A 56608-nucleotide genomic window follows, 5' to 3' on the forward strand; every position below is an offset into this window, starting at 1 on the left:
TGGCTCGGTAGCTCAGTTGGTAGAGCAATGGATTGAAGCTCCATGTGTCGGCGGTTCGATTCCGTCTCGCGCCATTACCCAAGATCATCTTGGGCGCGTAGCTCAGATGGTTAGAGCGCACGCCTGATAAGCGTGAGGTCGGTGGTTCGATTCCACTCGTGCCCATTTCATTCGTTATTAAGGAGAATTACTCAAGAGGCTGAAGAGGACGGTTTGCTAAATCGTTAGGTCGGGTAACTGGCGCAAGGGTTCGAATCCCTTATTCTCCGTAGTAAAGAGATATCGTTAGATAATCTCTTTTTATTTTACACAAATTGGGTGACAGTCATGAATAAATTTTTTCGCTATCTCTTATACGCTCTTTCAGTTGTAATTATATCGTTTTCTTTGCTTTTTCTTTCGACGAGGGTCAATATAATTAATGGATTTTCAGTCGTTACTAATGGACTTTCAACTGTTCATAGGTTTGTTGGTTGGCCTTTTCAATCCTTAGCGCGACAGAAGAATATTGTAGAAGACTTATTTGCCAGTTACGATGAAAATAGTGACCTTAAGTCTTCAATTATGGCACTTGGCAATGTTCAATCACAGAATGAAAGTTTGGTGAAAGAAAACGAAAACTTGAGAAAGAATCTTGCTATGAAGGAGGAGTATTCTAGTTTAGATTTTACAGCTGCTATGGTTGTTTCTCGTTCGCCAATGGCTTGGAACCAGACCCTAACGGTCGATATGGGGGAAAATGATGGAATAACCTTAAACAGCTTGGTATTGTCAAATAATGGTTTGATTGGTTTTGTTTCAGATATGACGTCGACTAGTTCAGTAGTTTCCTTGTTTACGAATGACTCTTTTGAGTTAAAAGTACCCGTCAAGATTATTCTGGGATCTGACTCGGTTTATGGTATTCTATCTGGTTATGATGTTGAATCAAATAGCTTTATCATTTCGCAGTTGAATGAAGAAAGGGAGATAAAGGTAGGGAGTCAGGTGGTGACTAGCGATTTTGGTGGAACTGTGCCGGCAAATCTGCCAGTGGGGAAGGTTCAGTCTGTGCAGGAAAATGCAAGTAGCAGTGAAAAGTCTGTATTTGTCTCACCTGCGGCTGATTTTTCCAATCTATATTCGGTGTTAATGGTTGGTAAATAATATGAGAAATAAATGGTTTCCTATTCTACTCCTAATTTTATCTGTGCTTATTTTTCTATTGGATGGGCAACTAGCCCTCTTGTATACAAATTTTTTACCGGGATTTTTGTCAGCGAGTTCCTATCTTCTTTTTTTCTATGCCTTGTATGTTAGTTTGCAATGTCGTTTTTCTCAGTCAGTTCTTCCAGTGGCCATTTTAGGTTTTCTTTTTGATATTTATTACTTAGATCTTATTGGTGTAGCTACGGTATTATTCCCAGTTCTGCTGTATTTCGTTTATTATTTTAGTGATAAGTTACCTTGGAAATTTGGGACCTTGCTTATGATGCAGTTTGTCATGATTTTCTTTTTTGAAATGATTGGCTTTCTTTTGGCACGAGTGTTTAGCTTATCTCATCTGTCTATTTTCATTTTTCTCTTCTATCATTTACTTCCAACTCTGATTATCAATACTCTGATTTTTATATTTATTTATCCATGGCTAGGCCGATTTTTTTCCATCACAGTTAAGACATAAAAGTGTAATAAACGCGTAATATTAGGGCGCATTTTTTGTGATAGAATAATAGAAGTCAGAAAGTATAGAGGAGTATCTTGCAATATGAAGAAACAAGTAATTGCTACACTATTTTTGAGTACGATCGTTCTTTCTCAAGTAGGTAATGTAGCGACAATCAGTGCAAATGATACTGATAGTAAAATTGCCGCTCAAGATGAGAAAATAAATTCGATTGTAGCTCAACAAGCTTCAGCACAAGCAGAGGTTGAAGCACTTCAAGGAAAAGTCAATGCCATCTATGCAGAACAGGATGCATTGAATGCAGAAAATGAACGGTTAGAAGAAGAATCTGCTCAATTGAGCGCTGAAATTGAGCGTCTGTCTGCGGATATTGTTTCACGTGATGGTGTCTTAAAAGAGCAAGCTCGTAGTGCTCAAGTAAATGGTTCTGCAACTAGCTATATCAATACTGTATTGGATTCAAAATCGCTCGTTGATGCAGTATCTCGTGTTAACGCTATGCGTGAAATTGTTTCGGCAAACAAACGTATGTTGGAACAACAAAAATTAGATAAAGAAGCTATTGAAGAAAAACAAATCGCTAACCAAGAAGCGATTAACGTTGTATTTGCTAACAAGCAAAAATTAGAAGATGCAGCGGTTGAGTTGAAAACACAAGAAGCATCTTTGAAAGCAGCTCAATTGAACTTGGCTGCTGAAAAAGCAACTGCTGAAAATGAAAAAGCATCTTTGCTTGCTCAAAAAGCAGCTGCTGAAGAAGCAGCGCGTAAGGCGGCTGAAGAGCAAGCAGCTTATCAGGCTCGTCAAGCTGAGCTTGCGGCTAAACAAAGACAGGCTGTAGCGCCAGTTATTTCTAATACTGTTGCAGCTGCCACACCAGCTCCTGCGACTCCTGCGGCAGAGACGCCAGCTCAAGCACAGGAAGCTACACCGGCTCCTGCTCCAGCAGTTGCGGCAGCTACACCGGCTGCTGAAGCGACAACGGTTGCCACACCAGTTGTTACTTACTCTGCAGGTAATACTTATCCTGTAGGTGAATGTACATGGGGTGTTAAACAGATTGCTCCTTGGGTAGGAAACTACTGGGGTAATGGTGGTCAATGGCTTGGTTCTGCAGCGGCAGCTGGTTTCAGAACTGGTTCGACACCACAAGTTGGCGCAGTTGCAGTATGGACTAATTCTTACTATGGTCACGTTGCAGTAGTAACAGCTGTAAATGGATCTGAAATTCAGGTAATGGAATCAAACTTTAACGGTAATCGTTATGTAAGTAATTTCCGTGGCTGGTTTAATGCTAGTTCCTCAGGAATTGCTGGCTACATTTATCCAAATTAAAATTTCATAGGACGTCTATTGGAGGCGTTCTATTTTTATTTGAAAAATGGAGAAAAAAGGTTTAAAATAGATAAGTAGAAATTTTTAGGAGGCAGTCATGGCGTTTTCTGACTTAATGTTGTTTGCTTTATCATCCAATCAAAAGCTTGCAGCTGAAGTAGCAAAAGAAATGGGAATTCCTTTAGGGAAGTCAAGTGTTCGTCAATTTTCTGATGGTGAAATCCAGGTAAATATCGAAGAATCGATTCGTGGTAGCCATGTGTACATCCTTCAATCAACAAGTTCTCCTGTAAATGATAACTTGATGGAGATTTTAATTATGGTAGATGCCTTGAAGAGGGCTTCTGCTGAGTCAGTTAACGTTGTGGTGCCATACTATGGTTATGCACGCCAGGACCGTAAGGCTCGTTCTCGTGAGCCAATTACGTCAAAACTAGTAGCTAATATGTTAGAGACCGCAGGTGTAAATCGTCTCTTGACCATTGACCTCCATGCGGCACAAATTCAAGGTTTCTTTGATATTCCGGTCGACCATTTGATGGGTGCGCCTTTGATTGCAGATTATTTTGAGCGTCGTGGCATGATGGGAGATGGTTATGTAGTTGTATCTCCAGACCATGGTGGTGTGACCCGTGCACGGAAGTTGGCCCAATTCTTGAAAACACCGATTGCCATTATTGATAAGCGCCGTAGTGTCGATAAGATGAATACTTCTGAGGTTATGAATATCATCGGTGATATTAAGGGCAAGACCTGTATCTTGATTGATGATATGATTGATACGGCAGGAACAATTTGCCATGCGGCAGATGCTCTGGCCGAAGCTGGTGCAACAGCTGTCTATGCATCTTGTACCCACCCTGTCTTGTCTGGACCTGCTATGGATAATATCAGTAAGTCAGCCATAGAGAAACTGGTTGTCTTGGATACCATTGAGATTCCACAAGACCGTTTGATTGATAAGATTGAGCAGATTTCTATAGCGCATTTGTTGGCGGAAGCGATTATTCGTATCCATGAAAAACGTCCGCTGTCACCGCTGTTTGAATCACATAAAAGATAATGAGGGTAAAGGGGAGCGCAAGCTTCTCTTCTTTTTTTCTGTTCATTCTGCTGGAAATGTATTATAATAAACCTATATCTTTTTGAGGTGAATGTATGAATTTATTAGATCGTTTTAATAAAAATCTCAATCGAATTGAAGTGTCTATGATTCGTCAGTTTGATCAGTCGATTTCTCATATTCCTGGAGTTTTGAAATTAACGCTGGGCGAGCCTGATTTTACGACGCCAGACCATGTCAAGGAAGCGGCTAAGGCGGCCATTGATGACAACAAGAGTTATTATACTGGTATGGCAGGTCTTTTGGAATTGCGTCAGGCGGCAGCGGAATTTGTATTTGAAAAGTACAATCTGTCCTACAATCCAGAAACAGAAATCCTGTCAACTATTGGAGCGACAGAGGCTTTGTCGGCTAGCTTGGTGGCTATCTTAGAAGCTGGAGATACGGTGCTCTTGCCTGCGCCAGCTTATCCTGGTTATGAGCCGATTGTTAATATGGTCGGGGCAGATATTGTGGAAATTGATACGACGGTCAATGATTTTGTATTGACACCAGAGATGCTGGAACAAGCCATTATCGAGCAGGGAGACAAGCTCAAGGCGGTCATTCTCAACTATCCTGCTAATCCGACTGGTGTGACCTATTCACGTGAACAGATTGCGGCCTTTGCAGATGTTTTGCGCAAATACCCAATCTTTGTCTTGTCTGATGAGGTTTATGCTGAATTGACCTACACAGGTCAGCCTCATACGTCGATTGCGGAGTTTTTGCCTGAGCAGACCATTCACATTCAAGGTCTGTCCAAATCCCATGCTATGACGGGATGGCGGATTGGTTTAATCATGAGTCAGGCGCCGATTATTGCGCAGATTATCAAGAGCCATCAGTACTTGGTGACAGCGGCATCGACAGCTATGCAGTACGGTGCGGTTGAGGCTTTGAAAAATGGTAAGGATGATGCTCTACCGATGCGAGCGGAGTACATCAAGCGTCGGGATTATATTATCGAGAAGATGACGGAGTTGGGCTTTAAGATTATCAAGCCAGATGGCGCCTTTTACATTTTTGCGAAAATTCCTGCGGGCTATAGTCAAGATTCCTTTAGCTTCTTACAGGAATTTGCCCAGAAAAAGGCGGTGGCCTTTATTCCGGGTGCAGCTTTCGGTCAATATGGTGAGGGCTATGTGCGGATTTCCTATGCAGCCAGCATGGAGTCTATCCAAACAGCCATGGTCCGTCTAAAAGAGTTTTTAGAAGAAAATGGAGCGAATTGAGACAAGGGGATTAGTCCTTTATAATCGCAATTACCGAGAAGACGACAAGTTGGTCAAGATTTTTACGGAACAGGCTGGCAAGCGGATGTTTTTCGTGAAACATGCCTCTAAGTCCAAGCTGGTTGCGGCTATTCAGCCCTTGACCTATGCGGATTTTATTGTCAAAATCAATGAAGAGGGTCTGTGCTACATCGAGGATTTTCATCAGGTCCAGCCCTTCAAGGAAATTAATGGGGATATTTTCAAGCTCAGCTACGCAACTTATTTGATGGCCTTGGCGGATGCTGCCTTGCAGGATAGGATTCATGATGCGCCGCTCTTTACCTTTTTGGTTAAGACTTTGGATTTGATGGAATCGGGCTTGGACTATGAGATTTTGACCAATATTTTTGAAATTCAACTGCTGGAGCGGTTTGGAATTGGGCTTAATTTTCACGAGTGTGCTTTTTGTCACCGAGTTGGCCTACCTTTTGACTATTCCTATCAATACAGTGGCGTTCTCTGTCCGCAACATTACCATAAGGATGAACGAAGGGCTCATCTGGACCCCAATGTGCCCTACTTGCTGGACCAACTTCAGGCCATTTCTTTTGATGATTTAGAAACCATTTCGATCAAGCCGGACATGAAACGGAAGTTGCGGCTCTTTATCGACCAGCTCTATGAGGAATATGTCGGTATTCACTTGAAGTCCAAGAAATTTATCGATGATTTGTCGTCTTGGGGGCAGATTATGAAGTCAGAAGAATAAGAACAGCCTTCTCAATGGAGAGGGCTGTTTTGTAGATATTCCGGTAATTCTGTTTGGACTTGGTGTGGTGTCAGGACAGCTAGGAAGGAGAGGTGACTACGGAAGCAGACTTGGTAGTCAGGCTCTTCATCAATCAAGATGAGCTGTCCAGTGTCATCTCGCTGGCGAATGGTTTTTGCTACCTTCATTCCATCCCAGAATATGTTTTGAGGGGTATTTATGATAAAATAGTAGTTAATTTGATGGGCGACGGGAAAATCTTCTTTGTGTTTGACTTGGAAGGGTCGCCCCAGTTGGTTTAAAATCCTTTCTATCGTATTTGGATAGAAGAATGGTTTTAGGATATAGATCATGTAGGCTTCTTTCCTTTCTTTGATATATCTTAGTATAGGAGATTTTAGAGAAAATGGGGTGGAGCTGTCATGAACAGTCTTTATTTTGTCATGAATGGGGGGATGAGATGTTACGGATTTTTATCTTGGAAGATGATTTTATGCAACAAGCTAGGTTGGAGCAGGCGATTGAGGAAGTTGTAAAAACGAGTGACGTTGCCTATAAGACATTGGAAGTGTTTGGTAAACCTCAGCAGTTATTAGAGGCTGTGGCAGAGACTGGAAATCATCAGCTCTTTTTCCTAGATATTGAGATTAGAGGTGAGGAGAAGAAAGGGATGGAGATTGCACGGGAGATAAGAGCGCGTGATCCGCATGCTGTGATTGTTTTTGTGACGACGCATTCGGAATTTATGCCTTTGACCTATAAATACCGTGTGTCGGCTCTTGATTTTATTGATAAGGGGTTGGATGAGCCTGCCTTTAAGGAAGCGGTGGCAGATGTTCTCCAACATGCTTATAGTCATATTAGTCAGACGGTGAGCGATGATGCTTTTGTTTTCAAGAGTGAGTTTTCTCAGATTCAAGTTCCTTTTTCAGATATTTTGTATTTTGAAACCTCTTCAACGCCTCATAAGGTCGTCTTGACAACCAAGTCAGGTCATACAGAGTTTTATGGCAAGGTGTCAGATATTGCTAAAACGGATGAACGATTGTACCAGAGTCATCGGGCTTATGTAGTTAATCCTGCTAATATTCTTCGTGTGGATGCTGTGGAGCGGATGGTGTATTTTGAACAGGAGGAATCTTGCTTGGTTTCTCGGATGAAACTGAAAGGTTTGCTAGAGAGGGTTGGGAAATGATGGCTATTGGTTTAGTATTTCTAGTGTCCTTCATCGACTGGTTTATCAAGCTTGGAGTTTTTAATCAGTTGAGTCAGCTGAGCTTGAAATGGTGGCGATTGTTTGTTTTCTCAGGTCTATTCTCGGGATTATTCCTCCTTTTTCCAGACAGTGTTCCTTACCTTGAACCCTTTTATTTCTTGGTCTATCTTTTGATATTTCAACGGTCTTGGACTTGGTCTCAATCATTGTTCTACGGTTTGGCACCTTTTGTCTTGGTTGATTTATTTCAGCGAACCTTTGGGATTTACCAGCTTAAGTGGACAACCTTTCAACTATGGCAGACACGTCTGGAATGGCTTGATATTCTCTTTGTGGTAGTGGTCCTTTTGCTCTTTATTCCTTTTTATCGGACCTTTATCCGTTTGCTGGGAATTGATTTTCAGCACATGAAGAAGGTTTTTGCTTATCCAAAGTTTAAAAAGAGTCTCAAGAACCTTATTTATTCCATGCTCTTCTATGTTGTGATAATCCATACGCTCCTCATTTTGGGGCAGTCGGTAGGTGAAATGGACTTTTCAGTGTCGATTGGTATTGGAGGTAGCCTAGTTGATTTAGATTTTATTAAGATTTACTTTGCTTATTTTATCGGTAGTCTCTTTTTCCTCAACACCAAGTTAAAAGAGCAGTTAAGTGAGGAATTGCAGGAAGCCAAGGATGCTCAATTATCTTCTTTAGAAGACTACAGTCAGCATGTGGAAAGCCTGTATAAGGACATTAGAAGTTTTCGACATGATTATACCAATATCTTGGTCAGTCTCAATGAAGCTATCAAGCAGGAAGATGTGAGTGAAATCAGGGCTATCTATCAAACGGTTTTAGCAGGGACAGACCAGAAATTTTATCAAGATGCCTATGATATAGGAAATCTAGCTCATCTGGATAATACTGCGATGAAAAGTATTTTATCTGCTAAGCTGATGGAGGCTCAAAGTCGGGGGATTCAGCTGACCGTTGAGATAGAAGAAGCCAGCACCGCTCCAGTAGGAATCGAATTGCTGGATATGGTGACCATCTTATCAATCTTTTTAGACAATGCCATAGAGTCAGCCAGTTTATCAGCTGAGAAGAGTCTGCTTGTGGCTTATTTTGAAGACCAAGGTGAAAAAATCCTTATCATCGAAAACAGCACAGTGGAAGAACGGATTCAAACAAAATCTATCTTTTCTTATGGGAAATCCAGTAAGGGAGCGGGACGAGGCATTGGTTTGGCCAATGTGCAGAAAATCCTGTCACACTATCCGTCTTGTAGACTGGTGACGACTAGTCAGGCTTTTCGATTCCGTCAAGAACTACATGTGCCACATACGGTTAAAACATAATAATTTACCGTTCATGACAAATAAACGACCATTCATTAGAGTGGTCATTTTTTATTGCTCTTTTGGTTTATACTCTTCTTGTAACACAAATCAATACTCTTCGAAAATCAAAATCAGGCGTTGTTGACTTGATTTGATGACTGAAAAGCTCCAGTGGAGGTTTTCAGCCTGTTACTTGAAAATATAAAAAGTAACAGAGTTCTATCTGCGCCATATAGACACGAACGATGTTCGCTCTATTTCCAACCTCCAAAGGTTCCACAAACCTTTGGAGCTAGCCTGATTTTGATTTTCATTGAGTAGTAGTCCTAAGGAGTTAAATTATGAATCTGTTTCCTTCAGTATTTCAATCCGTTTTTAAAAGACGTGATGTGAATATTCTTTTAGCCTTTGCCTTTTTGCCCTTGCTAGTATCTAGCTTGGCTGGTATAGGAGCTCAAATCAACACAGATGTGGCAAGTAGTTGGCTTTCCTTTATCGTGTCGGCTTTGGAGTTGCAATTCCAATTGGTCTTACCTGCCTTAATCATGGGCTTTATCGTATCGTCGGTCTTTCGTGATGAGATTGGTTCAGGAATCCTGTTTCTTTACAAGGATATCAAGAAATCCAGTATTCTTCACGCCAAGTTACTCAGTCTCTTTGCTGTCTATGTGATTTATTTCTTAGGGACAGTCCTTATCGCTAGTCTGACCTATGTCGTTACCATTGCTCCCCGATATGGTTTTCACTGGCTTCCTGCTCATCAAGCTGCTTATAGTTTGCTCTATATTTTGACGATGATTGGTTTAAATCTGATTTTGCTTAGTCTGGTAGCGGCAGTATCTATCAAGCGAACAACCATAATGGCTGTCTTGACTGGGGTACTTTTTAACCTTTTTGCTCAAATCGCTCCACTTTTAAATGGTTTTCGCTATACTTTCCCACAGACCTATGCGACCAAACTGGCTGGACAGTTTCCATTTGGACTTGCCTTTGCTATTAGTCTAGGTTTGATCCTGCTATATTTTGGATTGGCTTATCATTCGGCACGCAAGAATTTTGAAAAAATTGAATATTAAAAGATACCTAAGAAAGAGAGAATAACAATGCTTACAATCAAGAACCTATCAAAACAATTTGCTGGAAATGACTTTTACTCATTAAAAGATGTGAGTTTGGAGATTAAAAAGGGTGAAATCGTCGGCCTGATCGGTAAAAACGGTGCTGGGAAATCGACCTTGATGAAATTAATGGCTAAATCCCTCAAGCCGACAACAGGAACCATTACCTATAATGGTGTGGATATTCATACGGCAGATAACTTGCTCAAGGATTTTGGGATTATGATTGACCCTGTTTTCTATCCAGAGATGTCTGTTATTGATAATTTGAAGTTTTACCTGACCTTGCATGGTAGAACAGAGATGTTTCCAAATATTGAAAAGACTCTCAAACTCTTAGACTTGTGGGAGGCTCGCAACCGTAAACCAAAAGGCTTCTCATTTGGTATGAAACAGCGGACGGCCTTGGCTATTGCGATGGTAGCAGAGCCAGACTTCCTTATCTTGGATGAGCCTTTTGTGGGCTTGGACCCTGTCGGTGTCCAACAGTTGATCGATATTCTCAAATCTTGGTCACAGGAACGCAATATCTCTATGCTGATTTCCAGTCACCAGCTTGGTGAGTTGGAGGCTCTCTGTGAGCGTTATGTCTATATCGAAAAAGGTCAGTTGGCAGATGAGTTTGCTGGGCAGTCAGCTCCGAGTGTCTTGGTAGAGGTTGATAGCAGAGCAGATAAGGAAGCTCTCTCAGCCTATTTGACAGAGGCGATTACTTTGGATGGGGATGTCCTAGAGATTTCCACTCAGGCAAGCAGTGGAGAACTCAATGCTGTCCTAGCCTACCTAGCTAGTCAAAACTTGATCAGCAAGCTTCATGTAAAAGAAAACCACTTGAAAGAAATTTTTAGTCGAGGTGAATAGTATGTTAGCAATTTTTAAACCTGTTTTTGCCAGTGTTTGGAAGAGGAAGGAAACCAAGATTTTCCTAGCCTTTGCCTTCCTCTTTCCGACTCTTTTTCTGGCTTCAACCTTTTTACCAAAAGGTTCCAACTTCATGGTGCCTGGTGCAAGTGACGGCTATCTTTATTCATTTGTAGTTTTGACTGGTAGTTTATTTAAGTCTTCAAATGACTTTACTCTACCTATCCTTGCCCTTTTCTATCTAACCTATACGGTCTTCAAGGGTGAGGCGGATAGCCATACCATGTTTCTCTATAAGGATATCAAGCGTCAGGATATCTTTTGGGCCAAGGTCTTGAGTCTGGTGACGATTGTCCTTATTTATACAGGAATCTTCCTATTGGTGATGGTGGTATATTACTATACTCGTATTGGTTATTTGGATTATGCTACCTTGACCTTCTGGGATCATCTGGCGGATGAAAATGCAGGGTTTGCTCAAAGTATCCTTGGCGGTATGCTAGATATGTTGGTCTGTGTCTTACTGGCTGCTTGTGTTTCCTTGTACTCAGGGGTCGGAGCGACTATGGCAGTTGCCTTTGGTTACTCACTTGGGTCAAGTATTTTAGCAGTATTTGGTTTGGCTAGCTTCTTTCCAACTGGTAATATTAATGCCTTGTATGAAGGAGCAAGCCTGTTTTCAACATTAGGAACATCTGTTTTGGTTACCTTGGTTTATTCGACGGTATTAGCCTATCTGACATTGAAGTATTTCAAGAAGATGGAATTTTAAGATACTATCCCTTTTCTTGCGAGAGAAAGGGGATTTTTGTTTTGCTCTGCTATTTTCAATAATAGGAAAAAAGATGAAATCGTGCTATAATATCTCTAAGACTAAAGTGAAGGAAATAGACAGATGAAACGTATTGCAGTAGATGCTATGGGTGGGGACCACGCCCCTCAGGCAGTGGTAGAAGGTGTCAATCAAGCCTTGGCTGCCTTTCCAGACATCGAAATTCAACTTTATGGTGATGAGGCTAAAATCAAGCCCTATTTGACAGCGTCGGAGCGAGTGACCATTATCCATACGGATGAGAAAATCAATTCGGATGATGAACCAGTTCGAGCTATTCGTCGCAAGAAAAACTCTTCTATGGTTTTGGCGACTCAGGCTGTTAAGGATGGGCAGGCGGATGCAGTGCTATCAGCTGGAAATACGGGGGCTCTTCTGGCGGCAGGTGTCTTTGTTGTCGGTCGCATCAAGAATATTGATCGTCCCGGACTCATGTCCACTCTGCCGACTATGGATGGCAAGGGCTTTGATATGATGGATTTGGGGGCCAATGCAGAAAATACAGCTCATCACCTCTATCAGTATGGTATTCTTGGCTCATTTTATGCGGAGCATGTGCGTGGGGTCAAGAATCCGCGCGTGGCTCTCTTGAACAATGGTACGGAGGAAACCAAGGGAACACCTGTGCATCAAGAGGCTTTTGCTCTTCTCAGTCAGGAACCGTCTATCAACTTTATCGGCAATGTGGAGGCGCGTGAGTTGCTCAACGGCGTTGCTGATGTGGTTGTGACCGATGGTTTCACGGGAAACGCTGTGTTGAAAACAGTTGAAGGAACGGCTAAGTCTATCGTCGGTCAGTTGACAGGTGCTATCAAATCAGGTAGTTTCCTAGCCAAAATCGGTGGTCTCTTGCTCAAACCGACCTTGAAGAAGGCTCTAGGAGCCTTGGATTACAAGACGGCAGGCGGCGCAGTCTTATTGGGACTCAAAGCTCCGGTTATTAAAGCGCACGGGTCTAGCGATGCAACAGCTATTTTCTATACGATTAAGCAGACGCGTTCGATTTTGGAGGCTGGTATTGTTGAAAAATCAGTTGCCAAATTTTCAGTAGTGGAGGATAGTAATGACTAGAGAGCAGGTTTATCAGCGGGTTGTCGCCATTATCCAAGAGGAGAAGGGTGATGATTTTCAAGTGCAGGAAGAATCTTCTTTAGCAGATAATATAGCTGCGGATTCAGTGGAAATTATGGAATTTGTCCTGACCTTAGAGGATGAGTTTGGGGTGGATGTTCCGGATGCGGCCATTGAGCGATTTGAAACCTTGTCTGACATTGTTGATTTTATTTATGAAGAATTAGAGAAACGTTCGTAGTTTACGGGCGTTTTTCTTTTTATTAGATAGTATTTTAGATTTTTATTTGTTAACACGAATATTGTGTGATAGAATAAACGAAAAGACTAGAATATTTTATGAAAGGCGAACATTCTCATGAAAACAGACCTTCTCTATTCAGGAAAAGCCAAAGACATCTACGCTACGGCTGATAGCGACCAGATTGTTGCGGTTTATAAGGATCAGGCGACGGCTTTTAATGGTGGTAAGAAAGAACAGATTACTGGCAAGGGGCGACTTAACAATCTGATTTCGTCCTTAATTTTTGAAAAGTTGAATGAAGCTGGAGTCAAGACGCATTTTATCAAACGTTTGTCAGATTCAGAGCAATTGAATAGAAAAGTGGAGATTATTCCGCTGGAGGTGGTTTTGCGAAATGTGACCGCTGGTTCTTTTTCAAAACGTTTTGGGGTAGAAGAAGGAATTACATTAGTTACTCCAATCGTGGAATTTTACTATAAAAAAGATGAGTTGGACGATCCTTTTATAAACGATGAACATATTGCTTTTCTTAATCTAGCTAGTTCAGAAGAAATTGCCTATATCAAGGAAGAAACGCGTCGTATCAATAGTTTCTTGAAGGACTTGTTTGCTCAGATTGGGCTGACTTTGGTGGATTTCAAGTTAGAATTTGGGACTGACTCTTCTGGTCAGATTGTATTGGCGGATGAGTTTTCTCCGGATAATTGTCGTCTATGGGATGCGGATGGCAACCATCTGGACAAGGATGTTTTTCGTCGGGGTCTCGGGGATTTGACCGAGGTTTACGAGGTCGTATTGGCAAAGTTACAGGAAGTGAAATAAGGATTGGAAAAAATGGCGAAGCGGATTTTTGTTGAGAAGAAGGCGGATTTTCAGATTAAGGCGGAGGCTCTTCGTAAGGAGTTGACCCATAATTTGCAGTTGACAAGCCTGTCAAGTTTGCGGTTAGTGCAGGTTTACGATGTTTTCAATCTTGAGGAGGACTTGTTAGAGCAGGCCATCAAGCACATCTTTACTGAGCAGGTGACGGACAAGGTCTTGTCGGAAGCGGAACTGGGCTTGGAAGACGCGGTTTATTTTGCTATTGAGGCTTTGCCTGGTCAGTTTGACCAGCGGGCTGCAAGCAGTCAGGAGGCCCTTCTCTTGTTGGGCAGTCGCCAGGAGGTGCGTGTCAATACAGGGCAACTTTACATCTTGAACGGTGATGTGCAGGAAGAAGAGTTGGCTGCTATCAAGAATTATTTGCTCAATCCTGTGGATTCGCGTTTCAAGGATTTGAATGCTCCTTTGGTGGCTCAGGAGTTTTCGGTGTCGGATGCTACTATTCCGACCCTAGACTTTTTTGCTAGCTACGGAGCGGATGATTTTGCAGCTTACAAGCGTGAGGCTGGCTTGGCTATGGAAGTGGAAGACTTGCTCTTCATTCAGGACTATTTCAAGTCAATCGGTCGTGTGCCAACTGAGACAGAACTCAAGGTCTTGGATACTTACTGGAGTGACCACTGCCGTCATACGACATTTGAAACGGAGCTAAAGTCTATTGACTTTTCAGCCTCAAAATTCCACAAGCAATTACAGGCGACCTATGACAAGTATCTTGCTATGCGAACTGAGTTGGGTCGGACAGACAAGCCACAGACTTTGATGGATATGGCGACGATTTTTGGTCGCTATGAGAGGGCCAATGGTCGTCTGGATGATATGGAAGTGTCGGACGAAATCAATGCCTGCTCGGTGGAAATTGAAGTGGATGTGAACGGTGTGAAAGAGCCATGGCTCCTTATGTTCAAGAATGAAACCCATAACCACCCTACAGAAATCGAGCCTTTTGGCGGTGCCGCAACCTGTATCGGTGGAGCCATTCGTGATCCTTTGTCAGGTCGTTCTTATGTTTATCAAGCCATGCGGATTTCAGGTGCGGGCGATATTACCCAGCCTCTGACAGCTACCCGCTCAGGGAAATTGCCACAGCAAATCATTTCAAAAACAGCGGCACATGGCTATTCTTCATACGGAAACCAAATTGGTCTTGCGACCACCTATGTACGTGAATACTTCCACCCAGGCTTTGTCGCAAAACGTATGGAGTTGGGTGCCGTAGTCGGTGCAGCTCCAAAGGAAAATGTGGTCCGTGAAAAACCAGTCGCAGGCGATGTGGTCATCTTGTTAGGAGGCAAAACCGGTCGAGATGGTATCGGTGGAGCAACAGGTTCGTCCAAGGTGCAGACAGTTGAGTCTGTGGAAACGGCTGGTGCGGAAGTCCAAAAAGGAAATGCTATCGAAGAACGTAAAATCCAACGCTTGTTCCGAAATGGTGACGTTACACGCCTTGTCAAAAAATCCAATGATTTCGGTGCAGGCGGTGTCTGCGTAGCTATTGGTGAGCTAGCAGATGGTTTAGAAATCGACTTGGATAAAGTTCCACTCAAGTATGCAGGTCTGAATGGAACGGAAATTGCCATTTCCGAATCACAGGAGCGGATGAGTGTAGTTGTCCGTCCAGAAGACGTAGATGCCTTTATCGCAGCTTGTCGTAAGGAAAATATCCATGCGGTTGTCGTAGCCAAAGTCACTGAAAAACCAAACTTAGTCATGACCTGGAATGGACAAACCATTGTCGATTTGGAGCGTTCCTTCCTTGATACCAACGGTGTGCGTGTAGTCGTTGATGCCAAGATTGTTGACAGTCCTGCCAAGCTGCCAGAAACACGTAGAACTTCCGCTGAAACTGTACAGGAGGACTTGAAAAATCTTCTATCAGACCTCAACCATGCTAGTCAAAAAGGTTTGCAGACGATTTTCGACTCATCTGTTGGTCGTTCAACGGTCAACCATCCACTCGGAGGTCGTCACCAGTTGACACCGACAGAAAGTTCGGTGCAAAAGTTGCCTGTCCAGCACGGTGTGACGACGACGGCTTCTGTCATGGCTCAGGGCTACCATCCCTATCTGGCAGACTGGTCACCTTACCACGGAGCAGCCTATGCAGTCATCGAAGCGACAGCTCGCTTGGTGGCAACAGGCGCTAACTGGTCCAAGGCTCGCTTCTCCTATCAGGAGTATTTCCAGCGAATGGATAAGCAGGCAGAGCGTTTTGGTCAGCCAGTAGCGGCTCTGCTCGGCTCTATTGAGGCTCAAATTCAACTGGGCCTACCGTCTATCGGTGGCAAGGATTCCATGTCTGGTACCTTTGAGGACTTGACTGTACCGCCGACCCTGGTTGCCTTTGGTGTGACCACGGCTGACAGCCGTAAGGTCCTCTCGCCTGAGTTCAAGGCAGCTGGCGAGCACATTTATTACTTACCAGGTCAGATTTTGTCAGAAGACATTGATTTTGCCTTGATCAAGTCTAATTTTGAGACTTTTGAAAAATGGCAGAGCGCTTATGTGATTACGGCTGCTAGTGCCGTCAAGTATGGAGGAATTCTAGAAAGCCTAGCCCTCATGTCCTTTGGAAACCAAGTCGGAGTAAGAGTTGAGCTTGCAGACCTTGAAACTAGCCTAACAGGTCAGCTAGGTGGCTTTGTCTTCACATCGAAAGAAGACATTCCAGATGCTGTGAAAATCGGTCAAACCACTACAGACTTTACACTGCTTGTCAATGGTGTCAACCTAGCTGGACAGGACTTGCAGGCAGCCTTTGAAGGCAAACTAGAAGAAGTTTACCCAACAGAATTTGAACAGGCGACAGAGTTGCAGGATGTTCCAGCAGTCACAAGTTCAGTGGTTATAAAAGCAAAAGAAGCCGTTGAGGTACCTGTGGTTTACATCCCAGTCTTCCCAGGTACCAACTCAGAATACGACTCCGCCAAGGCTTTTGAACAGGCTGGTGCCAAGGTTAATCTGGTGCCATTTGTGACTTTGGATGCGGAAAGTATTGAACAGTCAGTTGATACAATGGTTGACAGCATTGACAAGGCCAACATTCTATTCTTCGCAGGTGGATTCTCGGCTGCGGATGAGCCAGACGGGTCTGCTAAGTTTATCGTGACTATCTTACGAAATGCCAAGGTCCGCTCTGCTATTGACCAATTTATCGAAAAAGGTGGCCTTATCATCGGTATCTGTAATGGCTTCCAGGCCCTTGTCAAATCGGGCTTGCTGCCGTATGGAAACTTTGAGGGGGCGGGAGAAACCAGTCCAACCCTCTTCTACAACGATGCCAACCAGCACGTTGCTAAAATGGTGGAAACACGGATTGCCAATGTCAACTCACCGTGGTTGGCAGGTGTCCAAGTCGGTGACATCCATGCTATTCCAGTTTCACACGGGGAAGGAAAGTTTGTGGTGACGGACGAGGAGTTCACTACCTTGCGTGACAATGGTCAGATTTTCAGCCAATACGTTGACTTTGCAGGTCAGCCTAGCATGGATTCTAAATATAATCCAAACGGTTCTAGCCATGCTATTGAAGGAATCACCAGCCGAAATGGTCAGATTATCGGGAAAATGGGACACTCGGAGCGTTACGAGGACGGTCTTTTCCAAAATATTCCAGGTAAGAAAGACCAAGGTCTCTTTGTTTCAGCAGTTCGCTATTTTACAGGAAAATAAATATGACATACGAAGTTAAATCACTCAACGAAGAATGCGGTGTTTTCGGTATTTGGGGACATCCGCAGGCTGCTCAGGTGACCTATTTTGGTCTGCATAGCTTGCAGCACCGTGGACAAGAAGGGGCAGGGATTGTTTCGAACAATCAGGGAACGCTTTATGGACATCGAGCTACAGGACTCTTATCTGAAGTTTTTAAAAATCCAGCTGATTTGGAAGGGTTAAAAGGGAATGCGGCAATCGGACATGTTCGATATGCCACAGCTGGTTCAGCGGACATTCGAAATATCCAACCCTTTCTTTATAAATTTCATGATGAAGCTTTTGGCTTAGCCCATAATGGGAACTTGACCAATGCAATTTCTCTGAGAAAAGAATTGGAAGCGCAAGGTGCTATTTTCAACGCCTCGTCAGATACTGAAATCCTCATGCATCTGATTCGTCGCAGCCACAATCCAAATTTTATGGGCAAGGTCAAGGAGGCTTTGAGCATTGTCAAGGGAGGCTTTGCCTATCTCTTGATGACAGAGGACAAGTTGATTGCGGCCTTGGATCCAAATGGCTTTCGTCCCCTATCTATCGGGAAGATGAAAAATGGAGCCTGGGTTATTGCCAGCGAAACTTGTGCCTTTGAAGTAGTTGGAGCTGAGTGGGTACGGGATGTCGAACCTGGAGAGATTGTCATCATAGATGATGTGGGTATCCACTATGATAGTTACACAAGTGATACCCAATTGGCGATCTGTTCGATGGAATATGTCTACTTTGCCCGCCCTGATTCGACTATTCATGGAGTCAATGTCCACACGGCACGAAAAAATATGGGCAAACGCTTAGCGCAGGAATTTCAACATGAAGCCGACATTGTGGTCGGTGTGCCAAATTCTTCTCTCAGCGCTGCTATGGGTTTTGCTGAAGAATCCGGTTTACCTAATGAGATGGGTTTGGTGAAAAATCAGTACACTCAGCGTACCTTTATCCAACCAACCCAGGAGCTCCGTGAGCAGGGAGTCCGCATGAAGTTGTCTGCTGTTTCTGGGGTTGTTAAGGGCAAACGTGTGGTCATGATTGACGATTCCATCGTGCGTGGAACGACTAGCCGGCGGATTGTTCAGCTCTTGCGAGAGGCAGGGGCAGCAGAAGTCCATGTGGCAATCGGTAGTCCAGAGCTCAAGTATCCATGCTTTTACGGTATCGATATTCAAACCCGTCGGGAACTGATTTCAGCCAACCACACCGTTGAGGAAGTCTGTGAGATTATTGGAGCAGATAGCCTGACCTATCTTTCTCTTGAGGGGATGATTGAAGCCATCGGTATCGACACAGATGCTCCCAATGGAGGACTATGTGTAGCTTATTTTGATGGTGAGTATCCAACGCCTCTTTATGACTATGAGGAAGAATATTTGCGTAGTTTAGAAGAACAGACAAGTTTTTACATCGAAAAGGTCAAATAGTGACTTGATTGATTCTAGAAGGTCAAATAATTAAGAAGGAAGATTGATATGTCAAAAAATGCATATGCCCAATCGGGTGTTGACGTCGAAGCTGGCTACGAAGTGGTTGAGCGGATTAAGAAACACGTGGCTCGGACAGAACGTTTGGGCGTTATGGGAGCTCTCGGTGGCTTTGGTGGTATGTTTGATCTGACGAAGCTGGATGTCAAAGAGCCAGTCTTAGTATCTGGGACAGACGGCGTGGGAACCAAGCTCATGCTAGCTATCCAGTACGACAAACATGATACCATTGGTCAGGATTGCGTGGCCATGTGTGTCAACGACATTATCGCTGCAGGTGCGGAGCCACTTTATTTCCTCGACTACATCGCGACAGGAAAAAACGAGCCTGCCAAGCTGGAGCAGGTGGTTGCAGGTGTGGCGGAAGGCTGTGTCCAGGCAGGTTGTGGATTGATTGGCGGTGAAACGGCTGAGATGCCTGGCATGTACGGCGAGGATGACTATGACCTAGCTGGCTTTGCCGTCGGTATTGCGGAGAAGTCCCAGGTTATTGACGGCAGTAAGGTCCAGGAGGGCGACATTCTCCTCGGCCTAGCTTCCAGCGGCATCCACTCCAACGGCTATTCCCTAGTCCGTCGTGTGTTTGCGGATCTTGCTGGCGACGCTCTGTTGCCAGAGCTCAATGGCAGAGCTCTGAAGGATGTCCTCTTAGAGCCTACCCGCATTTATGTCCAGCAGGTATTGCCTCTGGTAAAAGCAGGGCTGGTCAACGGCATTGCCCATATCACAGGTGGTGGTTTCATCGAAAATGTGCCTCGTATGTTTGCTGATAATCTTGCAGCTGAGATCGAAGAAGACAAGATTCCAGTCCTCCCAATCTTTACAGCTCTTGAAAAATACGGAAAGATCAAACATGAAGAAATGTTTGAAATCTTCAATATGGGTATCGGATTGGTCCTGGCAGTCAGTCCAGATAAGGTTGACAGTGTCTGTCAACTAGTTGACGAGGAAGTTTACACCATTGGTCGCATCATCGCCAAGGAAGATAAGAGTGTGGTCATCAAATGAAACGAATAGCAGTGTTTGCATCAGGCAACGGTTCCAATTTTCAAGTCATCGCAGAGCAGTTTGAAGTTGTCTTTGTCTTTTCAGACCACAGAAATGCCTATGTCTTGGAACGGGCTGAAAAACTTGGTGTGCCAGCCTTTACTTTTGAATTAAAAGAGTTTGCGGATAAGCAGGCTTACGAAGAAGCCCTCATCCAACTCTTAGACCAGCACCAGATTGACTTGATGGTCTTGGCAGGCTATATGAAGATTGTGGGACCGACCTTGTTAGCTCAATATGAAGGTCGTATCATCAATATCCACCCCGCCTACTTACCTGAATTTCCAGGAGCCCATGGAATTGAAGATGCTTGGCAGGCTGGCGTATCTGAAAGCGGAGTAACAGTCCACTGGGTTGATAGCGGCGTTGACACAGGACAAATTATCCAGCAAGTCCGAGTTCCAAGGCTGGCTGATGATAGCTTAGAAACCTTTGAAGCCAGAATACATGAAGCGGAGTACCAACTCTATCCAGCAGTTTTGGAGGAGTTGGGGGCAGTGAAAAAATAAGGAGAAATCATGACAAAACGTGCGTTAATTAGCGTATCAGATAAAAATGGTATCGTAGAATTTGCCCAGGAATTGACCAAACTTGGCTGGGAAATTATCTCGACCGGAGGCACCAAGGTTGCCTTGGATCAGGCAGGCGTAACCACTATTGCAATTGATGATGTGACCGGTTTTCCTGAGATGATGGATGGCCGTGTTAAGACGCTTCATCCCAAAATCCACGGGGGCTTGCTGGCTCGTCGGGATGTGGACAGCCACTTGCAAGCAGCCAAGGACCATGAGATTGGCTTGATTGACTTGGTAGTGGTCAACCTTTATCCTTTCAAAGAGACTATCTTGCGCCCAGATGTGACCTATGATTTGGCGGTGGAGAACATCGACATCGGTGGACCGTCCATGCTCCGTTCAGCAGCTAAAAACCACGCCAGCGTGACCGTTGTAGTGGATCCGGCAGATTATCCGACGGTTTTAGGGGAAATAGCAGAGCAGGGACAGACGACCTACTCAACGCGTCAGCGATTGGCTGCCAAGGTTTTCCGTCATACCGCAGCCTACGACGCCCTGATTGCAGCCTACTTTACCAAGCAAGTTGGTGAAGACAAGCCTGAAAAACTCACCATTACCTACGACCTCAATCAGCCCATGCGTTACGGAGAAAATCCTCAGCAACATGCGGATTTCTACCAAAATGCACTTCCGACAGCCTATTCTATTGCAGCTGCTAAACAGCTAAACGGTAAGGAATTGTCTTTCAATAACATTCGTGATGCGGATGCGGCTATCCGTATTATCCGTGATTTCAAAGACCGTCCGACTGTTGTGGCTCTTAAACACATGAACCCTTGCGGTATTGGTCAGGCTGAAACCATTGAACAGGCTTGGGATTATGCTTATGAGGCTGACCCAGTATCCATTTTCGGAGGCATCGTCGTGCTGAACAGGGAAGTGGATGCTGCGACGGCTGAAAAGATGCACCCGATTTTCTTAGAAATCATCATCGCACCGAGCTACTCGGCAGAAGCGTTAGCGATTTTGACCAATAAAAAGAAAAATCTTCGGATTTTGGAATTGGCTTTTGACGCACAGGATGCAAGCGAAGTGGAAAAGGAGTTCACAGGCGTTGTCGGGGGGCTCTTGGTGCAGGATCAGGACGTGGTGGTGGAAAGCCCAGCGGACTGGCAGGTGGTGACCGATCGTCAACCGTCCGAGCAAGAGTGGGCGGCTATGGAGTTCGCCTGGAAGTCCTCTAAGTATGTCAAGTCCAACGGCATCATCATCACCAATGACAAGATGACCTTGGGCGTGGGGCCGGGGCAAACCAACCGTGTGGCGTCCGTCCGTATCGCTATCGAGCAGGCCAAGGATCGTTTGGAGGGAGCCGTTTTGGCATCGGATGCCTTCTTCCCATTTGCTGATAACGTGGAAGAAATCGCAGCGGCAGGTATCAAGGCTATCATTCAGCCAGGTGGATCCGTCCGTGACCAGGATTCCATTGACATGGCCAATAAATATGGCTTAACTATGGTCTTTACAGGAGTCAGACATTTTAGACATTGAGAAATTTGGATATTGCTCACCTCGTGTGAGCTTTTTCCATTCCCGAACATTTCCCTGTTCTTTCTATCAAAATCCGTCTGTTTTTGCTATACTGTTTATAGAAAATCCGTTTTTGAGGTGTAAAAAATGAAACTTTTAGTTGTTGGGTCTGGTGGTCGTGAACACGCTATTGCAAAGAAATTGTTAGAATCTAAACAGGTAGAACAGGTCTTTGTTGCTCCTGGAAATGACGGAATGACTTTAGATGGTATCGAGTTAGTAAACATCGGAATTTCCGAACATTCTGCGCTGATTAACTTTGCTAAGGAAAATGACATAGCTTGGACTTTTGTGGGTCCAGACGATGCTCTGGCAGCAGGAATCGTTGATGATTTTGAACAGGCGGGACTAAAAGCTTTTGGTCCGAGTCGTCTCGCCGCGGAGCTAGAGTGGTCAAAAGACTTTGCCAAACAAATCATGGTCAAATACGGCATCCCAACAGCAGCCTTTGGCACATTTTCCAACTTCGAAGAAGCCAAAGCCTACATCGAAGAGCAGGGTGCTCCAATCGTGGTCAAGGCGGACGGCTTGGCACTAGGCAAGGGCGTGGTCGTGGCAGAAACCGTCGAGCAGGCAGTCGAAGCGGCTCGGGAGATGCTCTTGGACAACAAGTTCGGCGAATCGGGTGCCCGCGTGGTCATCGAGGAGTTCTTGGCGGGCGAGGAGTTCTCCCTCTTTGCTCTGGTCAATGGCGACCAGTTTTACATTCTGCCGACAGCCCAGGACCACAAGCGTGCCTTTGACGGCGACCAAGGTCCCAACACAGGTGGCATGGGGGCTTATGCTCCTGTTCCCCACCTGCCTCAAAGCGTGGTGGACACAGCGGTTGACACTATTGTCAAGCCCATTCTGGATGGCATGATTGCGGAAGGTCGGTCTTATATGGGCGTGCTCTATGCTGGTTTGATTCTGACCGACCAAGGTCCCAAGGTTATCGAGTTCAACGCCCGTTTTGGCGACCCAGAAACCCAGATTATCTTGCCTCGTTTGACCTCTGACTTTGCTCAGAACATCGACGACATCCTCCGCCAACGTCCGACTCAGCTGACCTGGCTAGACAGTGGCGTGACGCTGGGTGTGGTTGTGGCCTCAAATGGCTATCCTTTGGACTACGAAAAGGGCATTGAGTTGCCTGCGAAGACTGAGGGTGACATCACGACTTACTATGCAGGGGTTCGTTTTGCGGAAAATAGCAGAGCACTGCTATCCAATGGCGGTCGAGTTTATATGCTGGTTACCACAGCAGCCACCGTCCAAGAAGCTCAAGAAAAAATTTACGCGGAGTTGAAGAAACAAGACACGACAGGCCTCTTTTATCGGACAGATATTGGAAGCAAGGCCGTAAAATAAGGGATAAAGAAAAGGAAAGATAAGCATGAACATTCCAATTTCCATCATCATGGGCTCTAGTTCCGACTGGAAAACCATGAAAAAAGCAGCAGATGTGCTGGACAAATTTGGCGTAGCCTATGAAAAGAAAGTGGTCTCTGCCCACCGCACGCCAGACCTCATGTTCCGTCATGCCGAAGAAGCGCGTGGCCGTGGTATCAAGGTTATTATCGCAGGAGCTGGTGGTGCGGCTCATTTGCCGGGTATGGTGGCAGCTAAGACCACCCTGCCTGTCATCGGAGTCCCTGTCCAATCTCGTGCCCTAAGTGGTGTGGATTCGCTCTATTCTATCGTGCAGATGCCGGGCGGTGTGCCTGTTGCGACCATGGCGATTGGTGAAGCAGGTGCCACCAACGCAGCCCTGACAGCTCTTCGCATTCTCTCCATTGAAGACCAAACCATTGCGGCTCAGCTGGCAGACTTTGCCAAGGAGCAGGAAAAAATTGCGGAGGCGATGACAGATGACCTCATCTAAGACAATTGGAATTATCGGCGGTGGTCAGCTAGGGCAGATGATGGCTATTTCCGCTATTTACATGGGTCACAAGGTGATCACGCTGGATCCTGCAGCGGACTGCCCAGCCTCCAAGGTTAGCGAGGTCATCGTCGCTCCCTATCACGATGTGGCGGCTCTCAAACAGCTGGCGGAGCGGTGCGATGTCCTGACCTACGAGTTTGAAAATGTTGATGCCGACGGACTGGACGCGGTCGTCAAGGATGGACAACTTCCACAAGGAACAGACTTGCTCCGCATTTCCCAAAACCGTATTTTTGAGAAGGATTTTTTGGCAAAAAAAGCTGGCGTGCAAGTCGCCCCCTACAAAGTGGTCACCTCTAGCCTAGAGTTAGAAGGTCTGGACCTCAGCAAAAACTATGTCTTAAAGACAGCCACTGGGGGCTATGACGGACATGGCCAGAAGGTCATTCGAGAAGAGGCGGACTTGGTAGAGGCTAGTCAGCTAGCAAATTCTGCCGAATGTGTTTTGGAAGAGTTTGTGAATTTCGACCTGGAAATCTCCGTCCTTGTGTCTGGGAATGGCTCCGACTACACCGTCTTTCCTGTACAGGAAAATATCCACCGCAATAATATTCTTTACAAGACCATTGTGCCTGCCCGTATTTCAGATGAACTAGCTGAAAAAGCCAAAACAATGGCCCTGCAAATCGCCGACAAGCTCCATTTGGCAGGCACCCTCTGCGTTGAAATGTTTGTGGCAGGTCAGGATATTCTGGTCAACGAAATCGCCCCTCGCCCTCATAATTCGGGGCATTATTCCATTGAAGCTTGTGATTTTTCACAGTTTGATACCCATATCCGAGGCATCCTAGGGGAGCCTCTGCCTCCTATCCGCCTTCTCTCTCCAGCTGTTATGATCAACGTCCTCGGACAAGACATGGAAGCAGTTCAAACCTTTCTTCAAGAAAACCCTACCGCCCATCCCCACTTTTATGGTAAACTAGAAGCAAAGCACAATCGCAAAATGGGACACGTGACGGTGTTGGGGGAGGATGAAGTAGGTTAGGAGGTAGTATGAGTGAATTAGCAATTAAAAGAGAAGAAATCGCTTCTAAAGATGAAGAAAGACAATTATCAGTACAATTTTTGAAAAATAAAAATATTAATTTGGAACAGATTGGTACATACTTTTCGACAATCGTGAATTCTTATAAAGAAATCCAACAGAACATTAATGCTGAAGAGATGTATGTTGTTAAGTTTACAAAAGAACAATTAAAAAGATATCAAAAAGGCGAAATAGATTTTCAAAGAACAGCAGATAGATCAGCATTATTGCCTAATTTTGTAAAAAAAGGAACAAATAATGAAATTGTATCTAAAGCAAGATTAGAAAAAATTGTTCTAGATAATCCAGAAGCTTTCCAAAATGTTACTAACAATGTTAATCAATTAGCTAACGCACAAAAAATTGCTGATTTAGAAATACTGCTGTCAGAAGTTAAACAAATTGCTTTGGAAGTTAAACGAGGCCTCAAAGACGACAGGCGTTCAAAAATTTTAGGAGCAGAAAGTACAATCAATCAGGCATTAATGATGCCTGATGACAATCCCCAAAAGCAGATTTTATTACTTAATTCCATCAGTCACCTTAACGAAGGTAGAGAGGCATTAATAAAGGAATTTGAAAACGAAATCAAAAAGAATATTTCTATTCCAAGTTCAAAGTGGCAACTATTTTTAAAATCTATATTTGATGAGAAATTTAATAAAGAGGTTCTGGAAAGTTTTTCAGAATTAAATGAACAATTTTCTTATATTGTTAACTCTACGGAACTTTTAGCCAAGACCTACATGATTACCGGCAATCATCAAATCATAGACAGTCTTTATACCCCAGTAAAGCTACTAGTTGAAAAAAATCAAGAATATGTTGGGCAATTACTTGAATTGCAGGATGTTGATATTGAAATGGAACGACAGTTGAAATGGTGTGTCGAACCTGCGGAATTTATTGCTCAAATTGGTATGACAGAATTGACAGATGACGATATAATTGCAATTGAATTTACAGGAGAGGAATTGCTGAGAGGTGGAATTTCAAATGGATAAAAATCAAGTGCATAAAATTGGTAAAAATTTAAATAAACCTGTCAAATTTGTGAAGAAGCATATCGGTACAATTTCTACTGCAGTAGTTGTTCTTGGCGGACCTATGTTAACAAATTATTTAAAAGAAAAGAAAAATAAGTAAAAGATAAGTGTATTTTTGGTATACTCGCTAAATATGTACTTCCCAAGAAGAACGAATTAGAAAGGAATACGGACATCGAATTCTCTCAGCTGAATACATGTTACGGATTTCCTTGATTAATAATTTTTAAAACAAAAAGAAAGGAAAGAGGGTGGGTTCGAGTATTTGAACTCGGGCTAAAAGCGTCGGAAAAATGATAAACGGTCTTGTGTGCTAGCGCATAGCGGCAGTTTCCTATTTTTCTCTCGCTTTCTTAACTCCCTCTATATCATAAATATGATCAATCGTTATTCCCGCCCAGAGATGGCGGCTATTTGGAGTGAAGAGAACAAGTACAAGGCTTGGTTGGAGGTGGAAATCCTCGCTGATGAGGCTTGGGCTGAGTTGGGTGAGATTCCCAAAGAAGATGTGGCTTTGATTCGTGAGAAGGCGACTTTTGACATCGACCGCATTTTAGAGATTGAAGAGGAAACCCGTCACGATGTGGTGGCTTTTACGCGTGCGGTTTCGGAAAGTCTTGGTGAGGAACGCAAGTGGGTCCACTACGGTCTGACATCGACCGACGTGGTGGATACGGCTTACGGCTACCTCTACAAGCAGGCCAACGACATCATCCGTCGCGACCTTGAAAACTTTACTAACATCATTGCCGAAAAGGCACGTGAGCACAAATATACCATCATGATGGGGCGGACTCACGGTGTCCATGCGGAGCCAACGACCTTCGGTCTTAAATTGGCAACTTGGTACAGTGAAATGAAACGCAATATGGAGCGTTTTGATGTGGCAGCCAAGGGCGTTGAGGCTGGTAAAATTTCAGGTGCGGTTGGAAACTTTGCCAACATTCCTCCATTTGTGGAAGAGTATGTTTGTGGCAAATTGGGCATTCGTCCGCAGGAAATTTCTACCCAGGTTCTTCCTCGTGACCTCCACGCAGAATATTTCTCAGCCCTAGCCTTGATTGCAACGTCTATCGAGCGTATGGCGACAGAAATCCGTGGGCTACAAAAATCTGAACAACGTGAAGTTGAAGAGTATTTTGCCAAAGGCCAAAAGGGCAGCTCTGCTATGCCCCATAAACGCAACCCTATCGGCTCTGAAAACATGACCGGTCTGGCTCGTGTGGTGCGTGGTCACTTGGTGACGGCTTTTGAGAATGTGGCTCTCTGGCACGAACGCGATATTTCCCACTCATCAGCGGAGCGGATTATCACGCCGGATACGACTATCCTTATTAACTATATGCTCAATCGTTTTGGCAATATCGTTAAGAACTTGACGGTCTTCCCTGAAAATATGAAACGCAATATGGAGTCAACTTTTGGCTTAATTTACAGCCAGCGTGTCATGCTCAGCTTGATTGAGAAAGGCATGACCCGTGAGGAAGCCTATGACTTGGTGCAACCAAAAACCGCACATTCTTGGGACAATCAAGTGGACTTCAAGCCTCTTCTCGAAGCGGATGAGCGTGTGACAGTCAAACTCAGCCAGGAAGAAATCGATGAACTCTTCAACCCAGACTACTATGCTAAGCGGGTAGATGACATCTTTGAACGACTTGGATTATAAAAAAATCAAAATTCTTTGGATTTTCCAGAGAATTTTTTAGTTTCCCTTAAGTTTTGTGAATTATACTCTATTTAAGCTAGAAATAGCAAAACTTTTACTGAATGATTTTCAGTATCGTCATCCGTAAGAGCTAAAGCTCAAACGGCTGGCATATCTTTTTCATATAATCTCCTGAGAATACTGGACTCACTGAGTCTGGTATTTTCATTTTGTGCTATAATAGTCCCATGACTAGAATTTTAGATATGGAACAGATGCAGGATGAGGAGTATGTTGAGCGTACCCTGCGTCCGCAGAAATTAAATGAATACATCGGTCAGGACAAGGTCAAGGACCAGCTGAAAATCTTTATCGAGGCGGCCAAGCTCCGTGATGAAGCCTTGGATCATACACTGCTTTTTGGCCCTCCAGGTTTGGGTAAGACCACCATGGCCTTCGTTATTGCCAACGAACTAGGGGTCAATATCAAGCAGACCAGTGGGCCCGTCATTGAAAAGGCAGGCGATTTAGTGGCCCTTCTCAATGATTTGGAGCCTGGCGATGTCCTCTTTATCGATGAAATTCACCGTATGCCTATGGCGGTTGAGGAGATTCTCTACTCTGCTATGGAAGACTTCTACATCGATATTATGATTGGAGCAGGAGAGGCCAGTCGCTCTGTGCATTTGGAGTTGCCACCGTTTACCCTGATTGGAGCAACCACTCGTGCGGGGATGCTGTCCAATCCTCTGCGAGCCCGTTTTGGTATCACTGGACACATGGAGTACTACGAGCTGGCTGATTTGACCGAGATTGTCGAGCGGACAGCGGACATCTTTGACATGGAGATTACCCATGAAGCTGCTATTGAGTTGGCTCGTCGTTCGCGTGGGACCCCTCGTATCGCCAATCGCCTGCTCAAGCGGGTGCGGGATTTTGCCCAGATTATGGGCGACGGCCTGATTGACGATAGCATTACGGACAAGGCCCTGACCATGCTGGACGTGGACCGTGAAGGTCTGGACTATGTGGACCAAAAGATTCTCCGTACCATGATTGAGATGTACGGCGGCGGTCCTGTCGGCCTAAACACCCTGTCGGTCAACATCGCCGAGGAGCGTGAAACAGTGGAGGACATGTACGAGCCTTACCTGATTCAGCAGGGCTTCCTCATGCGGACACGGACAGGGCGGGTTGCGACAGCCAAGGCCTACGAGCACTTGGGTTATCCCTATACGAAAAAATAATGGCAGAGCAGATGAGACAAGTGGCCAGTTTATTTGGAGATTGGCCTGAGGCAATTATTTGGACCTGTTTAGAAGGCAGAATGGGACAGATTCATGTCGATAATACCCAGTCTCCCCAGTCAGCCCTAGCTCTCTATGGACGGCAGAGCTTCTTTGGTTTTTTGGCCGGAAAACCAAATGTGGACTTGCTAAAAATGTGTGAGGGAAAGGATATTATTTTAGTCCCTCAAAACCAGGCCTGGTCAGACTTGATAGAAGGAACTTACGGAGACAGGATCCGGTCCTTTACCCGTTATGCTACGAAAAAAGATACTAGTTTTGACCTTGGGCATTTGCAGAAACTGATTGATGCCCTACCTGAAGAGTTTGACCTGAAAGTGATTGACCGTAATCTGTATGATGCCTGTCTGGTAGAAGAATGGTCACGCGATTTGGTGGGCAATTATGCTGATGTGGAGCAGTTTTTAGACTTGGGTCTAGGCTATGTCATCTTGCATAAGGAACAGGTGGTGTCAGGTGCCTCATCCTATGCCAGTTATTCAGGTGGGATTGAGATAGAAGTGGATACTAGGGAAGACTATCGAGGTTTGGGTTTAGCTAGAGCTTGTGCTGCTCAGTTAATCTTAGCTTGTTTAGACCGTAATCTCTATCCTAGCTGGGATGCCCACACCCTGACATCCTTGAAACTGGCTGAAAAGCTGGGTTACCAATTAGACAAGCCCTATCGAGCATATGAATGGAGATAAGATGACACCGACATTTATTTGGGATTTGGACGGAACGCTGTTGGATTCCTATGAAGCGATTTTGGCAGGGATTCAAGAAACCTATGAACAATACAAACTTCCTTTTGACCGTGAAGAAGTAAGAAAGTTTATCCTTCGCTATTCTGTAAAGGATTTGCTGGCGCGAGATGCTCAGAAATATGGCAAGGACTTGGCGCAGCTCAATCAAGCCCGAGCCAACTCTCTCCGTGAGAAGAACACGGCTATCCAGTTGATGGAGGGCGCGCGTGAGGTGCTGGAATGGACTGTGCAGGAGGGCATTCAAAACTTTATTTACACTCACAAGAGTGACAATGCTTTTCAGGTGCTGGCTGATTTGGGCGTCGACCATTATTTTACGGAAATTCTGACCAGTGACTCGGGTTTTGCCAGAAAGCCGGACCCGGAGGCTTTGCTGTATTTGATTGAAAAATATGACTTAGATAAATCGACCACCTACTATGTTGGTGACCGCCTGCTAGACGTGGAAACCGCTCTGGCTGCAGGGATTGGCAGTATAAACTTGCAGATTGACGGGGTGGAAGGGAATATAAAAATCGAGAGTTTATTGCAGATTGTTCCGTCAGTATGAATTTAGAAATTTCACATAAAAAATAAACTTTCTACCGTAGTTTACAAAAGAAAGTTTGTTTTTTTCTTGAAAAATTTGGTATAATTAACCATATTTTAGTATAAATAAAGGGGAATTATATGAACGATAAGGAATTTGGGCAACGTATTCGCCAGCTGAGAGAGCAGATTAATTTGACGCGCGAACAGTTTTGTGGTGATGAGGTTGAACTTTCAGTCCGGCAATTGATTCGGATTGAGACTGGCAGCTCAAAACCCACGTTGTCTAAAATCCAGTACATTGCCACACGTTTGGGAATGACCTTGTATGAATTGATGCCAGACTATGTTAAGCTCCCAGATAGATACTCGAAATTAAAGTTTGAGGTTCTCCGCACACCGACCTATGAAAATACGGACTTGATAGAAAAACGCAATCGTCTGATGGAAGAAATTTATGACGACTATTACGACGACCTGCCAGAGGAAGAGCAGATAGCAATTGATGCTTTTCAGTCTTTTGTTGACATATATGAAACAAAGTCTGTCCATTTTGGGAAAGCTATCTTAGATGATTATTTCGAGCAGGTCCATCGTAAAGATAAATTTACTGTTAATGATTTATTGATTGTGCGGCTATATTTGGAGCATTTACAGGATGAGGACATGACCTCGCCAAAATTTCAACATTTTTTAGATATTACCCAGCATTTTCCGGTACAGGTAGAAGCTATAGATTCAAATGAGCTATTTATTTTGCGTGATGTGATGCTAGCTTCTATTGGTATCCTTGGGACTAAGGAGTGTTATGACTATATTCCGCCTATTTTTGATACTCTAGACCAGATAATGGTCCAGACGCACGATTTCCAAAAGAAACCGATTCTGAATCTATTAAAGTGGAAGTACGTACTATATACCAACAGTGACCGTGAAGAGGCACAAAAACTGTACGAAGAGGCCGTTATGTTTGCGAAATTAATAGGTGATGATCATTTGGTGGCTAAACTAGAAGAATCATGGAAAGGGGATTCCACTGGAAAAGTGTAAGATGCTTATGAAGAGCATTATGACAACTTGCAGAAGAGGAGCAGGTTGGGATGAGAGAACTATAAAAAACAAGTGACATTTTTGTCCTGTTTACTGACCCAATAAAATTCTATAATAGTCTCATCAAAATAAAGGAGACTAAAGATTATGAATTTTATTAAGGCATTTACAACGTTCGGAGCTGGCTGGGATTGGTGGTGGAAAGGCTAATATCATATCCGTCAAAAACCAACGCAATTGTTGGTTTTTTGCTATACTTAATACATGCAAACTTTTCACAAATTAGACACCTGGCTCAATAGCAAGCAGGGTCAGCTATTTCATTACAAGCTAGAGAAAATCACCTATGCCCTGGATTTGTTGGGCAAGCCTCACTTGGATTTGCCGGTCATTCATGTGGCGGGGACCAATGGCAAGGGCTCAACGATTGCCTTTATGCGCCAGCTCTTTCAGGCTCACGGACTGCGGGTCGGCAGTTTTGTCTCCCCTCACATGGTCACGGTACACGACAGGATTTGCATTGATCAGACACCGATTTCAGACCAGGATTTTCAGCGCTTTCTCCAGCAGGTCTATGAGTTGGAGCAGGAGGTTGCTACGGTCTATGAACCCTTCCGCTATTTCGAGGTCATGGTTCTAATCATGTTCCTCTATTTTCGCGAGCAGCAGCCTGACCTGGCACTTATCGAAGTTGGCATCGGCGGCCTTCTGGACACGACCAATGTAGTCTCCCCGGCCCTCAGCATCATCACTTCCATAGGTCTGGATCACCAGGATTTATTAGGCGCGACTTTGGGAGAAATCGCAGAGCAGAAAGCAGGAATTATCAAGCCAGAGATGCCTGTCGTTCTGGGACCATTTTCTGCTGACATCAGCCAGCAGATTCGCCAAATTGCTGCTGAAAAAAAAGCTCCAATCTACCAGCTGGGTCAAGAATTTACCTCTAAAGTAGCTACTTTCAATAGTCCAAGTTTTCAGCTGTCAGAATTAGTCTTGGGTCTCCCAGGTCAGCACCAGCAAGAAAATGCAGCCTTGGCCCTGCAGAGTTTCTTGCTTTACATGGAGCAAATTGGGCAAACTGTTTCTGCGGATTTGATCAGACAGGCTCTAGCCCAAACCAGCTGGGCAGGACGTTTGGAATTGATAGCCGAAAACCCCAAGATATACCTAGACGGTGCCCATAACGTTCCTGCCATGGAACGCTTGATTGAGTTCATTGAGATGCAGGACCAGCCTGTGACCCTCTTATTTTCGGCCCTGCAGCGCAAGGATTTTCAGGAAATGCTGGATTTATTAGAGGAAATATTGCCAGGTATCCAGCTTGTCTTGACCAGCTTTGCCTACGACGGAGCCTTGAAAGAGGAGCAGCGTCAGGGGCTGACCTACGTAGCTGATTATGAAGGCTTTATACAGGAATTTCAGGAACAAGACCAGGGCATCCTGATTGTCACAGGTTCCCTCTATTTCATCTCGGAAGTCCGAAAAAAATATCTGAACTAAGCGGTTTTTGGACCGCTTTTTGCGAATAAATAGGTATGAGACAGAAAAATAATGAGGAATTTTTGATAGAGTACAAGCGTGCCCAACGCCATACATTTCGTCAGATTGAACGCTATGCCAGTCTGTTTTCCAATCAGAATGGGAGCCAGATTAGCTATAGGACCATCCGCTATCCCTTGGAGGCTATGGTCCAAGTACAAGAGCTGGACGGAGAAAGGTACAGGGTCGGAAATGACCAAACAACTTCCGAAAGTCAATGACATGCCTCGAGCTTTTTGATATAATAAGTAAAGTAAATCCAAGGAGTGAGTTATGACAGAAGTAGAGTCAAGTGTAAATTTGGGAGATAAAAGTTTGTGGGGTGGTCGCAGGCATCGTTCTAAACGGAGAAAGCAAGCCCACCATGAATTTATACGGAATGTGCCGGATGTGCCTATTTGGCCGACCCTACTGTGGAGTTTATTTCTGAGTGTATTGAATGTTGCCAATCCTCTTTTGAGTTCCTTTGCGACCAATTTGCAGTCACAGGCACTCTATGCAGGCATGGCAATGCAGGCTGGTCATAAGCCTTATGAGTATTTTTTTGGAACCAATGGTGTCCTCTATTACCTAATCTTGGCTGTTGGTTCCCTGTTCAATACGACCATTGGCTTGATGATTTTTCAGTTCATCGCCCTCTTGATAGCAGGGATTTATCTCAATAAGATTAGTGCATATTTTGGTCGTTCACAGCGGGTTGCCCACCATATCAATTTTTGGTTCTATTGTTTCTTGCTGGTGGTGGACTTGGGTGGACTCTATGCCAGTATCTTTGCTCTACCTTTTGTGCTGACCAGTATCTGGTTTTTGATTCGCTATATAAATGATGCAGTCAGTGACGAAGGTTTCATTCTCTACGGGATTGATGCGGCGATTGTATTCATGATTTACCCTAAAAGTCTGATTTTATGGCTGGTATCGCCCCTGGTTTTATTTGTGTACAATAGTCGAAACAAGAGGTTGGCGAGAGGTGTTTATCAGTTTTTAGCAGCTGTATTTGGCTTTCTTCTCGTTGTCTACACTGTAGGCTATTACACCTTCATCGAGCAGATTCTGGGAATGGCAATTCAACAGACTTTTCTCTACAATATTAGCCTACAATTTACCTATGAAGGCATTTTGATGACCCTAGCTGTGGTTTTTGGGTTCCTGCTGATTTCAGGATTTTTAAATCATATTTTGACAACCCTATTGTCTATTAGCAAGGGGCAACAGACAGAAATTAAGCTGATAATGTTACTGGCTTTTCTTGTTCAAATGGTTTTTCTGATTGGGAATCCAAATTTTGAATGGAGCCAATTGACGGCCTTGATTCCGTATGGTTTTGTGCTAGCTGCAGCATCTTTGCATGGTCCAGAAACTGATGAAGAGTTTGAGATGCTGGATGAGGAGGAAAATGAGGATTATAGCTATCTAAAAGCTAGTTATTATCTGCCTATTTTGATGCTTCTAGCCCTGTTTTTCCAACCAACCTACGCCTATCTATTTGAAGAACCGGTCCGTGTGGAGAGGCAAGAAATAGCCCGCTATATCCGGGATAACACGACCAGTGATGACCAGATTTATGCCTGGGATAATAGTGCGCAAGCCTATCTAGAAAGTCAGCGGCTCTCGTCTGCTAATCTGATTACAGCTCAACCCTATCTTAACATGGAAGACAACCGAAACAATTTAATCTATGATTTGAATCAAGGGAGAGCCAAGTATATCTTGGTCAACACGGAGATTCCGCTCTTGGAACAGGTCTCAGCGACCCTAGAAGACAATTATGTCCCTGTCCAACTCAGCTTCAATCACTTCAAACTATATCAAGAAAAAGAATGAAAGCGACTATGAAAGTAGTTGCTTTTATCTATATCTTGTGTAAAAAATGAAAATTTTTGAAAATACATACTAGATATTGATTTCCGTCATTCAAAGTGCTAGACTATAAGCAGTGAGAAAAATGGAGGATAGCCAGATGAAAGTGCAAGAAACAATCTTACCCGAATTAGAATTAGCGGTCTTAAAGCGTGACGGTCGAACGGTCGCTTTTGAACAAGAAAAGATTTATTCTGCCTTGCAGCGGGCTAATCAAGAATTGGACCATCCTGTGTCAGATGCGGGTCTGTCAGTCGTTTTGGCAGGGGTCCTGCAGGAAATTGCCCGTCGTTTTACCAAGGATGTGCAAATTTATGAAATCCAGACGGTTGTCGAACAGGAATTGCTCAAGTCCCACCTCTATGACTTGGCAGAGCGTTATATCCAGTACCGAACGCAACGCGATTTTCGCCGGCATCAAGCGACGGACATCAACTTTGAAATCCACAAATTGCTCAGCAAAGATCAGTCTGTCGTTAATGAAAACGCCAATAAGGATGCGGATGTCTTTAATACGCAACGTGATTTGACGGCTGGGATTGTTGGAAAATCTATCGGGCTCAAGCTCCTGCCAGCCCACGTTGCCAACGCTCACCAGAAGGGGGACATTCATTACCACGATTTGGATTATAGTCCTTACACGCCCATGACCAACTGCTGCTTGATTGATTTCAAGGGCATGTTAGCGCAAGGGTTTAAGATTGGAAATGCCGATGTGGAAAGTCCTAAGTCCATCCAGACAGCGACGGCGCAGATTTCGCAAATTATTGCCAATGTGGCTTCCAGCCAGTACGGTGGCTGCTCGGCGGACCGTATTGACGAGGTGTTGGCGCCTTATGCTGAGCTCAATTATCAAAAGCATTTGAAGGATGCAGCGGAATGGGTGCTGCCAGACAAGGCCGAAGAATATGCGCGTGCCAAGACCCAGAAGGATATTTATGACGCTATGCAGTCTTTGGAATACGAAATTAACACGCTCTTTACGTCCAATGGTCAAACGCCCTTTACTTCGCTTGGTTTCGGTTTAGGAACTTCTTGGTTTGAGCGGGAAATCCAGAAGGCGATTCTCAACATCCGTATCAAGGGTTTGGGGCGCGAAGGACGGACAGCCATCTTTCCAAAATTGATTTTCACTGTCAAACGCGGGCTAAATTTGGAGCCCGATTCGCCCAATTATGATATTAAGCAACTGGCGATTGAGTGTGCAACCAAGCGCATGTATCCAGATATGCTGTCTTATGACAAAATTATTGAGTTAACGGGTTCTTTCAAGGTTCCTATGGGTTGCCGTTCTTTCTTGCAAGGTTGGAAGGATGAAAATGGCCTTGAAGTCAATTCCGGTCGGATGAATTTGGGTGTGGTGACCGTCAATCTACCACGGATTGCCCTTGAAAGTGGGGGTAGTCAAGAAAAATTCTGGGAAATTTTTGCAGAACGCATGGCCATTGCCAAGGATGCCTTGGTCTATCGTGTCGAGCGGGTCAAGGAAGCGACGCCGGCAAATGCGCCTATTCTCTATCAGTACGGAGCTTTTGGGAAACGTTTGGCCAAGACGGACGCTGTTGATCAGGTCTTTAAGAACCGTCGCGCGACTGTTTCTCTAGGCTATATCGGTCTCTACGAAGTGGCGACTGTGTTTTACGGCGGTGCCTGGGAAGGAAATCCTGAAGCCAAGGACTTCACGGTTTCTATTATCAAGCGGATGAAGGAGTTGGCTGGCGACTGGTCTGACGAATACGGCTACCATTTTTCGGTTTACTCAACCCCATCAGAAAGTTTGACAGACCGTTTCTGCCGTTTGGATACGGAGAAATTCGGGTTGGTCAAGGACATTACGGATAAGGAATACTATACAAATTCCTTCCATTATGATGTGCGGAAAAATCCAACGCCGTTTGAAAAGCTGGATTTTGAAAAGGTTTATCCGGAGGCGGGTGCTAGTGGTGGCTTCATCCATTATTGCGAATACCCTGTTCTACAGCAAAATCCCAAGGCTCTCGAGGCGGTGTGGGACTATGCCTATGACCGTGTCGGTTATTTGGGGACCAATACGCCGATTGACCATTGTTATGCCTGCGGTTTTGAAGGCGACTTCGAGCCGACTGAGCGTGGGTTCAAGTGTCCAAACTGTGGCAATAGCGATCCAAAACTAGTAGATGTTGTCAAACGGACCTGTGGTTATCTGGGCAACCCTCAAGCCCGTCCCATGGTCAATGGTCGACACAAAGAGATCTCCGCCCGCGTCAAACACATGAACGGGTCTAGTTTATAAAGAATGGACATGAGGGCTTCCGTGGTTTTGAGGAACTACGGAAGTTTGTTATAATAGAGGGAAAATCTAATAGCTCTGCTATGTTCAAAAAAGGAGAAAAAACAATGGGTAAATACCAACTAGATGATAAGGGCAAGGCCTTGGTGCAGCGTTATCACGAGAAGAATTCCAATGTGAAGCAGGACAAGAAGGCGCGTGTGCAGGAATTGCTCAAGCAAGCCAAGAATAAGAAGAAATAGTATGGACTTTACAGATATCAGCATTCTCCATACCAATGATATGCACTCTCATATAGAGAATTTTCCCAAGAAGGCAGCGCTGATTGCTGAGATTAAGGAGGCAAACCGGGCGAAAAACATTCCGACTTTTGTCTTTGACAGTGGCGACCTTTTTTCGGGGAATATTTTCTTCAATATGTACCGTGGGGTAAAGGAAATCCAGCTCATGAATGCCATTGGTTGTCAGGCCATGACCCTGGGCAATCATGAATTTGACCACGGAGATGAACTGCTCAGTCGCTTGGACGACTTTGCGGCTTTTCCGATTGTCTCCACCAATATTTCCTACCGCAATCCAGCTGATGCAGACGAATTGGTGCCCTTGAAAGACAAGTTAGTCTTTGATATGGCGGGTCGACCGCTCTATGTCTTGGGCTTAACGACCTTGGAGACCGAGGAAGTGGCTTCACCGACGGACAATGTGGTCTTTGAGGACCACAGACAGGCGCTCAAGCGGACCTTGTCTGAGATGGATAAGCAGGCGCACATTGTCTTGCTCAGTCATTTGGGCTATGATCAAGATGTTCAGCTGGCGGCGGAGTTTCCGGAAATCAATGTCATTTTCGGTGGTCACACCCATACGATTTTGAAAGAACCCAGTCAGGTCGGTAGCGTCAGCATTTTCCAAGCGGGCCAGTATGGGCGTTTTCTGGGTAATCTTCTGCTCCGTTGCTACGAGGACGGCAGTCATGAGGTGCTGTCCTATGACTTGGTGGAGATTGAGCAGCTGACAACAGAAGAGCCGACCATTCGGGAATTTATCGAGCAGATGCAGGCGGAGCGCAATGCTCGCTTTGCCCATTCTATTGCGAACCTGCCTCAAACCTTGGATGGTGAGCGGGAGAACATCCGTCAGGGACAGTCTACGCTGGCACCTCTGATTACGCAGGCTCTTTTTGAGCAGGCGGTTACTCTCGGTTATCAGCCGGACGGAGCGGTCATCAATGGTTTTGGTATTCGGATGTCGCTCAACGCAGGCCCGATTTACTATAGCGATGTAGTCAAGGTTTTGCCCTTCTCCAAGCGCGTGCTCTTGGTCAGTATCAAGGGTCAAGATTTGATGTCCAGCCTCTCGACCGGTCTTCATCCGCAGCTTCATGGCATTTCTCGCCAAGGCGATGATTTTTTGGTCAATGGCAGAGCGATTGAGCCGGATACTAGCTACCAGATTGTGACCAACTCCTTTGTCTGGTCTGGTAAGGATAACTATGATGATTTCCACAAGGCGATCATTATCCGAGATTTGGGCTTGGATGTGGATATTTTGAGTGAATTTTTAAGAAAAAGATTTGGAAAGTAAGAGGACATGTCCATGCTAAAAATCGGTCTCGTCGGTTTAGGAGGTATTTTTCAAAAGGCCTACCTGACCTATCTGCGGAGTTTGTCAGGCATTGACTGGCATTTGTTCACCCGCAATCAAGAAGTTCTGTCAAGCATTGCGGCCAGTTTGCCCCGCAGTCAGACCTATGCGACAGCACAAGATTTGGCCGATGCAGACTTGGACGGTGTCATGATTCATGTGGCGACACAGGCCCATGTGGAAATGGCAGAGCTGTTTTTGGAGCGTGGCATTCCTGTCTACATGGACAAGCCACTGGCCGAGGATTTTTACCAGTCGGCAGAGCTTTACAAATTAGCCCAGTCCAAGGGAGTCCTACTCATGGCTGGTTTCAATCGTCGCTTTGCTCCCAAGGTTCAAGAATTGAAAACCAAGCCCAACAAGCGGAGAATTGTCGTTGAGAAAAATGAAGTCAATGGCTTGGGCGACCTGCAATTCAAGCTCTTTGACCTCTTTATCCACCCGCTGGATACGGCCCTTTACTTGCTGGATGACCAGCCTCTGTCAGGTTCCTATGCCTACTATCTGGAAAATAATAAACTCAGTCAGGTCAATGTGACCCTTCAAACCGCTCAAACTTCTGTGGTCGTATCCATGAATCTCCAGTCGGGCAGCCGTCGGGAAATCATGGAAGTCCAGACACCGCAAGCGATCCATCAGGTTAAAAACTTAGAAGAATTGCGCACCTTTACCGCCAACCAAGAAATCATAGAAGGCTTTGGTTCTTGGGGCACAACTCTTTACAAACGTGGCTTTGAAAGCATTGTCGAAGAGTTTTTCCAAGCCCTAGAAAGCAAGAAAAATCCAGTCAGCCCAAGCTCGAGCCTGCTCAGCCACTGGATCTGTCACCAAATTGTATACGCAGATAAAGGAATAGGAGAATTACATGTCACCATCCCAAACGAAATTGACTTTAAGACGACCAACCTTAGTAGATAAAGAAACGATTTTGGATATGATTGCTGAATTTGAGCGAGAAGAGTCCGCAACAGACGGAGGCAATCTCTTTGCGAATTTTGACTTTGAAAGCTGGTTGCAGCAAGGTCAGGACTGGGAAATGGGACTGAATTTGCCAGAGGGCTTTGTCCCTTCTATCCAGTATGTCTCCTTTGATGATGCTGGGCAAGCAGTCGGTTTTCTCAGTCTACGCCTGCGTCTCAGTGATTATCTGCTCAACATTGGTGGACACATTGGCTATTCTATCCGCCCTAGCCAGCGGCAGAAGGGCTATGCCAAGGAGCAGTTGCGCCTTGGTGTGCAGGAAGCATTTTCCAAAAACATCCCTAAGGTCCTTGTGACCTGTGATGAGACCAATACAGCCAGCAAGCGAACTATCCTAGCCTGCGGAGGTAGCCTCGAAGACGTCCGTCATGGCACGGAGAGATACTATATAGAAGAGTGCTGATATGAACAATCCCAAACCCCAAGAATGGAAATCCGAAGAGCTGAGTCAGGGCCGGATTATGGACTACAAGGCCTTTAATTTTGTGGACGGCGAAGGCGTGCGGTGTTCCCTCTATGTCAGTGGCTGCCTCTTTCACTGTCCCGGTTGTTACAACGTCGCCACCTGGTCCTTCAAGGCCGGCATTCCCTACACTCAGGAGCTGGAAGATCGCATTTTAGCGGACTTGGCCCAGCCCTATGTACAGGGTCTGACCCTCTTGGGTGGTGAGCCCTTTCTGAATACAGGTACGGTCCTCCCACTCGTCAAGCGGGTTCGGGAGGAATTGCCAGACAAGGACATCTGGTCCTGGACAGGCTACACATGGGAAGAATTGATGCAGGAAACGCCAGACAAACTGGAACTGCTCAGCCGGTTGGACATACTCGTAGACGGCCGCTATGACAAAAACAAACGCAATCTCATGTTGCAATTTAGAGGGTCGTCCAACCAACGCATTATTGATGTGCAGCAGTCCCTCAAACAAGGACAAGTGGTTATTTGGGAGAGGTTGGAAAAATGATGGGTATTCATTTCATTTATTTCCCAGATACTTGGAGTGAGTAGCAAAATTAAGGTAAATAAAAGCATAGTTCTAGGGAGGCAGTTGCCTCTTTTTACTTGCCTTCTTGCAAAAAAAGATTATAATAATATTCAAAATAAATTATATTGAGAAAGTGAGGAAATCTATGTTAGTGGTGAAAATTGACCAGTTTTCTTACGGTAAAAAGCTCATTTTCAAAGATATTCATATGGAAGTCCCGTCCTCGAAAATCATCGGTCTGGTTGCACCTAACGGGACAGGGAAGTCAACCTTGGTTCGAATTATTTCTGGGCATATTACTGGATCAGGGATAGAGGTGAACTATCATGGAAAGAGCTATCAAAAGGACAAGCAATATATGCGTCAACAAATTGTAAAAATGCCTGACCAGGCAGATTTGTACGACGAACTGACAGGCTTACAGCACTTGGAATTTTACGCTGCCATGTGGGGAGTAGATGTCACTTATCCACAAGAAATAGTGACGATCTTAAATATGGGGACCTATATTCATAAAAAAGTTGGGACCTATTCATTGGGAATGCGTCAGCGCTTGTGTTTTGCTTTGGTAGTAGTGACTCAGGCTAGCTACATGCTCTTAGATGAAGTCATGAATGGTTTGGACCCAGACAATGTAGAAATGATTTCAAGTTTATTGAAAGACTTGCGGGCCCAGGGAAAGACCATGCTTATTGCTTCTCACTTGTTAGATAATTTAGACAGTATTGCTGACAGTATTTACTTTATCAAGGATGGTCATTTTTCAGTTGTCTACCACCCCCAGGAGCAGGCTTTGGAAACCGTATTGCTTTCCTTTTCATCTAAAAATGCAGTGCAGGAATTTTTAGCCTTAAAGCCACACTTTACTTGTGTGAATAATGAGGAATGTCAAGCCACTATTCAACTGGATGAGCTGGGGGAAAGTCTTTCTGATTTTTTGGATTGGGCAAGTCGCAACCTAGATGATGTGAGAGAGATAAAGGTCGGTCGAAAAGGTAGTTATCTCATATATAAGGAATTATATGGGACCGAGGAGGAGGGAGGCTAGTGGTGCGGACTTTGAAAACACAATTCCTGCTCATCATCAACAATCGTTTATTGAAGATGCAGGCTATCGGAATGCTTCTCTGCTTGCCAATGTTGATTTTGTTCCTTTTTAGCTCTTTGGAACATCAGTCAATTCAGTATGCTGAAGATGTAGCTAGACAGAGTGAATATGCGCAAGAAGATATAGAGTGGATGAAAACGACCTATGATGCGTCCTTGCAAGAAAAACATGCAAGAGAAATCCAGTTAGATAGTATGGTGGTACAAAAGGCAGAGTATTTTGCAAAGGGACAGTATGTCAGTTATCTACAAGAAGCAGTCAATAGCTGGAAATTATTTTTCTCCCTCCAGAAGGTGAGAGGCTACAATATAACGGAAAGTCAATTTCCTGCACTTCATTATGGAACAAATATGGCCTTTGATGATGTTAAACGAGCTACTTTAAACATCAATTTTGCTAGGCAAAGAGTGGCCATTTTCGAAGGAATGCTAGCTTCTACCAAGGAGGTTACAATCAATGAACTTGTTGGTATTACTGCCAGAGGGCAATTTTATCGCTGGTTGGGCCACGCCGGCCCTGAGGTTTTGTATCTGCCCCTATTTTTCCTGCTGACACTTTTGTTTTCAAGTCCCATTTTTTTAGATGATAAGCAACATGAGAGCCTCTTGGAAGTAAAACCGATTAGTCACTTGAAGTATTTATTGGATAAAATCATTAGTTACTGGTTGCTGATCAGCGGTTTTGAAATTTTCTTGCTAGCCATCATTCTTTTTGCTATCAGTAGCAGGTTTGGAGCTGGCGATTGGACGCTAGGCATTTTGACCTTCGTGGGGCAAGAAGAAGTGCAGATTTCTTCAATGGAGTTTTATGGAAAAGCAGTTCTATTTTTCCTTTTAATCAATTTTTTTCTGATTACATGTTTGGCTTCTTGCAATAAGATTTTCTCCAACAAGCCCCTGACGATCTGTCTAAGTGGACTTGTCCTATTTTTAGAACCACTTTTGCGTTTTTTGCAGATAAACTTTTTGGGGCAAGATCTTCTCCCTAGTTATTACATTAGTTTTGGTCCAGTCTTACATGGTGTGAAAGATTATTTTTTCTATAGAGGAGATTTTTCGGTTGAAAAAGGATGGATTGTTCTATCTCTTTGGACGCTAGTTCTATTTACAATGATGTATCTTAGTGTTCTTGTAAGGGAAAGGTTTCGACAGGAAAGAGGGAGAATATGGGGATAACAAAGATAGATTGGAATTTCTTGTGTTCAAAAAATTTTATTTTAAAGGCAATGTTATCAATCGGCTTCTTATTTTTGCTATTTGTAGGCTATAGTCTTTTTTTCCCAAGTCCAAGTCCTCGAGACTTAGTTGATCGCCAATTCAAAGTAATGGATAGTTTAGTGACCATTTATAAAAGCGACACGGAGCTGACTGCTGAAAGAAAGGAAGAAATAAGAGAACAAACCAACCGTATTTTTCAAAATTATGCCCAAGAAGATATGGTATATGTTTCAAATGATTCGGTTGAAAAATTAGTCCCAATCTTTGAAGAGCGCCTGACATTACTGGAGGAGTATGAACAACTATTTCCAGAATATTATCAGGAATATTTGCCAGATAAGAAATATGTAGAGCAAGAATTTATGGTGGTGCAATTTCTTGTTAAGCGTCATCAAGATTATACAATTTATAAGCTCTATGGTCCCTTCTTTGAAAAACTCTTGATCTTTTTGGGTTATGGGGGCAGTCTGCTGATTTTTACTTTATTGACTGGCTCCTATTTTCAGAGAAAATATGCTCATAATACTTTGTTGGAAATTCTTCCTGTCACGAGAAAAAGAGAAGTTCTTATAGAACTCCCCTACACAATCGTATTGTTTTATCTATTTCCGACATCCTTAATTTTTTTGTATGCTGGGCTGTACTCCATTTTCATAGCTAAGACCAATCTGTTTACCTATCCCGTCTATCAAATGAGGACCGAAGGACAAGTATTATTGTCCATGGCTGAACTTTCTATCACCTATCTCTTATTTCCACTTCTATCTTGTTTATTGATTTATATTTTACAAGATTATTTAATCGGGTGGATGAAAGATAGTACGGTGACTACCATTCTAATTTATGCTATTTCACTACTGTCCATATGGAATAAACACTTTTGGTCACCCTTGTTCCACATGTTTCCCTTGCCGATTTTACAGTCGGATACAAATATATGGCTAAGCCTTGTAATTCTTTTGATAACGACTCTTGTTTTGCTTATAGGGAGAGAATATTTGTCGGTTAGGTCATTTCTCTTTCCAAACTAGTATAGCGTCTAGGCTATTCTAGCGGGAGTACTTTGACTGCACTGTTTCTAACCTCCAGCGATCTCCCAGATAGTTGGAGTTAAAAGCAAACAATAATAACCAGTTGTCCTCTTTGCCTGGGCAGCTGGTATTTTTTGACCAAAGATGACCAAATAGACATTTTGACACATAAAAAGCCTTGTTTCCAAGGCTCAAGGAGATGTTTCCCATCATGATCCTCCCTGTAGGGATCGAACCTACGACCCACGGATTAAGAGTCCGCTGCTCTGCCAGCTGAGCTAAGGAAGGTAAAAATAAAAATGCTGTATTGGTACCGGTTATTCATGAATTGTATTGATCCCGCACGCTAGAAGCAGGTGGGTGACGTGTTTCTGACTTAGTTGCTTCTGGGTGTACCAGCCTGCATACTGCCAAAAGATCTTTGTCTCCCTAGTAATACAAAAATAGTCGGTCAACACATAGGTATGAATTCGTATACCACAGCAGTTCTTATTTATGATTTAATAATACCACTTTTTTGAAAAAAATCAAGAGGAAATGGGCAAAAAAATGAAAACGTTATCAACTTTTTTTCTTGTTTTGTTTTAGCTGCTTGATTTTTTCTTGGGTCATGCCCAAGGCCCGCTCGTATTTGCCGGTGTCGTTGGCGGTGAAGTAGTCCGCAGTCAGTAACTTATCGGGCAGGTATTGCTGGTCCACCCATTTTTCAGGATAGGCATGCGGATACTGGTAGCCAATAGCATTTCCCAGCTCCTTACTACCAGCATAATGCCCGTCCCGCAGGTGATTTGGGATAGGTAGATGACCATTTTTCCGCAAATCAGCCAGAGCTGCATCCATAGCCAGATAGGCAGAATTGGACTTGGGAGAAAGGGCTAAATCGACCACCACATTGGCAATCAAAATGCGTGCCTCTGGGAATCCGATTTTCTGGGCAGCTTCAAGTGCAGTCACCGTATGAATCTGAGCCTCTGGATTGGCCAAGCCGATGTCTTCATAGGCAATGACCGTCAAACGACGAGCAAGACTAGGCAAGTCTTCCGCTTCAATCAAGCGGGCAGCGTAGTGAAGGCTGGCATTGACATCGCTACCCCGAATGGATTTTTGCAGGGCGGAGAGAATGTCGTAGTGGGCATCACCGTTCTTGTCCATGCTGATGTAGGACTTTTGCAGGCTATTTTCCACGGCATCCAAGTCGATATGACGGCTACCGTCGTCACTTTCCTTGGTCGAAAGCACAGCCAGTTCTAGAGAATTGTAGGCAGCACGGAGGTCGCCATTGGTCGCATTTGCCAGAAAATCCAGAGTCTCAGGTTCAATGGTGACGGGGAAGTCAAAACCGCGTTCGCTGTCTGTCAAAGCCAACTCCAAGGCCTGTCGGATATGGCTGGTTTGCAAAGGCTGCAACTCAAAAATCTGCACCCGACTGCGAATGGCAGGCAGAATCGAGAAAAATGGATTTTCTGTCGTTGCCCCAATCATGATGATATTGCCATTTTCCAAAAGAGGGAGCAGGAAGTCCTGCTTGGTCTTGTTAAGGCGGTGGATTTCATCGAGTAGGAGAACTAGACCGCCAGAAAACTTAGCCTCTTCAGCGATTTCCTGCAGGCGTTTTTGGTTGTCGGTCGTGGCATTAAAGGTCCGAAAGGCATACTTGGTCGTGCCAGCAATTGCGGACGCAATCGAGGTCTTGCCAATTCCCGGCGGACCGTAGAGAATCATGGACGACAGCATATTGGCATCAATCATGCGGCGGATAATCTTTCCAGAACCGACCAGGTGTTCCTGACCGATCACCTCATCAATGGATTTGGGCCGCATACGAAGGGCGAGATTGGCTGGCATAGGCTTCCTTTCAATGCATTTATGGTATAATCATTATACTACAATTTTAGGATTTGGAGAGAAACGAAGATGGCGGAGTTGACGGTGGGGGTTTTGGAAGAATACTTGCGTGACCACTATGGGATGACAGTTCCAGAGCAAAGTCTCTTTATGAAATTAGTGGAGGAAATTGGTGAAGTGGCAGAGCTACTGAATCAGCGTGCTGGCCGCAAGATGATGGATAGCGAAGCCGACAGTTCTGCTCGTTTGGCAGAAGAATTAGCTGATGTTATTCACTATGCTGTAGCCTTGGCAGCGGTGAATCAACTAGATTTAACCAAGTCCATTTTGGAGAAAGACAAGCAGGCCTCCGTCAAATACGGTCGAGAAATAAATTTATTGGAATTTATAGAAAAGAGGAAATAGAATGGCAAAACATGGCTTTTTAGATGTGCTGGAAGCGGCACTGGACAAACATTTTACTTACGATTATGAGCTTAACTGGGACAAGAAAAACCACGCAGTTGAGCTGGCTTTCATCTTGGAAGCACAGAACTCGGCTGGGGTTGAAACAGTAGATGACGAAGGCAATACCTCTGCGGAGGATATTTTCCTAGAGGAGTATGTCCTTTTCTACAACCAGGACAAGTCTCGCTTTGACGAGGAAGACTATCTGGTCGCTCTGCCATTTGACGCCAAGAAGGGCTTTTCAGCAGAGTTTCTGACCTATTTCGCAGGCTTTCTCAAGGACACCGCCGACCAAGGCCTAGATGACCTCATGGACTTTTTGGCGGACCCAGAAGCCCAAGAATTTGCGATTGCATGGGATAGCGAGGCCTTTGAAAAAGGCAGAGCAGACTTGGTGGAGGGGGAGTTCTACCCATATCCGAGGTATTGAGATGGTTCATGAAATGTTACTGGCTCCAAAACCGTTTGAAATGATGAAGTCTGGTCAGAAGACCATTGAGCTACGACTTTACGATGAGAAGCGCAAGCATATACAAATTGGAGATCGCATCCGTTTTTATTGTACAGAGAATCAGACGCAAACGATCGAGGTGCAAGTATTAGATCTTCACATATTTGATAATTTTGCTCAGTTATACAAAGAACTGGATTTATTATCTTGTGGGTATACGCAAAGCAGTATCAGAGAGGCGAAACCAGAAGATATGGAAGTTTACTATTCGCGAGAACAGTTAGAACAATATGGTGCAGTAGGTATAGAATTGAGGGTAATAGATTCTATTTGACATTCCGTTTCCTCTCTTGCTTGACTGCAGGCGAAACTTTTGCTATTATAAAAATAGAAAAGGCGTTGAGTTCTAGCTCAACGCCCAGTAGGACCGCTAAACGGTGGTTCAGTTCGTTAGATTAAATAACCGTCAGAACTGTGTCAAAGTTTGCTGACGGTTATTTTTTATCTCGAATAGCTAAAATGATGACGATTATCAAGCTCAGCATTTCAGTAAGTAGACTTGATAAATATAAATCCAGAGATCTCCGACGTGAGAGTTTTGAAACGATGTTTTTCAAAACTCGAGCTAGTGCGTGCCCTAGACAAATCTTATAGGATTTGTCGTTGCCAGATGAGTAGGTTTACTTACCATCTGGCATGGGCTAGCCTTTCTAGCAGATTTGCTGTCCACTTCCATGGGCATCACCTCCGTTCAGAAACTTGGAACCACCGTCTCAAACTTTCCTACACATGTTTATTCGCAGTGCGATTAGAAAATTTTCGAAAAAGTATTATTAGGGCTCCATTGCGTAACATTAACTTGTAAAAAAGGCTAGAAATCGGTACAATAATACAGTGATTGACGCATAGAAAAGAAAAGGGACAACAAACATGAACTCATGGCAAGAATTAACGATTCACGTTCATCGTGATGCAGAAGAAGCAGTTTCAAATCTGATGATTGAAACGGGCAGTCAGGGGGTAGCCATTAGCGACTCGGCTGACTATGTGGGACAGGAGGACCGTTTTGGTGAACTTTATCCCGAGGTGGAGCAGTCGGATATGATTGCGATTACGGCCTATTATCCTGACACTGTGGATATTGAGGAAGTTAAGGCAGACTTGGCGACTCGCTTGGCGGATTTGACAGGCTTTGGTTTAGAGACAGGTCAGGTCAGCCTAGAAAGTCAGGAACTGGCAGAGGAAGACTGGGCGGATAACTGGAAGAAATACTATGAGCCAGCCCGCATTACACACGATTTGACCATTGTACCGTCTTGGACCGACTATGAGGCGACTGCTGGTGAGAAGATTATTCGCCTGGATCCAGGTATGGCTTTTGGTACGGGTACTCATCCAACCACCAAGATGAGCCTCTTTGCTCTTTCTCAGGTCTTGCGTGGTGGCGAAACGGTTATCGATGTCGGTACAGGCTCAGGCGTTCTCTCTATTGCTAGCTCTCTTCTTGGGGCTAAGGAAATCTTTGCTTACGATTTAGATGAAGTGGCGGTGCGTGTGGCTCAGGAAAACATTGACCTCAATGCCCATACTAGCAATATTCATGTCGCGGCGGGCGATCTCCTTCGTGGCGTTGATATTAAAGCAGAAGTTATCGTTGCCAACATCTTGGCGGATATTCTCATCCATCTGACCGAGGATGCCTACCGTCTGGTCAAGGACGAGGGCTACCTGATTATGAGCGGTATCATCGCGGACAAGTGGGATATGGTGCGAGCATCTGCGGAGGCGGCTGGCTTCTTCCTCGAGACCCACATGATTCAGGGCGAGTGGAATTGCTGTATCTTCAAGAAAACGGCTGACCGCTCAGGTGTGATTGGAGGCTAGGATGCAGCAGTATTTTGTCAATGGCAGAGCACCGCAGGGCATTTTCCAGATTAACGATAAGGACACTGCCAAGCATATGTTTTCTGTTATGCGATTGCAGGCAGATGACCAGATTGTCCTGGTCTTTGATGACGGGATTAAACGCTTGGCACGAGTAGTGGACAGTCAGAGCCAATCTGTCGAAGTCATCGAAGAACTAACAGACAATGTTGAATTACCCGTTTCCGTTACCATTGCCATGGGCTTCCCCAAGGGCGACAAGCTAGAGTTTGTCGCCCAAAAGGCAACGGAATTGGGCATGTCAGCCCTCTGGGCCTTTCCAGCTGACTGGTCCGTGGTCAAATGGGACGGTAAAAAACTGGCAAAAAAAGCAGAAAAGCTAGAAAAAATTGCCCAAGGAGCAGCCGAGCAAAGCAAACGCAATCGCATTCCAGCTGTTCGCTTGTTTGAGAAAAAATCGGATTTCCTAGCTCAGCTAGCAGGATTTGACCAGATTATCTTAGCCTACGAAGAGGCTGCCAAAGAAGGCGAACAAGGCAACCTGGTGAAAATCTTATCTGGCTTAGAAGCTGGGCAATCAGTCCTTGTTATTGTCGGTCCAGAAGGTGGCGTGTCGCCTGAGGAAGTAGTCACTTTTGAAAAAGCAGGAGCGGTTAAGACAGGTCTAGGACCTCGCATCCTCCGAGCCGAAACGGCTCCACTCTATGTACTTTCTGCCATTAGCTACGCGACGGAATTGTTGAGGTAGTCCATGTTTGCCTTAGGAACAATTATCAATACCATCGCTATTGCCCTAGCAGGTGTGCTAGGGTCTTGGTTTGGTCATTTGCTCAAGGAACGCCATCAGTCCGGTCTAACCATGGCTAGCGGGATTGCTGTTTTATTTCTAGGAATTTCAGGTAGTTTGGAAGGCCTGCTAACAGTTGTTGATGGTCAACTCAAAAGTCAAAATAGCATGCTTTTGGTCCTTAGTCTGTCCTTGGGGACCTTGATTGGGGAAGTGCTCCATATCGAAGGCTGGTTTGAAAGGCTGGGTATTTGGCTCCGTGAAAAATCAGGAAACAGTCAAGATAGTCAGTTCTTAGATGCTTTCCTGACAGCGTCATTGACCGTTTGTATCGGTGCCATGGCTATACTAGGAGCCATCCAAGATGGACTGACAGGAGATTATCGCTTGTTGGCCGTAAAGAGTATTTTGGACTTTGTTATCATTTTGATTATGACCTCGAGTTTGGGCAAGGGAGCAGGCTTTTCAGCAGTACCAGTCTTTCTCTTTCAAGGTTCGCTGACAGTGCTAGCCCGCTTGATTGAGCCCTTGATGACAGAGCAGGCACTGAGCAATCTATCTATGGTCGGATCGGTTCTTATTTTCTGCGTCGGGGTCAATATCGTCTGGGGTCGGAAAATTCGTGTGGCCAATATGTTGCCTGCAGTGCTGGTTGCCGTTGTCTGGGCTTATTTTCAATAAATTCATCACCATTTACACATAATTGACTGCCCTTTTCATACAAGTGTTGTTATAATACAGTTGAAAGTAGGTGATTTTATGCGTAAGTGGTTTTCCTTTTCTCTGCTATGTGTTGCCAGTCTGTGCCTAGCTTCCTGTCGGATGAGTGTCAGCTATATTCCCTCCAGTCCAGAGGAGCAATCCGTCCAGGCTGCTGAGCAGGAAATCCTGCATTTTGAACTGTTTCATGCGGCCGGGGGAGCCCTTGCCAATCAATGGGATCGCTTAGCAAGTCAGCCAGAGTCCAAGGAGGTCTTATTGACGGGACTTTTGGAGGAGAAGAGGTTCTATGAACCCTTCCGTGGTCAGTCCTTTGTAGATCCGACTTTCAATGGTTTGGTAGAGCCGCATTTGGAAATCGTGGAAGAGGTATCCAGCTCTTGGAGACCTATGACCAGTCGCATTTTTCGGATCGCTGGGCTGCCTATCAAGAAGATCACAAAATCTTCTACCGCAGGCTCCATCGCAAGGGTGGTTTATTTCCTACGGAAAGTCAACAGCTGGACATGGATAAGTTCCTAGCATATCCCGCGCAATACGAAAAGATTCATAAGACCGAGTGGGCCATGCTAGACTTATTGAAGTCAATTGCTATCGTCAAGACAGACCAGATTTATGGAAATGGCTATCCAGTCTATCAAGGTCAGCTAGACAATAGTCTGGGTCTCTCTATCAAAAGGCTGCGTGGCAAGGTATTTCTCAAAAATCAAGCAGGAACCGTCGTGGATGAGCGCTTCTTTGTGGTCGAAGACTTGGGAGGAAACTGATATGAGACGGAAATCGTGGTATCTGAACCTGTTACTGGTGGCAGGTTTGGCCTTTCTGCTGTGGCGACAGGCAGAGGTTATCCCAGGAACTAACTATAAAATCTTGTCCGACCTGGTCTTACAGGACCGGGAGACAGGGGTCATCTATACTTTTGAAAATCTGGAAGTTAGGACCGCCTTTGTGTCCGGAATCGAGGAAGACCAAGCGGTTTTAGAAAAAAACTTTGAAACGAGAGAAATGGGTGAGGATCTGGTGGATAAGGTCTATGGTGGCGAGGAGGGGCAGATGATGGAGTGGACCGAAAGCAAGGGCTTTGGTTGGAATTGGTTCAGCTCAACGATATCCTATCCCGTGCCTGCTGGCGAATACGGGATCATTCGCTTGGAAACACGCTATAAAAACGAGACCTACCGTCTGGAGCAAGAGGGCAAACTTCTGGGTACCTATACAGTGAAACCTCCACAAGAAGAGTACCTCGTCCCTATCTATACGACATCATAAAAAGCAAGTCCAATCGGGCTTGCTATCTTTCTAAATCCTTAGTTGTCATCTCCAAATGTATCGCGATACATTTTGTCAATTAGTGCTCTACGTTTGTACTCAGTTTGTTCCTCTGTGTGAGGGTGGAGTTTAACCAGCAACCAACCTACAACAAGGAATACCCCAACAGTAGTAATAATTTCAGCCATTATCTTTTTCACTTCCTTTTCCTTATCTAATCAATCAGATTTAATCTTCCCTGCGTTTAGCAGCCAGTCCTGCTAATCCTGCAAGTCCGATACCAATCAAGCTGAGCACAGAAGTCGCATCGCCTGTGTTTGGCAATGTTTTCACTCCTAGAGCTGGTGTGGTCTCGACAGGCTTGTCAGCTGGCAAGGTAATTTTCTGACCAGATGAAAGGGTGATGACTTGGCCACCAGCATTTGCTTGACCAGGCTTGATTGGTTTTTGTGGTTTTGGATTAGGTGTTTGAGGAGTTGGGATGATAATGTCAATAGTTGGAGGAGTCGCAGATTCTGGTTTAGGCTCAGTGTAGAGGAAGCGGTAAACGCCCATGCCGTTGACTCCGTCACCTACAAATTCTTCAATATATTCCACATCTTCCAACTTCTCTGCAGCAATCAAATCCTTAGCAGAGTTTGATGTACGGAAACGAAGGTCTAGGCCCTTGATAGTATCCGCAAAACGCCAGTTGCTATCGGCAGAAGGGTTGATATTTTTCTCCTCTAGGATATAGTTGATGATTACTTGGCGGTTTTCCAGGTTGAGCAGGCGGTTGACCGTCGCATTTTTCACACCAGGGAAAGTACCACTAGCGCGGTAGTTATTGGTCGCCACCATGAATTCCATGTCATCCGTAACAGGCTGACCATTGTACTTGAGGTCACGGACACGGCTAGCATCTTTATTGACAAGCTTACCGCTGGTATCGTATTTGTTTGGTTGGGTAATATCGTAGGTATAGGTTACACCGTCGATAACATCGAAGTTATAGTTACGGAAGTTGATGTTGAGCAACTCCTGAGGCTCTTTGTTGTTTCGGTCCACTTGGTTGAATTGACCAGCAGACATTTCCAACCATTCTTTCAGGTCAGCACCAGTGATTTTCAGAATAGCGGTGACATTATCATAAAGATAGAGGTCGGCTACGTTTTTGATAGCAATGGAACCAGCTGGGATGTCTGTGTAGTTGTCGCCCTCAGAAATACCGCGACCACCAGCCTTGAACGGAGCTGCTGCAGAAAGGAGTGGCAACTTGCCTTCCTCTGTGCCAGCCAATTCTTTTTCCAAGTACCAGAGCTGGGCCTTGTTGACAATCTGAACAGACGGGTCATCTTTTACTAGGGAGAAGTAGCTGTGAATGCGGGCGCTAGTTTCACCAACTTTTTCATTGACATAAGTAACCGTCGCATCGTGAGCCTCTTTCGCAAGGGCAAGGATTTCAGGGTCAGCCACAGGAGACTTGGTATCAATCTTGCGGATTTGTCCCTTGCCGTCTACCACATTCCACTTGCCGTCGGTGTAGGTCACCTTGAGGTCAATGATGCCCAGGTGGTCACCGTATTTACCTGCCATGGTCACTGGAGTGCCGTTAATGGTGCCGTTCACATCATCAACACCAGCGTACTGGGCATAGAAACCAGGCTTTTCAGGGTTCATGGTTGGGAAGAGGGCATGAGAATGTCCAGTCACAACCGCATCGACACCGTCGATCCCTGCGATATGGTAGCCCACGTTTTCTTCGCCAACTTCGTAAGTATCATCACCGATACCAGAGTGGGAAAGAACCAGAACGATGTCTGCACCAGCTTGCTTGATAACGGGCACAATTTCTTTCACAGCTTGGACGGCATCGTTGACCACTACCTTGCCTTCTAGGTTTGCCTTGTCCCAATTGAGAATCTGAGGCGGAACAATACCGGTAATACCGATATTGAGGTTGACAGGGCGACCAGTTGTGTCGGTAAAGGTCTTGGTCACCAATTCGTAGGTTTTAAAGACAGGTTGGAGGGATTTTGCATCCACTACGTTGGCATTGACCACCGGAAGGCTGGTTGAAGCCAATACAGTATGAAGGAAGTCCAAGCCGTAGTTAAATTCATGGTTACCCAGTGTTGATGCGTCAAAATCAAGCTCTTCCAGAGCAGCGTACATAGGGTGTTTTTCGCCAGTCTCAACAGGGTCAACGATAGCCTTGTAGGTGCCCAGTGGTGTACCTTGGATCAGGTCTCCATTGTCGACCGTAACGGTGTTTGGATTTTCAGCGCGTGCCTCTTCGATGAGGACAGCTGTCTTGGCCAAGCCAAGGTTTTGTGACTCCTTGTCCTGGTAGTAATCGTAGTTGACCAGGTTGGTGTGGAGGTCGGTTGTAGACAGGATGCGGACATCGACCGTCTGGCCTTCTACTGGAGGGGCAACTTCTGTTGTGGTCGTTGTGATTGGTTCAGCAGTGAGGGCAGGCTGACTAGTATCTCCCCCAGTTCCCTCAGTTGGTGCTGGTGCAGTTTCGTTTGTTACCATTGGTTGAGTTGCTGGTGTTGTTACCTCTTCAGCCTGGACCAATTGTGTGCTACTAGTTGCCAAGACTGCCAAGGTCAAGGCTGTAGCCGATTTACTAAAAGGAAATTTCATAAGAAATCCTCTACTTTCTATTAAAGTGTGCAAGAAACATTATACAGGTTCAGAAGGATTTTTTCAACTGTTTTCGGAACAATGAATTAAAGAACAAGAACAAAACAACCATGTAATCGCTTGATAAACAAACATTAACTTTTAAATTAAGAAAATAATTCGTTCGTTTGTGGCGGACAGTTAGGAATGTATCTGATTTCTTCCTCTTTTCCTATGAAAATGGTAAAATAATAGGAAATAGCTAGGGAGAGAAGTAAATGAAAGAAATCAATTTTACAGGAGAAGAGGTTGTTGGGCTAACAGCTACCTACCTTCCGGCCGAAGATGTTGCTTTTGTTCAGAAGGCCTTGGATTTCGCGACCGAGGCACACAAACCACAGTTTCGCAAGTCAGGTGAGCCCTACATTGTCCACCCCATCCAAGTAGCAGGGATTTTGGCAGGGCTCAAGCTAGATGCGGTAACCGTAGCTTGCGGATTCTTGCATGATGTGGTTGAGGATACGGAAGTTACCTTGGATGAGATGGAAGCGGAATTTGGACCAGAGGTTCGCCATATTGTCGGTGGGGTGACCAAGTTAGGTAAGGTCGAGTACAAATCTCATGAGGAGCAGTTGGCTGAAAATCACCGCAACATGCTGATTGCCATGTCCCAAGACATGCGGGTCATTCTGGTTAAACTGGCAGACCGCCTTCACAACATGCGGACCCTTAAGCACTTGCGTAAGGACAAGCAGGAACGGATTTCACGTGAAACAATGGAAATCTATGCACCGCTTGCCCACCGTCTAGGTATTTCTTCTATCAAGTGGGAATTGGAAGACATGTCTTTCCGTTACCTCAATGAAGTTGAGTTCTACAAGATTACCCACATGATGAGGGAAAAACGTCGTGAACGGGAAGAGTTGGTCAATGAAGTCGTCGACAAGTTGAGAGAATACACAGAGGAGCGCCACCTTCACGGTCAAATCTATGGTCGTCCCAAGCATATCTACTCTATTTATCGGAAGATGCATGACAAGAAAAAACGCTTTGATGAGCTATACGACTTGACTGCTATCCGTTGCTTGATGGATACACCAAGTGATGTCTATGCCATGCTTGGCTACATCCATGAATTATGGAAGCCGATGCCGGGTCGTTTCAAGGACTACATTGCCAGTCCAAAAGCCAATGGCTACCAGTCCATCCATACGACAGTCTATGGACCAAAAGGTCCGATCGAGTTCCAAATTCGGACGGTGGAAATGCATCAGGTAGCAGAGTACGGGGTGGCGGCTCACTGGGCCTACAAACGTGGTGGCAAGGCAACTGCTTCTGAAAAAGAGCTGCGTTGGATCAACAATCTGATTGAACTTCAAGAAGGGGCAGGAGATGCCCAATCCTTCGTTGATTCGGTCAAAGAGGACATCTTCACCGAGCGGATTTACGTCTTTACGCCAGATGGTGCTGTGCGTGAGTTGCCTAAGGACTCCGTGCCCATTGACTTCGCTTATGAGATTCATACCAAGGTCGGCGAGCGGGCGACAGGTGCCAAGGTCAACGGCCGTATGGTGCCTCTGACGACCAAGCTCAAGACAGGTGACCAGGTGGAAATCATCACTTCTGCCAACTCATTCGGTCCAAGTCGTGACTGGGTCAATCTTGTAAAGACTCACAAGGCCCGCAATAAAATCAAGCAGTTCTTCAAGAATCAGGACAAGGAACTTTCCGTCTCCAAGGGGCGTGAGATGCTCCAGAATCTCCTCCAAGAAAATGGCTACGTTCCCAACCAATACTTGGACCGTCGCCACATGGACGAAGTCCTGCAAAAGACCAGCTACAAAACGGATGAAGCCTTATATGCAGCGGTTGGTTTTGGGGAAATCTCTGCCGTGTCCGTCTTTAATCGCCTGACAGAGAAAGAACGCCGTGAGGCTGAGCGCGCCAAAGCCAAGGCTGTCGCGGACGAATTGGTCAACGGTGGCGAAGTCAAGCATGATAATAAGAAAGACAGTCTCAAAATCCGTCACGAGGGTGGTGTGGTTATCGAGGGGGCATCCGGTCTCCTCATCCGGATTGCCAAGTGCTGTAATCCGGTACCTGGTGATGAGATTGTCGGCTACATTACCAAGGGGCGTGGGGTAGCTGTCCACCGGGTGGATTGTATGAACCTCAAGAGCCAGGAAAATGTGGAGCAACGACTGATTGATGTCGGTTGGGAAGAGGATGATAATTCAACCAAGGAATACATGGCCAATATCGACATTTATGGGCTCAATCGCTCTGGTCTGCTCAACGATGTCCTCAAGGTCTTGACCAATGCTAGCAAGAACATTTCCTCGGTCAATGCCCAGCCAACCAAGGATATGAAGTTTGCGACCATCCACGTTTCCTTTGGTATTTCCAACCTGGCAACCTTGACCAGTCTGGTGGACAAGATTAAGTCGGTGCCAGAAGTTTACTCAGTGAAAAGGACCAATGGATAGATGAAAATTGTATTACAACGTGTATCACAGGCCAGTGTGACCATCGAAGGAAGTATTCATGGGCAAATTGATCAGGGACTTTTGCTCCTAGTAGGTGTGGGGCCAGATGACAGCCAGGACGATCTAGATTATGCTGTTCGCAAAATTGTTAATATGCGGATATTTTCCGATGAGAATGGCAAGATGAACAAGTCTGTCCAAGATGTGGCGGGCAAGATTTTATCC

56 protein-coding genes, 4 tRNA genes and 1 other RNA gene (1 of these 61 cut by a window edge) are annotated in these 56608 nt (G+C 44.9%); 55 read left to right on the forward strand and 6 right to left on the reverse strand.

All coding sequences use genetic code 11. The annotated features are described in order from the left end of the window. Nucleotide 1 precedes the first annotated feature (1 nt). The 9 genes from ACHBIF_RS08400 (at nt 2) to recO (ending at nt 6089) form a co-directional block, all read left to right on the forward strand. Nucleotides 2-74 (forward strand) — tRNA-Phe (locus ACHBIF_RS08400). A 17-nt stretch (nt 75-91) separates the two neighbouring features. Beyond that, nucleotides 92-165, forward strand: a tRNA-Ile gene (locus ACHBIF_RS08405). A gap of 16 nt (nt 166-181) precedes the next feature. Beyond that, nucleotides 182-269: transfer RNA gene (locus tag ACHBIF_RS08410), tRNA-Ser, on the forward strand. Between the two features lie 58 nt (nt 270-327). Further along, complete coding sequence (gene mreC / locus ACHBIF_RS08415; protein ID WP_394719867.1) at nt 328-1146, forward strand: rod shape-determining protein MreC; 819 nt, start codon at nt 328-330, stop codon at nt 1144-1146. Between the two features lies 1 nt (nt 1147). Continuing rightward, the gene (gene mreD / locus ACHBIF_RS08420; protein ID WP_394719869.1) at nt 1148-1663 is read left to right on the forward strand and encodes a rod shape-determining protein MreD; all 516 of its coding nucleotides are present in this window, start codon (nt 1148-1150) and stop codon (nt 1661-1663) included. Between the two features lie 84 nt (nt 1664-1747). Then, nucleotides 1748-3001 (forward strand): peptidoglycan hydrolase PcsB, encoded by a 1254-nt coding sequence (gene pcsB, locus ACHBIF_RS08425; RefSeq protein ID WP_394719871.1) that lies wholly within the window; start codon nt 1748-1750, stop codon nt 2999-3001. A 97-nt stretch (nt 3002-3098) separates the two neighbouring features. Then, the gene (locus ACHBIF_RS08430; RefSeq protein WP_105122067.1) at nt 3099-4064 is read left to right on the forward strand and encodes a ribose-phosphate diphosphokinase; all 966 of its coding nucleotides are present in this window, start codon (nt 3099-3101) and stop codon (nt 4062-4064) included. Between the two features lie 95 nt (nt 4065-4159). Beyond that, nucleotides 4160-5338: a pyridoxal phosphate-dependent aminotransferase gene (locus tag ACHBIF_RS08435; protein WP_394719874.1), complete on the forward strand. Its 1179-nt coding sequence runs from the start codon at nt 4160-4162 to the stop codon at nt 5336-5338. After that, complete coding sequence (gene recO, locus ACHBIF_RS08440) at nt 5325-6089, forward strand: DNA repair protein RecO (RefSeq protein WP_394719876.1); 765 nt, start codon at nt 5325-5327, stop codon at nt 6087-6089. The genes ACHBIF_RS08435 and recO overlap by 14 nt, the downstream gene beginning before the upstream one ends. A gap of 11 nt (nt 6090-6100) precedes the next feature. Here recO and ACHBIF_RS08445 read toward each other — a convergent pair whose 3' ends face one another. Next, on the reverse strand, nt 6101-6442 hold the full coding sequence (locus tag ACHBIF_RS08445) for a hypothetical protein (RefSeq protein ID WP_394719878.1): 342 nt from the start codon (nt 6440-6442) through the stop codon (nt 6101-6103). Nucleotides 6443-6549: 107 nt separating this feature from the next. Here ACHBIF_RS08445 and ACHBIF_RS08450 point away from each other — a divergent pair, with 107 nt between their 5' ends. From ACHBIF_RS08450 to ACHBIF_RS08620, 35 genes are all read left to right on the forward strand, one after another. Further along, nucleotides 6550-7284 (forward strand): response regulator transcription factor, encoded by a 735-nt coding sequence (locus ACHBIF_RS08450; RefSeq protein WP_170238958.1) that lies wholly within the window; start codon nt 6550-6552, stop codon nt 7282-7284. Then, a complete protein-coding gene (locus tag ACHBIF_RS08455; RefSeq protein ID WP_394719881.1) occupies nt 7281-8645 on the forward strand; it encodes a sensor histidine kinase in 1365 nt (454 codons plus the stop codon). Before ACHBIF_RS08450 ends, ACHBIF_RS08455 begins: the two co-directional genes overlap by 4 nt. 323 nt (nt 8646-8968) lie before the next feature. Further along, the gene (locus tag ACHBIF_RS08460; RefSeq protein ID WP_105107498.1) at nt 8969-9703 is read left to right on the forward strand and encodes a hypothetical protein; all 735 of its coding nucleotides are present in this window, start codon (nt 8969-8971) and stop codon (nt 9701-9703) included. A gap of 27 nt (nt 9704-9730) precedes the next feature. Further along, the gene (locus ACHBIF_RS08465) at nt 9731-10606 is read left to right on the forward strand and encodes an ABC transporter ATP-binding protein (RefSeq protein ID WP_024405030.1); all 876 of its coding nucleotides are present in this window, start codon (nt 9731-9733) and stop codon (nt 10604-10606) included. A gap of 1 nt (nt 10607) precedes the next feature. Beyond that, a complete protein-coding gene (locus tag ACHBIF_RS08470; RefSeq protein ID WP_029998642.1) occupies nt 10608-11378 on the forward strand; it encodes a hypothetical protein in 771 nt (256 codons plus the stop codon). A gap of 123 nt (nt 11379-11501) precedes the next feature. Then, entirely contained in the window at nt 11502-12509 is a 1008-nt protein-coding gene (gene plsX, locus ACHBIF_RS08475; protein WP_394719884.1) for a phosphate acyltransferase PlsX, read from the forward strand. Next, nucleotides 12502-12750, forward strand: coding sequence for a phosphopantetheine-binding protein (locus ACHBIF_RS08480; RefSeq protein ID WP_394719886.1), 249 nt, complete (start codon nt 12502-12504; stop codon nt 12748-12750). Before plsX ends, ACHBIF_RS08480 begins: the two co-directional genes overlap by 8 nt. Before the next feature lie 117 nt (nt 12751-12867). Then, nucleotides 12868-13575: a phosphoribosylaminoimidazolesuccinocarboxamide synthase gene (purC, locus tag ACHBIF_RS08485; RefSeq protein ID WP_394719888.1), complete on the forward strand. Its 708-nt coding sequence runs from the start codon at nt 12868-12870 to the stop codon at nt 13573-13575. A 12-nt stretch (nt 13576-13587) separates the two neighbouring features. Further along, the gene (locus ACHBIF_RS08490) at nt 13588-17307 is read left to right on the forward strand and encodes a phosphoribosylformylglycinamidine synthase (protein ID WP_394719890.1); all 3720 of its coding nucleotides are present in this window, start codon (nt 13588-13590) and stop codon (nt 17305-17307) included. Between the two features lie 2 nt (nt 17308-17309). Further along, nucleotides 17310-18764: an amidophosphoribosyltransferase gene (purF, locus tag ACHBIF_RS08495; RefSeq protein WP_105160529.1), complete on the forward strand. Its 1455-nt coding sequence runs from the start codon at nt 17310-17312 to the stop codon at nt 18762-18764. 48 nt (nt 18765-18812) lie between these two features. Further along, a complete protein-coding gene (purM, locus tag ACHBIF_RS08500) occupies nt 18813-19832 on the forward strand; it encodes a phosphoribosylformylglycinamidine cyclo-ligase (RefSeq protein WP_394719893.1) in 1020 nt (339 codons plus the stop codon). Beyond that, the gene (gene purN, locus ACHBIF_RS08505) at nt 19829-20380 is read left to right on the forward strand and encodes a phosphoribosylglycinamide formyltransferase (RefSeq protein WP_394719895.1); all 552 of its coding nucleotides are present in this window, start codon (nt 19829-19831) and stop codon (nt 20378-20380) included. The genes purM and purN overlap by 4 nt, the downstream gene beginning before the upstream one ends. A gap of 9 nt (nt 20381-20389) precedes the next feature. Next, nucleotides 20390-21937: a bifunctional phosphoribosylaminoimidazolecarboxamide formyltransferase/IMP cyclohydrolase gene (gene purH / locus ACHBIF_RS08510; RefSeq protein WP_394719897.1), complete on the forward strand. Its 1548-nt coding sequence runs from the start codon at nt 20390-20392 to the stop codon at nt 21935-21937. Nucleotides 21938-22063: 126 nt separating this feature from the next. Continuing rightward, nucleotides 22064-23326: a phosphoribosylamine--glycine ligase gene (gene purD / locus ACHBIF_RS08515; protein WP_394719899.1), complete on the forward strand. Its 1263-nt coding sequence runs from the start codon at nt 22064-22066 to the stop codon at nt 23324-23326. A 25-nt stretch (nt 23327-23351) separates the two neighbouring features. Beyond that, nucleotides 23352-23840 carry a 5-(carboxyamino)imidazole ribonucleotide mutase gene (gene purE, locus ACHBIF_RS08520; protein WP_024383089.1) on the forward strand — a complete coding sequence of 163 codons (489 nt, stop codon included), beginning with the start codon at nt 23352-23354 and terminating at the stop codon, nt 23838-23840. After that, the gene (gene purK, locus ACHBIF_RS08525) at nt 23827-24888 is read left to right on the forward strand and encodes a 5-(carboxyamino)imidazole ribonucleotide synthase (RefSeq protein WP_394719901.1); all 1062 of its coding nucleotides are present in this window, start codon (nt 23827-23829) and stop codon (nt 24886-24888) included. The genes purE and purK overlap by 14 nt, the downstream gene beginning before the upstream one ends. A gap of 8 nt (nt 24889-24896) precedes the next feature. Beyond that, complete coding sequence (locus ACHBIF_RS08530) at nt 24897-25934, forward strand: hypothetical protein (protein WP_394719903.1); 1038 nt, start codon at nt 24897-24899, stop codon at nt 25932-25934. After that, complete coding sequence (locus ACHBIF_RS08535) at nt 25927-26076, forward strand: hypothetical protein (RefSeq protein WP_394719905.1); 150 nt, start codon at nt 25927-25929, stop codon at nt 26074-26076. Before ACHBIF_RS08530 ends, ACHBIF_RS08535 begins: the two co-directional genes overlap by 8 nt. A gap of 276 nt (nt 26077-26352) precedes the next feature. Next, nucleotides 26353-27645 (forward strand): adenylosuccinate lyase, encoded by a 1293-nt coding sequence (gene purB, locus ACHBIF_RS08540; RefSeq protein WP_394719907.1) that lies wholly within the window; start codon nt 26353-26355, stop codon nt 27643-27645. Nucleotides 27646-27872: 227 nt separating this feature from the next. After that, entirely contained in the window at nt 27873-28871 is a 999-nt protein-coding gene (gene ruvB, locus ACHBIF_RS08545; protein ID WP_394719909.1) for a Holliday junction branch migration DNA helicase RuvB, read from the forward strand. Next, nucleotides 28871-29617, forward strand: a complete 747-nt coding sequence (locus ACHBIF_RS08550; protein WP_394719911.1) for a GNAT family N-acetyltransferase — start codon at nt 28871-28873, stop codon at nt 29615-29617. Before ruvB ends, ACHBIF_RS08550 begins: the two co-directional genes overlap by 1 nt. Before the next feature lies 1 nt (nt 29618). After that, nucleotides 29619-30227, forward strand: a complete 609-nt coding sequence (locus ACHBIF_RS08555) for an HAD-IA family hydrolase (protein ID WP_394719913.1) — start codon at nt 29619-29621, stop codon at nt 30225-30227. Between the two features lie 119 nt (nt 30228-30346). Next, nucleotides 30347-31255, forward strand: a complete 909-nt coding sequence (locus ACHBIF_RS08560; protein WP_172009721.1) for a helix-turn-helix domain-containing protein — start codon at nt 30347-30349, stop codon at nt 31253-31255. A 264-nt stretch (nt 31256-31519) separates the two neighbouring features. Next, nucleotides 31520-32755, forward strand: a complete 1236-nt coding sequence (locus ACHBIF_RS08565; RefSeq protein ID WP_394719915.1) for a bifunctional folylpolyglutamate synthase/dihydrofolate synthase — start codon at nt 31520-31522, stop codon at nt 32753-32755. A gap of 62 nt (nt 32756-32817) precedes the next feature. After that, on the forward strand, nt 32818-33015 hold the full coding sequence (locus ACHBIF_RS08570) for a hypothetical protein (protein ID WP_105111651.1): 198 nt from the start codon (nt 32818-32820) through the stop codon (nt 33013-33015). A 52-nt stretch (nt 33016-33067) separates the two neighbouring features. Next, nucleotides 33068-34618, forward strand: a complete 1551-nt coding sequence (locus ACHBIF_RS08575) for a quinol oxidase (protein WP_394719917.1) — start codon at nt 33068-33070, stop codon at nt 34616-34618. Between the two features lie 136 nt (nt 34619-34754). Next, on the forward strand, nt 34755-36926 hold the full coding sequence (gene nrdD, locus ACHBIF_RS08580; protein WP_394719919.1) for an anaerobic ribonucleoside-triphosphate reductase: 2172 nt from the start codon (nt 34755-34757) through the stop codon (nt 36924-36926). A gap of 104 nt (nt 36927-37030) precedes the next feature. Next, complete coding sequence (locus tag ACHBIF_RS08585; protein WP_105101018.1) at nt 37031-37165, forward strand: hypothetical protein; 135 nt, start codon at nt 37031-37033, stop codon at nt 37163-37165. Nucleotide 37166: 1 nt separating this feature from the next. Then, nucleotides 37167-38504, forward strand: a complete 1338-nt coding sequence (locus ACHBIF_RS08590) for a bifunctional metallophosphatase/5'-nucleotidase (protein WP_394719921.1) — start codon at nt 37167-37169, stop codon at nt 38502-38504. Nucleotides 38505-38516: 12 nt separating this feature from the next. Beyond that, nucleotides 38517-39482 (forward strand): Gfo/Idh/MocA family protein, encoded by a 966-nt coding sequence (locus tag ACHBIF_RS08595; RefSeq protein ID WP_394719923.1) that lies wholly within the window; start codon nt 38517-38519, stop codon nt 39480-39482. Next, nucleotides 39451-39948 carry a GNAT family N-acetyltransferase gene (locus tag ACHBIF_RS08600; protein WP_105160537.1) on the forward strand — a complete coding sequence of 166 codons (498 nt, stop codon included), beginning with the start codon at nt 39451-39453 and terminating at the stop codon, nt 39946-39948. The genes ACHBIF_RS08595 and ACHBIF_RS08600 overlap by 32 nt, the downstream gene beginning before the upstream one ends. A 1-nt stretch (nt 39949) precedes the next feature. After that, nucleotides 39950-40507: an anaerobic ribonucleoside-triphosphate reductase activating protein gene (gene nrdG, locus ACHBIF_RS08605; protein WP_394719925.1), complete on the forward strand. Its 558-nt coding sequence runs from the start codon at nt 39950-39952 to the stop codon at nt 40505-40507. 166 nt (nt 40508-40673) lie between these two features. Beyond that, nucleotides 40674-41576 carry an ABC transporter ATP-binding protein gene (locus tag ACHBIF_RS08610; protein ID WP_394719926.1) on the forward strand — a complete coding sequence of 301 codons (903 nt, stop codon included), beginning with the start codon at nt 40674-40676 and terminating at the stop codon, nt 41574-41576. A 2-nt stretch (nt 41577-41578) separates the two neighbouring features. Next, on the forward strand, nt 41579-42811 hold the full coding sequence (locus ACHBIF_RS08615; protein ID WP_394719928.1) for a hypothetical protein: 1233 nt from the start codon (nt 41579-41581) through the stop codon (nt 42809-42811). Beyond that, nucleotides 42802-43884 (forward strand): hypothetical protein, encoded by a 1083-nt coding sequence (locus ACHBIF_RS08620; protein WP_394719930.1) that lies wholly within the window; start codon nt 42802-42804, stop codon nt 43882-43884. Before ACHBIF_RS08615 ends, ACHBIF_RS08620 begins: the two co-directional genes overlap by 10 nt. Nucleotides 43885-44099: 215 nt before the next feature. Here ACHBIF_RS08620 and ACHBIF_RS08625 read toward each other — a convergent pair. The 3 genes from ACHBIF_RS08625 to ACHBIF_RS08635 form a co-directional block, all read right to left on the reverse strand. Beyond that, a tRNA-Lys gene (locus tag ACHBIF_RS08625) sits at nt 44100-44172 on the reverse strand. Between the two features lie 7 nt (nt 44173-44179). Further along, nucleotides 44180-44373, reverse strand: a non-coding RNA gene (gene ssrS / locus ACHBIF_RS08630) — 6S RNA. Between the two features lie 72 nt (nt 44374-44445). Next, nucleotides 44446-45729 carry a replication-associated recombination protein A gene (locus tag ACHBIF_RS08635; RefSeq protein WP_394719932.1) on the reverse strand — a complete coding sequence of 428 codons (1284 nt, stop codon included), beginning with the start codon at nt 45727-45729 and terminating at the stop codon, nt 44446-44448. Between the two features lie 69 nt (nt 45730-45798). Between ACHBIF_RS08635 and ACHBIF_RS08640 the strand changes: the two genes are divergently transcribed. The 9 genes from ACHBIF_RS08640 (at nt 45799) to ACHBIF_RS08680 (ending at nt 51287) form a co-directional block, all read left to right on the forward strand. Beyond that, nucleotides 45799-46134, forward strand: a complete 336-nt coding sequence (locus tag ACHBIF_RS08640) for a MazG nucleotide pyrophosphohydrolase domain-containing protein (protein WP_394719934.1) — start codon at nt 45799-45801, stop codon at nt 46132-46134. 1 nt (nt 46135) lies between these two features. Next, nucleotides 46136-46606, forward strand: coding sequence for a DUF3013 family protein (locus ACHBIF_RS08645; RefSeq protein WP_394719936.1), 471 nt, complete (start codon nt 46136-46138; stop codon nt 46604-46606). Between the two features lies 1 nt (nt 46607). Continuing rightward, the gene (locus ACHBIF_RS08650) at nt 46608-46961 is read left to right on the forward strand and encodes an ASCH domain-containing protein (protein ID WP_014636733.1); all 354 of its coding nucleotides are present in this window, start codon (nt 46608-46610) and stop codon (nt 46959-46961) included. A 596-nt stretch (nt 46962-47557) separates the two neighbouring features. Then, the gene (gene prmA / locus ACHBIF_RS08655) at nt 47558-48511 is read left to right on the forward strand and encodes a 50S ribosomal protein L11 methyltransferase (RefSeq protein WP_394719938.1); all 954 of its coding nucleotides are present in this window, start codon (nt 47558-47560) and stop codon (nt 48509-48511) included. Between the two features lies 1 nt (nt 48512). After that, complete coding sequence (locus ACHBIF_RS08660; RefSeq protein WP_394719940.1) at nt 48513-49259, forward strand: 16S rRNA (uracil(1498)-N(3))-methyltransferase; 747 nt, start codon at nt 48513-48515, stop codon at nt 49257-49259. A 3-nt stretch (nt 49260-49262) separates the two neighbouring features. Beyond that, a complete protein-coding gene (locus ACHBIF_RS08665) occupies nt 49263-49979 on the forward strand; it encodes a DUF554 domain-containing protein (protein ID WP_394719942.1) in 717 nt (238 codons plus the stop codon). Between the two features lie 78 nt (nt 49980-50057). Beyond that, entirely contained in the window at nt 50058-50540 is a 483-nt protein-coding gene (locus ACHBIF_RS08670; RefSeq protein ID WP_394719944.1) for a hypothetical protein, read from the forward strand. Next, nucleotides 50525-50785, forward strand: coding sequence for a hypothetical protein (locus ACHBIF_RS08675; RefSeq protein ID WP_394719946.1), 261 nt, complete (start codon nt 50525-50527; stop codon nt 50783-50785). The genes ACHBIF_RS08670 and ACHBIF_RS08675 overlap by 16 nt, the downstream gene beginning before the upstream one ends. A gap of 1 nt (nt 50786) precedes the next feature. Then, nucleotides 50787-51287 carry a hypothetical protein gene (locus tag ACHBIF_RS08680; RefSeq protein WP_172009735.1) on the forward strand — a complete coding sequence of 167 codons (501 nt, stop codon included), beginning with the start codon at nt 50787-50789 and terminating at the stop codon, nt 51285-51287. Nucleotides 51288-51325: 38 nt separating this feature from the next. Here ACHBIF_RS08680 and ACHBIF_RS08685 read toward each other — a convergent pair whose 3' ends face one another. Together ACHBIF_RS08685 and ACHBIF_RS08690 are read right to left on the reverse strand one after the other, a co-directional pair. Then, nucleotides 51326-51475 (reverse strand): hypothetical protein, encoded by a 150-nt coding sequence (locus tag ACHBIF_RS08685; protein ID WP_394719947.1) that lies wholly within the window; start codon nt 51473-51475, stop codon nt 51326-51328. Nucleotides 51476-51515: 40 nt separating this feature from the next. Then, on the reverse strand, nt 51516-53918 hold the full coding sequence (locus ACHBIF_RS08690) for a bifunctional 2',3'-cyclic-nucleotide 2'-phosphodiesterase/3'-nucleotidase (protein WP_394719948.1): 2403 nt from the start codon (nt 53916-53918) through the stop codon (nt 51516-51518). A 257-nt stretch (nt 53919-54175) separates the two neighbouring features. Between ACHBIF_RS08690 and ACHBIF_RS08695 the strand changes: the two genes are divergently transcribed. Continuing rightward, nucleotides 54176-56383, forward strand: coding sequence for a RelA/SpoT family protein (locus ACHBIF_RS08695; protein WP_172059524.1), 2208 nt, complete (start codon nt 54176-54178; stop codon nt 56381-56383). Next, nucleotides 56384-56608: the 5' portion of a D-aminoacyl-tRNA deacylase gene (gene dtd / locus ACHBIF_RS08700; RefSeq protein ID WP_172059523.1), read on the forward strand. 219 nt of this gene lie beyond the right edge of the window; the window shows 225 of its 444 coding nt (coding positions 1-225); its start codon is at nt 56384-56386; its stop codon lies off the right edge, out of view.

It is taken from the genome of Streptococcus sp. A11 (assembly GCF_043674225.1).
Taxonomy (GTDB): domain Bacteria; phylum Bacillota; class Bacilli; order Lactobacillales; family Streptococcaceae; genus Streptococcus; species Streptococcus suis_V.

Bases quoted from the DNA above. Each gene is read 5' to 3' on its own strand.
- mreC (WP_394719867.1), top strand. From the start codon at position 328: ATGAATAAATTTTTTCGCTATCTCTTATACGCTCTTTCAGTTGTAATT.
- mreD (WP_394719869.1), top strand. From the start codon at position 1,148: ATGAGAAATAAATGGTTTCCTATTCTACTCCTAATTTTATCTGTGCTT.
- pcsB (WP_394719871.1), top strand. From the start codon at position 1,748: ATGAAGAAACAAGTAATTGCTACACTATTTTTGAGTACGATCGTTCTT.
- ACHBIF_RS08430 (WP_105122067.1), top strand. From the start codon at position 3,099: ATGGCGTTTTCTGACTTAATGTTGTTTGCTTTATCATCCAATCAAAAG.
- ACHBIF_RS08435 (WP_394719874.1), top strand. From the start codon at position 4,160: ATGAATTTATTAGATCGTTTTAATAAAAATCTCAATCGAATTGAAGTG.
- recO (WP_394719876.1), top strand. From the start codon at position 5,325: ATGGAGCGAATTGAGACAAGGGGATTAGTCCTTTATAATCGCAATTAC.
- ACHBIF_RS08445 (WP_394719878.1), bottom strand. From the start codon at position 6,442: ATGATCTATATCCTAAAACCATTCTTCTATCCAAATACGATAGAAAGG.
- ACHBIF_RS08450 (WP_170238958.1), top strand. From the start codon at position 6,550: ATGTTACGGATTTTTATCTTGGAAGATGATTTTATGCAACAAGCTAGG.
- ACHBIF_RS08455 (WP_394719881.1), top strand. From the start codon at position 7,281: ATGATGGCTATTGGTTTAGTATTTCTAGTGTCCTTCATCGACTGGTTT.
- ACHBIF_RS08460 (WP_105107498.1), top strand. From the start codon at position 8,969: ATGAATCTGTTTCCTTCAGTATTTCAATCCGTTTTTAAAAGACGTGAT.
- ACHBIF_RS08465 (WP_024405030.1), top strand. From the start codon at position 9,731: ATGCTTACAATCAAGAACCTATCAAAACAATTTGCTGGAAATGACTTT.
- ACHBIF_RS08470 (WP_029998642.1), top strand. From the start codon at position 10,608: ATGTTAGCAATTTTTAAACCTGTTTTTGCCAGTGTTTGGAAGAGGAAG.
- plsX (WP_394719884.1), top strand. From the start codon at position 11,502: ATGAAACGTATTGCAGTAGATGCTATGGGTGGGGACCACGCCCCTCAG.
- ACHBIF_RS08480 (WP_394719886.1), top strand. From the start codon at position 12,502: ATGACTAGAGAGCAGGTTTATCAGCGGGTTGTCGCCATTATCCAAGAG.
- purC (WP_394719888.1), top strand. From the start codon at position 12,868: ATGAAAACAGACCTTCTCTATTCAGGAAAAGCCAAAGACATCTACGCT.
- ACHBIF_RS08490 (WP_394719890.1), top strand. From the start codon at position 13,588: ATGGCGAAGCGGATTTTTGTTGAGAAGAAGGCGGATTTTCAGATTAAG.
- purF (WP_105160529.1), top strand. From the start codon at position 17,310: ATGACATACGAAGTTAAATCACTCAACGAAGAATGCGGTGTTTTCGGT.
- purM (WP_394719893.1), top strand. From the start codon at position 18,813: ATGTCAAAAAATGCATATGCCCAATCGGGTGTTGACGTCGAAGCTGGC.
- purN (WP_394719895.1), top strand. From the start codon at position 19,829: ATGAAACGAATAGCAGTGTTTGCATCAGGCAACGGTTCCAATTTTCAA.
- purH (WP_394719897.1), top strand. From the start codon at position 20,390: ATGACAAAACGTGCGTTAATTAGCGTATCAGATAAAAATGGTATCGTA.
- purD (WP_394719899.1), top strand. From the start codon at position 22,064: ATGAAACTTTTAGTTGTTGGGTCTGGTGGTCGTGAACACGCTATTGCA.
- purE (WP_024383089.1), top strand. From the start codon at position 23,352: ATGAACATTCCAATTTCCATCATCATGGGCTCTAGTTCCGACTGGAAA.
- purK (WP_394719901.1), top strand. From the start codon at position 23,827: ATGACCTCATCTAAGACAATTGGAATTATCGGCGGTGGTCAGCTAGGG.
- ACHBIF_RS08530 (WP_394719903.1), top strand. From the start codon at position 24,897: ATGAGTGAATTAGCAATTAAAAGAGAAGAAATCGCTTCTAAAGATGAA.
- ACHBIF_RS08535 (WP_394719905.1), top strand. From the start codon at position 25,927: ATGGATAAAAATCAAGTGCATAAAATTGGTAAAAATTTAAATAAACCT.
- purB (WP_394719907.1), top strand. From the start codon at position 26,353: ATGATCAATCGTTATTCCCGCCCAGAGATGGCGGCTATTTGGAGTGAA.
- ruvB (WP_394719909.1), top strand. From the start codon at position 27,873: ATGACTAGAATTTTAGATATGGAACAGATGCAGGATGAGGAGTATGTT.
- ACHBIF_RS08550 (WP_394719911.1), top strand. From the start codon at position 28,871: ATGGCAGAGCAGATGAGACAAGTGGCCAGTTTATTTGGAGATTGGCCT.
- ACHBIF_RS08555 (WP_394719913.1), top strand. From the start codon at position 29,619: ATGACACCGACATTTATTTGGGATTTGGACGGAACGCTGTTGGATTCC.
- ACHBIF_RS08560 (WP_172009721.1), top strand. From the start codon at position 30,347: ATGAACGATAAGGAATTTGGGCAACGTATTCGCCAGCTGAGAGAGCAG.
- ACHBIF_RS08565 (WP_394719915.1), top strand. From the start codon at position 31,520: ATGCAAACTTTTCACAAATTAGACACCTGGCTCAATAGCAAGCAGGGT.
- ACHBIF_RS08575 (WP_394719917.1), top strand. From the start codon at position 33,068: ATGACAGAAGTAGAGTCAAGTGTAAATTTGGGAGATAAAAGTTTGTGG.
- nrdD (WP_394719919.1), top strand. From the start codon at position 34,755: ATGAAAGTGCAAGAAACAATCTTACCCGAATTAGAATTAGCGGTCTTA.
- ACHBIF_RS08585 (WP_105101018.1), top strand. From the start codon at position 37,031: ATGGGTAAATACCAACTAGATGATAAGGGCAAGGCCTTGGTGCAGCGT.
- ACHBIF_RS08590 (WP_394719921.1), top strand. From the start codon at position 37,167: ATGGACTTTACAGATATCAGCATTCTCCATACCAATGATATGCACTCT.
- ACHBIF_RS08595 (WP_394719923.1), top strand. From the start codon at position 38,517: ATGCTAAAAATCGGTCTCGTCGGTTTAGGAGGTATTTTTCAAAAGGCC.
- nrdG (WP_394719925.1), top strand. From the start codon at position 39,950: ATGAACAATCCCAAACCCCAAGAATGGAAATCCGAAGAGCTGAGTCAG.
- ACHBIF_RS08610 (WP_394719926.1), top strand. From the start codon at position 40,674: ATGTTAGTGGTGAAAATTGACCAGTTTTCTTACGGTAAAAAGCTCATT.
- ACHBIF_RS08620 (WP_394719930.1), top strand. From the start codon at position 42,802: ATGGGGATAACAAAGATAGATTGGAATTTCTTGTGTTCAAAAAATTTT.
- ACHBIF_RS08635 (WP_394719932.1), bottom strand. From the start codon at position 45,729: ATGCCAGCCAATCTCGCCCTTCGTATGCGGCCCAAATCCATTGATGAG.
- ACHBIF_RS08640 (WP_394719934.1), top strand. From the start codon at position 45,799: ATGGCGGAGTTGACGGTGGGGGTTTTGGAAGAATACTTGCGTGACCAC.
- ACHBIF_RS08645 (WP_394719936.1), top strand. From the start codon at position 46,136: ATGGCAAAACATGGCTTTTTAGATGTGCTGGAAGCGGCACTGGACAAA.
- ACHBIF_RS08650 (WP_014636733.1), top strand. From the start codon at position 46,608: ATGGTTCATGAAATGTTACTGGCTCCAAAACCGTTTGAAATGATGAAG.
- prmA (WP_394719938.1), top strand. From the start codon at position 47,558: ATGAACTCATGGCAAGAATTAACGATTCACGTTCATCGTGATGCAGAA.
- ACHBIF_RS08660 (WP_394719940.1), top strand. From the start codon at position 48,513: ATGCAGCAGTATTTTGTCAATGGCAGAGCACCGCAGGGCATTTTCCAG.
- ACHBIF_RS08665 (WP_394719942.1), top strand. From the start codon at position 49,263: ATGTTTGCCTTAGGAACAATTATCAATACCATCGCTATTGCCCTAGCA.
- ACHBIF_RS08670 (WP_394719944.1), top strand. From the start codon at position 50,058: ATGCGTAAGTGGTTTTCCTTTTCTCTGCTATGTGTTGCCAGTCTGTGC.
- ACHBIF_RS08675 (WP_394719946.1), top strand. From the start codon at position 50,525: ATGGATAAGTTCCTAGCATATCCCGCGCAATACGAAAAGATTCATAAG.
- ACHBIF_RS08680 (WP_172009735.1), top strand. From the start codon at position 50,787: ATGAGACGGAAATCGTGGTATCTGAACCTGTTACTGGTGGCAGGTTTG.
- ACHBIF_RS08685 (WP_394719947.1), bottom strand. From the start codon at position 51,475: ATGGCTGAAATTATTACTACTGTTGGGGTATTCCTTGTTGTAGGTTGG.
- ACHBIF_RS08690 (WP_394719948.1), bottom strand. From the start codon at position 53,918: ATGAAATTTCCTTTTAGTAAATCGGCTACAGCCTTGACCTTGGCAGTC.
- ACHBIF_RS08695 (WP_172059524.1), top strand. From the start codon at position 54,176: ATGAAAGAAATCAATTTTACAGGAGAAGAGGTTGTTGGGCTAACAGCT.